Genomic DNA, 57,671 nt, shown 5'->3' with positions numbered 1-57,671 from the left:
AAAGTCTGACGACAATTTAGGTATTGCCATCGACGCTTATGGTGCAGGTAGTTTTATAGTTGCTACAAAAATTAAAGGGATGATTGCAGCTGAAGTTTCAGATGAACGTTCAGCATATATGACTAGAGGTCATAATAATTCAAAAATGATTACTCTAGGTTCAGAAATTGTTGGGGACACATTAGCTAAGAATGTAGTTAAAGGTTTCGTTAATGGACACTACGATGGTGGGCGTCACCAAATTCGCGTAGATATGCTCAATAAAATGTGCTAATAGGAGGAGAATAAATGAAAATTGCTTTAGGTTGTGACCATATTGTCACTGATACAAAAATGGAAGTATCTCAGTTTTTAAAGTCAAAAGGACACGAAGTTATTGATGTTGGAACATATGACTTCACACGTACGCATTATCCTATTTTCGGTAAAAAAGTAGGAGAAGAAGTTGTAAACGGTAATGCTGACTTAGGTGTATGTATTTGCGGTACTGGTGTTGGTATTAATAATGCGGTTAACAAAGTTGCTGGCGTTCGTTCTGCACTTGTACGTGATATGACTTCAGCTTTATATGCGAAAGAGGAATTAAATGCAAATGTTATTGGTTTTGGTGGTAAAATCATCGGCGAACTTTTAATGTGCGACATTATTGAAGCATTTATCAATGCTGAGTATAAACCAACAGAAGAAAATAAAAAATTAATTGCAAAAATTAATCATCTTGAAAGTCATAATGCTAAACAAGAAGATCCACATTTCTTTGATGAATTTTTAGAAAAGTGGGATAAAGGCGAATATCACGATTAAGGAAGTACAACATGATTTTAACTTTAACATTAAATCCTTCGGTAGATATCTCTTATCCATTGGATGAATTACATATTGATACAGTTAATAGAGTTCAAAACGTTAGTAAGACAGCTGGTGGAAAGGGACTCAATGTAACTAGGGTGTTATCACAACTCAATGAACAAGTTTTTGCCACTGGCTTTTTGGGTGGTAAAATAGGCGATTTTATAGCAGAAAAGTTGAATCACAATCAAGTGAAACATTCATTTTTCAAAATTAAAGGTGAAACTAGGAATTGTATTGCTATACTGCATAATGGCAACCAAACAGAGATTTTGGAGCAAGGACCAACAATAACTGTGGATGAATCAACTGGTTTTTTGAAGCATTTAAAAGATTTAATACCAAAAGCTAAATCGGTTGTTATTTCTGGGAGCTTACCAAAAGGTGTAGATTCAAATTATTATTCAAAAATAATTGATATATGTAATGAAAATGATAAACCAGTCGTGCTGGATTGTGCTGGAGAAACATTAAAGGAAGCGTTACAAAATAATCACAAACCGACAGTGATAAAGCCAAATATTGAAGAATTATCACAATTGATTTCTACGGAACTTAATGAATCAACTGAAGAGCTGAAAAAAGCTTTAAATCATCAATTATTTAAAGGTATTGAGTGGATTATTGTTTCTTTAGGTGCGAATGGTGCGTTTGCTAAACATAGTAATCAATTTTATAAAGTAAACATTCCTTCGATTAAAGTACTTAATCCAGTGGGTTCTGGAGATTCAACAGTTGCAGGTATAGCTTCAGCAATTGTTCATCATGAAAGTGATGAGAATCTACTTAAGAAGGCGAACACTTTAGGAATGTTAAATGCTCAAGAGGCACAAACAGGTTATGTAAATATGTCTAATTATTCTCAGCTCTTTGACCAAATTGAAATTATAGAGGTGTAAAACATGGTAAAAACAACTCAAAAAACGGCATCAATTGAACATCTAAGTAATGATAAAGGTGTCATCTCAGCTTTAGCTTTTGACCAACGTGGTGCGTTAAAACGTATGATGGCAAAACATCAAACAGATGAACCTACAATTGAGCAAATTGAACAATTAAAAGTTTTAGTATCAGAAGAGTTAACGCAATACGCGTCATCTATTCTTTTAGACCCTGAATATGGTTTACCTGCATCAGAAGCTCGTAATAAAGAGTGTGGTTTATTATTTGCCTATGAAAAAACAGGATATGACGTTAACGCAAAAGGTCGATTACCTGACTGTTTAGTAGAATGGTCAGCTAAACGACTTAAAGAGCAAGGTGCAAATGCCGTTAAATTCTTGCTTTATTATGACGTCGACGATGCAGAAGAAATTAATATTCAGAAGAAAGCTTACATTGAACGAATTGGATCTGAATGTGTAGCTGAAGATATTCCATTTTTCTTAGAAGTTCTCACTTATGACGATAATATTCCAGATAATAGTAGTCTAGAATTTGCGAAAGTGAAACCAAGAAAAGTAAATGAAGCGATGAAACTATTCTCAGAAGATCGCTTTAATGTTGATGTCTTAAAAGTAGAAGTACCAGTAAATATGAAATATGTTGAAGGATTCACTGATGGAGAAGTAGCTTATTCTAAAGAAGAAGCAGCACAACATTTTAAAGACCAAGACGCTTCAACAAAATTACCATATATTTACTTAAGTGCAGGCGTTTCTGCTGAACTTTTCCAAGAGACTTTAAAATTTGCACATGACGCAGGAGCTCAATTCAATGGAGTACTTTGTGGTCGAGCTACTTGGGCAGGCGCAGTTCAAGTATATATCGAAAAAGGTGAAGAAGCGGCTAGACAATGGCTTCGTACTACAGGATTCAAAAACATTGACGAGTTGAATAAAGTTTTAGAAACGACTGCAACATCATGGAAAGAGAGAGTTTAATTCTCGAAAGGGGACAGACACATCATGAATAGAGAAGAAGTACAATTATTAGGTTTTGAAATTGTTGCTTACGCTGGAGATGCACGGTCTAAGTTTTTAGAGGCATTAACAGCCGCACAAGAGGGAGAGTATGATAAAGCCGAATCTTTAATAGAAGAGGGTAATCAGTGCATTGCTGATGCACATCGTGCTCAAACTAGTTTATTACAAAAAGAAGCTTAAGGAGACGACATTGCTTATAGTGTAACGATGATGCATGGTCAAGATCATTTAATGACTACTATTTTATTAAAAGATCTAATGAAGCATTTAATCGAATTATATAAAAGAAAGAGTTGACCTTTATGAATAAGTTAATAGCATGGATAGAAAAAGGAAAGCCGTTCTTTGAAAAAATATCTCGTAATATTTATTTAAGAGCGATTCGTGATGGATTTATTGCAGCAATTCCTATTATCTTGTTCTCAAGTATATTTATTTTAGTCACTTATGTACCGAATGTATTTGGATTTACTTGGAGTAAAACAATGGAAGGTATATTAATGAAACCCTATAACTTTACGATGGGAATTGTTGGTTTCATTGTAGCAGGGACAACAGCCAAATCATTGACTGATTCATTTAATCGACGATTGGAAAGCACGAATCAAATTAACTTTATTTCAACAATGATGGCTGCAATGTGTGGTTTCTTGTTCTTAGCAGCCGATCCTGTAAAAGATGGAGGATTTTTAAGTGCTTTCATGGGAACAAAAGGCTTATTAACAGCCTTCTTATCAGCGTTTATAACTGTTAATGTTTATAGTTTCTTTATCAAACATAATATTACAATAAAAATGCCTAAAGAAGTGCCACCTAATATATCACAAGTTTTCAAAGATATATTCCCATTATCAGCAGTAATCATTATTCTTTATGCGTTAGATTTAATTGCTAGAGCCTTTATTCATACCAATGTAGCTAACGCAGTATTAAAAGTCTTTGAACCTTTATTTACAGCAGCTGATGGTTGGGTCGGAGTGACAATTATCTTTGGTGCATTCGCTTTCTTCTGGTTTGTAGGTATTCATGGACCATCAATCGTTGAACCAGCCATTGCAGCAATTACTTACGCTAACCTTGAAGCGAACTTACATTTAATTCAAGCAGGCGAACATGCTGATAAAGTCATTACACCTGGTACTCAAATGTTTGTAGTAACTATGGGAGGTACTGGTGCAACATTAGTCGTACCTTTCATGTTTATGTGGCTAACTAAGTCTAAACGTAATAAAGCAATTGGACGTGCCTCAGTAGTTCCTACTTTCTTTGGTGTAAATGAACCTATCTTGTTTGGTGCGCCTTTAGTATTAAACCCAGTGTTCTTTATTCCATTTATTTTAGCGCCAATTGTCAATGTATGGATATTTAAATTTTTTGTTGATGTTCTGAATATGAATAGTTTTAGTATCTTCTTACCTTGGACTACTCCAGGTCCTCTAGGTATCGTGATGGGTACTGGTTTTGCGTTTTGGTCATTTGTATTAGCCATTGTCTTAATCGTAGTAGATGTCATTATTTATTATCCATTAGTTAAGGTTTATGATGAGCAGATTTTGGAAGAAGAGTTAGGTAATAAAGAAGTTAATAATGAATTAAAAGAAAAAGTTTCAGCTAACTTTGATACTAAAAAAGCTGATGCTATTTTAGCAACTGCCGGAGCGAATGAAGCTTCGCAAAGTCATGATTCACAACCAGAAGTGAATCAAGATCATTCTGACAGCAATATTACTGAACAAACAAATGTCTTGGTATTATGCGCAGGAGGAGGTACAAGTGGTTTATTAGCTAATGCTTTGAATAAAGCAGCAGATGAATACGGTGTACCTGTTACAGCAGCGGCTGGTGGTTATGGTGCACATATGGATATTATGAAAGAATATCAATTAATTATATTAGCACCACAAGTAGCCTCAAATTATGAAGATATTAAACAAGACACTGACAAATTAGGTATAAAATTAGCTAAAACACAAGGCGCTGAATACATTAAGTTAACTAGAGATGGTCAAGCAGCACTCGAATTTGTAAAACAACAATTTAAAAATTAGATAGGAGTTTTATTCATGACTAAGAAATTACCTAAAGATTTTATTTTTGGTGGAGCAACAGCAGCTTATCAAGCAGAAGGAGCAACTCAAACTGATGGTAAGGGGCGTGTCGCTTGGGATACATATCTTGAGGAAAATTATTGGTATACAGCAGAACCAGCAAGTGATTTCTATAATAAATATCCAATCGATTTAGAATTAAGTGAGAAATTCGGAGTTAACGGTATAAGAATTTCAATTGCATGGTCAAGAATTTTTCCTAAAGGCTATGGAGAAGTAAATCCTAAAGGGGTAGAGTACTATCATAAGCTATTTAAAGAATGTCATAAACGTCATGTTGAACCATTCGTTACTTTACACCATTTTGATACACCAGAAGTACTTCATAAAGATGGAGATTTCTTAAATCGTAAAACCATTGATTATTTCGTAGATTATGCAGAATTTTGCTTTAAAGAATTCCCAGAAGTTAATTTCTGGACTACTTTCAATGAAATAGGGCCAATCGGTGATGGTCAATATTTAGTAGGTAAATTCCCTCCAGGTATTAAATATGACTTTGAAAAGGTTTTTCAATCTCATCACAATATGATGGTTGCGCATGCTCGCGCTGTTAAATTATTTAAAGATGGGCAATATTCAGGTGAAATAGGGGTAGTTCATGCCTTACCTACAAAATATCCATATGACTCTTCTAACCCGGAAGATGTTAAAGCAGCAGAACTTGAGGATATTATTCATAATAAATTTATTTTAGATGCCACATACTTAGGTAAGTATTCTCGTGAAACAATGGAAGGCGTTCAACACATCTTATCTGTTAATGGTGGTAAGCTAAATATCCCTGACGAAGATTACCAAATTTTAGATGCTGCTAAAGATTTAAATGACTTCTTAGGTATCAATTATTACATGAGTGATTGGATGAGAGGTTATGAAGGTGAATCTGAGATTACGCACAATGCGACTGGAGATAAAGGCGGTTCTAAATACCAACTTAAAGGTGTCGGTCAAAGAGAATTTGATGTAGATGTACCTAGAACAGATTGGGATTGGATGATTTATCCTCAAGGATTATACGATCAAATTATGAGGGTTGTGAAAGATTATCCAAATTATCATAAAATCTATGTTACTGAAAATGGTTTAGGATACAAAGATGAATTTGATGAAAAAGAGAAAACTGTACATGACGATGCTCGTATTGATTATGTTAAGAAACATTTAAACGTGATTGCTGATGCAATTGCAGACGGTGCTAATGTAAAAGGATATTTCTTATGGTCATTGATGGACGTATTCTCATGGTCAAATGGTTATGAAAAACGTTACGGTCTTTTCTACGTCGATTTTGATACACAAGAAAGATATCCTAAGAAAAGTGCTTATTGGTACAAAGAATTAGCTAAAACAAAAGAAATCAAATAATTTCCTTTTAAAAATTTATCATTTAAATACAGCTTGTATGTTCCAAAGACTCATTACATTTGATGTAGTGAGTCTTTAAATATGAGCAAATACCTCTCTAATCGTTTATAATATATAAAATAAATAAAATGAGGTAAGATGATGAAATCAAAATCTTCTGCGATGGTCTTTATACTTATTATTATTGTTACTTTGATATTATTTGCTGTACTTTGTAGCCGTCAATCGGGCAAACATATTCCGTCTTCAGTTACTCAACATCAACATAAACTTGTGGCCACTCTATTTATGCATGGATATGGAGGAAGCGAAAAATCAGAAAGATTCATGGTTAATCAAGCAGTTAAAAAGGGCGTTACAAAGGATGTGATGATAGCAAAAGTATCTCGCAATGGTAATGTGACTTTTATTGGTTCTATAGATAAAAATGTAAAAAATCCAATTATAAAAATCGAATTTGAAAATAATCGCAATGGTGATTTTAATGAAAATGCACGATGGATTAAAAATGTCTTGTCTCAATTGAAATCCCAATATAATATCAATAAATTTAATTTTGTAGCACACTCAATGGGGAATATGTCATTTGCTTATTATATGAATAACTATGGAAATGATAAATATTTGCCACACCTTCAAAAAGAAGTAAATATTGCAGGTACTTATAATGGCGTACTAAATCTTAATGAAAAGATAAATGAAATAAACTTAGATCGAAATGGTAAGCCAAATAAAATGAACGATGATTTCAAAAAGTTATTATCTTTAAAAGAAGTTTATAAAGATAAAAACATTGATGTACTCAATATTTATGGAGATATTCAAGATGGCACACATTCTGATGGTCGTGTATCAAATAGTTCATCAAAATCTTTGAAATATTTACTAGGAAATAGTCCAAAATCTTACACGGAAAATAAATTTACCGGTAAAACAGCTCAACATAGTCAATTACACGAAAATAAAAATATCGCAAACGACATCATTCAATTTCTGTGGAACAAATAATTCATATAGTTGAAGCGCACTCATGCATTTGGCTCATCACAATTTTAATGCATCAGTGCGCCTCTCTATTAAAACCATATCATCTAAAACACCATCATGGTGAACCAACAGCCCACACACTCCATACAGTTATCTAGTCCCACTCTATTCAACAAATAAAATGATTCAATATCGTGCCTAATCATGCAAACACACTAAATATCTAATTCTCGTGCCAATAATTCAATTAACTCAAAACGCGCATCTTCTCCATAAACATTTGGCAATATCATTAACTCATTTACTCCAAACAAGGTTTTAATATCCTTTAACTGACGTGATACCTCGCGAGGCGAGCCATAAATAATTCTACGCTTATTCTGTTTAAGTTTCTCTTTCTCGCGCTCGCTGTAAACTCGATTCTTAGCGGTTTCAATAGATGGGTAAAACTGAGGTTGATCTAAATAATTAATACGTAACAACCAAAGTTGTAATGCGCTTAAAAGCTCTTCAACTTCAACCTCATTATCACCCGTTACTACAAATGTAGCTAATATCACATACGGTTTAACACCACCAGAAAGTTCTTTAAAAGCTTCATGCACATGACCTCTAGAATCTTCCTCAAAAGCTTCATGCACATGGTCGTCAGAATAATCCTTAACACCTCTATGTAAATCCCTAGCAAAATCTTCCTCTGAACATCCATGAGAAGTCCTACCAAAAGCATCATTAACGTCATCATCAGACGATTTCCAATATCTTCCATGCCAACGTGCAAACTCATTTTTGTAGACATTTATAACTTCTTCAATAGCACTTGACGATTGTCCCATTTTAGCAATAACAAATGGCAAACCGCGTCTGCCAGCTAACTTTGCACTTCGTTCACTCATACCTAAAATATACATTTCAGGCTTGGTCGGGATTAACGGGGTAGCTAATAACGTCTTGAAGCGGTGCGCTTTATCAATGTCATCATTAAAGTATTTATTCAAATCATCTAACTGTGTATCAAAATCTAGTTTTCTTTCTTTATTCTCATTTAATGCAGCGTTCACGTTGTTGAAACTTGGAGAGCGTCCTATGGCCATATCTACACGATGAGGATGGCGTGCTTCCATCATCTTAAATTGTTCAGCTACTTTATACGGGCTGTAGTGTGGCAACATGACACCACCACTTCCAATCTTGATATTACTCGTCTGTTCCAATAATGTCATCATGACCATTTCAGGGGCGCTTGATGCCACAGAACGAACTTGATGATGCTCAGCCACCCAATATCTCACATAACCTAATTGTTCAGCTCGTTGTGCTAACTCTACACTGTGCTGAAACGCTTCGTGTGCACTTCTACCTTCAAATATCGGTACATAATCTAATATGCTTAATTTCATTTTAGGAAAATTAAACCTCCCATACGTCACGATTCAACCAATTTCTCATTGCTTGCTCTTATTATACAAGTGATTTTCTATGATTGCGATGACCTTGTTCGAGGTATGATATTTACAGAATTAATATTCAAAAAAGGGTGATATCATATGAAAAATGAACAAATCGTATTTAACAAAGTTCCAGATGGAATTCCACAAGATGATACATTCAAATATGAAGAAACTGATGTACAAGAACCTAAAAATAATGAAGTTCAATTAGAAACATTATATATTTCAGTGGATCCATATATGAGAGGACGTATGACGAATGCAGATTCTTATGTTCAACCTTTTAAAAAAGGAGAGCCATTTAATGGACATATCGTAGCTAAAGTTATTCAATCAAATGCTAAAGATTATAATGAAGGTAACATTGTCGTGGGCATGCTTCCGTGGAAGAAAATAAACACTGTATCAACAGAGCATATCGATAAAGTACCTTCAACAGATGTGCCACTTGACTTATATTTAAGCGTACTAGGAATGCCAGGGCAAACTGCTTATCATGGCCTTTTAGACATTGGACAGCCTAAAGAAGGTGAAACCGTAGTTGTTTCAGCAGCTTCAGGTGCAGTAGGATCAGTTGTAGGCCAAATTGCTAAAATTAAAGGATGTAGAGTTGTAGGTATCGCAGGAGGAGATAAGAAAGTAAATTATCTTACTAAAGAATTAAATTTTGATGCAGGTGTAGATTATAAGAAAGATGATTTCGCCCAAGCATTAGCAGATGCTGTTCCAGATGGCATCGATGTCTATTATGAAAATGTAGGCGGCGAAATAGGTGATGAAGTATTTAAACACCTAAACACACATGCTCGTATTCCTGTTTGCGGTGCTATTTCTTCATATAACCATCCTGAAGAAGATATTGGTCCACGTATTCAAGGGACACTCATTAAGAAACAAGCGATGATGAGAGGTTTCTTAGTTGCCGAATTCGCTGATGACTTTAAAAATGCAAGCGAACAACTCGCTAGATGGGTACAAGAGGGTAAGATTAAGACTCAAGTGTCTGTAGAAGAAGGTTTCGATAAAGTACCTCAAGCATTTAGAAATTTACTCACTGGTGATAATTTTGGTAAACAAGTAATTAAAGTCTCTGACGTTTAGTATCTTCATTTTCAAAAAAAACTGTTCAAATGAGTGAATTAAATTAAATGCTATAATTAATTTAATAAAATCAACATAGAGGTGGAATCATGAAAGCAATAGGATTTAATGCACCGTTCAATCTAAAAGATGGTAATCAATTTCAAGAAATTGAATTTAATATTCCAAATCCAACTAGGAATCAGTTATTAATAAAGGTTCAAAGTATAAGTGTCAATCCGGTTGATACGAAACAACGCATCTTACCAGTTAACCATGCACCACGTATATTAGGATTTGATGCGGCAGGTATTGTCGAACAAGTTGGAGAAGATGTCACAATGTTTGAGCCAGGAGACTATGTGTTTTATTCAGGTTCTCCAAATCAGCATGGCTCTAATGAAGAATATCAGTTAATTGAGGAAGAATTAGTAGCGAAAGCACCATCTAATCTTAAGCCTGAACAAGCGGCAAGTTTACCTCTTACAGGTCTCACAGCATCTGAAACATTATTTGATGTGTTTCAAATATCTCATGACCCTGAAAAGAACAAAGGGAAATCTCTTCTAATCATTAACGGGGGCGGTGGCGTAGGTAGTATTGCTACACAAATTGCTAAAGCACATGGCTTAAAGGTTATTACCACTGCATCACGTGAGGAAACGATTGAATGGACGAAGTCTATGGGTGCTGATATTGTAATCAATCATAAAGAAGATTTAAAGACACAACTTGAGCATCACGATATTAATGAAGTAGATTACATTTTCTGCACATTTGATACAGATTTATATTATGAGAAAATGATTGAACTTATTAAACCATTAGGTCATATCGCAACGATTGTTGCATTTAAAGAAAAGCAAGACTTAAATCTACTAAAACCAAAAAGTGTTAACTTTACTCATGAATTTATGTTCGCCAGACCAGTCAATCGCACGAATGACATGATTAAACATCATGAGTATTTGAAAGATATTTCTGAAAGGGTTGAACAAGGGCAATATCACCATACAACTACGAAGGTGATTAATGGTTTAACCACCGAGACACTTTACCAAGCTCATCAAATTTTAGAATCAAATACGATGATAGGCAAATTAGTTATTAATGTGGAAAAATAATTATCGACATATTTCCTAGAAAGAATAGCAGTAAGATGATTTCAATTATGAATCATCTTACTGCTAATTTTATATTCAATTTTGCCGCCATCATCACTATACAATTAAAAAGTTATATATTTTAAAAATACAAAGTATAAATGATTGATATTACTTGGGATGGGTAATAAACATAGGAAAGAGGTGATTGTTTTATTTATGAAATCAACAAATACAAGTAAAATCAGCATTGTATTTTGGGTAGCATTAGCAATTTGTACAGCATTTGTTATTTATGGTGCGATTCTACCTAAACAACTTGAACAAGTTACGCAAACTGTAACTTCATTTATAGCAGTTCATTTTTCATGGTATTATCTTCTACTTGTCCTACTCATACTTATAGTAAGTGTTTATTTATTATTCTCAAGATATGCATCAATTACATTAGGTAAAGAAGGAGAAGATCCTGAATTCTCACTTCCTTCATGGTTCGCTATGTTATTTAGTGCAGGTATGGGTATCGGATTAGTATTCTGGACCACTGCGGAGCCTATAAGTCACGCCTTTACTTTAACTCCAATACATAAAGCTGGATCGCAGTCAGCCATTAATGACGCCATGCAATTTTCTTTCTTCCATTGGGGTATACATGCCTGGGCAGTTTACGGCATTGTAGCGCTCGTCTTTGCGTATTTTAGTTTCCATAAGGGATATCCCGGTCTTGTAAGTGCCACATTAACGCCCATTTTTGGTGAAAAAGCTATGCGAGGTCCGATAGGTGGTGCGATAGATGTATTAGCAGTCATAGCGACTGTAACAGGTGTCGCAGCAACATTAGGATTTGGAGCATTACAAATTAATGAAGGCCTTAACTTCTTGTTTAAAGTGCCAAATAACTTTGGAACACAAGTTATCCTTATTATCGTTGCTACTATATTATTTACTTGGTCAGCATGGTCAGGTATTGATAAAGGTATTAAAACTTTAAGTAACATCAATATGGGATTAGCATTTCTAGTGCTAGTCGGATTATTCATTGTTGGGCCGACACTTTATATTTTGAACACATTTACGAATGGTTTAGGTAATTACATAGCCAATTTCTTTAAAATGAGTTTGAGAATTCCATCAGGTGGAGAGAAATTTAAATGGTTACAACAATGGACAATTTTCTATTGGGCATGGTGGATTTCATGGGCGCCATTTGTTGGAATCTTTATCGCACGTGTCTCAAGAGGTAGAACAATCAAAGAATTTATTTTAGGCGTACTATTTGTTCCAGCACTAGTATGTTTCTTATTCTTTGCAGTCTTCGGTGCTTCAGCAATTTATTTACAAGATCATCATATAGCTAATATTGCTAAAGCAGCTACAGAGACAGCTACATTTGCAACGTTAGAACAATATCCGCTTGGATTTATATTAAGTATTATTACTCTAGTAGTGATTATGATTTTCTTTGTGACTTCAGCCGACTCCGCTACCTATGTACTGGGCATGTTAAGTGCTCGTGGAGATATAAATCCTGCTTCATTTGTAAAGGTATGCTGGGGTATTATCATGGCACTATTTGCAATAATTATGATTTACACTGGTGGCACACAAGCAATACAAAACTTACTTATCATAGCTGCATTACCATTTTCACTCGTAATCATAGTTATGATATGGTCGCTCTTTAAGTCGCTTAGTGATGAAAAGCCACGTCCTAGCAATAAGGTATTAGTTAAGGATAAGAATTCTGATATTCTAGAATACCGTAGTTCTAAAAACGAAAAAAATTTAACATAATAATAAAAATATACGTTTTTCATCTAATTAGAATGGGAATAATGTATTATAAGTAGTGCTTCTTTAAATATTTTTAAAAATAGAATAAAAAATTGTTTTATTTATGTTTCAAAAAAATATTTATAGGGTACTCATTTAAAATGTAAACAAATTCAACAATGACATAAGGAGGTGCCGTACGAGGTGAAAAGACTAAAAAATTTCATCCTCGGCCTTTTAATAGTCGCAATTGTTGGGTTCCTATTGTTTATGTACATAAAGGATAGTCGTATTAAAAGCTATCAAGACTACTTCCTTCATTTCAATTGGTTCCAACCACTATTAATTGGACTTGCGGGATTACTAATATTGATTGGACTCATATTAGTATTAAGCATATTCAAACCTACGTATCGTAAACCTGGACTTTATAAAACTTTTGATGATGGTCATATTTATGTATCAAGAAAAGCAGTTGAAAAATCTGCGTACGATACATTAACTAAATATGATCAAGTAAGACAACCTAATGTAGTAAGTAAGCTTTATAGTAAGAAAAAGAAATCATTTATCGACATTAAAGCAGATTTCTTCGTACCAAATGATGTTCAAGTGAAATCATTAACTGAAAGTATTCGCTCTGACATTAAGAAAAATGTTGAACATTTCACAGAAATTCCAGTACGAAAATTAGAAGTTAATGTTCGTGACCAGAAAACGTCTGGTCCACGTGTGTTGTAAGGGAGGGATATCATGGCTGAAAATAATAATCAAAACGGACAAGACTCTACACAACAATTAATCAATATATTTAAAGCATTTAAGTGGCGTATTATTGGATTTTTAGCATTTTTACTTATAGCTATATTATTCCTAACTCTTGGATTTTGGAAAACAATTTTAATCATTGTCTTGTGTTTAATTGGAATTGGTATCGGGTATATTAAAGACCGTACGCAAGACTTTATGAATTTCCTCAATAGATGGAGCTAGTCCAGTTCTAAAGGAATTAATTAAATCTAATTATTAATAATAACTAAATTTTGAAAGTAAAGGAGAATTTACTATGGCAGTAGATAATAACAAAGCAAAACAAGCATATGATAACCAAACTGGTGTAAATGAAAAAGAAAGACAAGAACAACAAAAAGAAGTTCAAGAAAATCAACAACCACAATTCGAAAACAAATTAACTTTCTCTGATGAAGTAGTTGAAAAAATTGCTGGTATTGCTGCTCGTGAAGTTAAAGGTATCTTAGATATGAAAGGCGGATTCACTGACAACTTCACTAATGCATTCTCAAGTGGTAATAACGTGACTACTGGCGTGTCAGTTGAAGTTGGCGAAAAACAAGCTGCTATCGACTTAAAAGTTATTTTAGAATATGGTGAATCAGCACCAAAAATCTTCCGTAAAGTAACTGACTTAGTTAAAGAACAAGTGAAATACATCACTGGCTTAGAAGTTGTTGAAGTGAACATGCAAGTTGATGATGTAATGACTAAAAAAGAATGGCAACAAAAAAATGAAAAAGACAACAAAGACAACAACCACAGTGATAGACAAGGTTTACAATAATTCATAATTGCAATTTGATAAATCATTTAAGTTGAACCTTATATGATATTAGCCTATAAATGGAAAGTGTTCTCACACCATTTATAGGCTTTTTGTTTATTAATAATTAATTTTCCTCAAAAAATAAGCAGTCTGTGTAAAAGATGACTTTCTTAAACATAGACTGCTTATTATAAACTACAATTACATTATTATTTTAATTAGTGAAGCGGATTGTTTACTTTAATATACGTATATTCATGTGCTTGATCTTCTAATCGCATAGTCGTCACGCATTTATAATCAATTGTTGGGGCAAAGATAACTTCTTCGATTTCACTACGACGACCTTCAGATAATTCTGTGATATTACTTAAAATATCCTTTAATATGAGTGCCATATCCTTCCAGATTTCATTTTCAAGTGAAGAAGAATGAGATGACTTAGCTATTGTAAGCACAAGCTCTCCTAAGTGATTCTGAACTGTAGAATAAAATGCTTTATTAAAAACGGAAGTCTTAGAATTTGTTAAAATTCTAGATTTCTCATGAAAATGGTTCGTCTCATAACCCGATTGATTTAAGCGCTCAGTATCAATACGTAAGCCTTCGAAATCTCTAATATATAGTTTATTAAGTGAACCGTCTTCGTTAAAGGTTGCAACAGAATTCTGTAGGTGTGCCTCTAAAGCAATACCATATTTAGAATATAAAGGAATGACTAAACCTAGTAACGCTTTACTATATTCATTCATCCAAGTTTTAGCTGCTTCTTCAAATGATTGAAATCCCTTAGAAATTTGATATGTTTGAATTAATGTTTGAATAGGCGTTTCAGAGTTGTAAGGATACGTTGCAACTAAACTTGATGGAATGACAGGTACCACATCATTCGTTATAGAATGATAGAAATTATTTCTAAATAACGTACCTAGTTGTTCACTACGATCCGTTTGTATCTCATCACTATCATTAGAATTATAAAAATGAATTCCTGCCACTTCATCAATTACAGTAGAAGCATACTGTTTAAATGTTGAATCTTTAGTCAAGATATCGTTTAAGATGTGTGTAACTAAAGGTCCATTATGAGTTGTTTGTTCTGAAAGTGTACGAATTTCGCCAGTAATATGTACATTCGTTGATAATTTAATATGTGGCGCTTTATTAGGTAATTCAGGAACCAACGTTCTAAATGATAAACCAGCATAATATGGGATAGAATATTCACTTACAATCATAAGTCGTTGATCAAGTTCTTCCATGTAATCTTGATGTAGGACATGGTCGTATTGCCATGGATGCATAATCATCAATTGATAGTCGTCTAAATTTACTTGTCCGCTAAATTCTTTTTCTAAGTGTGAGTATATATCAGGAAACATATGTTTCATCGTATCATTGTAATTTGCATCTAAAGCTTGAACACGAGCCACTGAATGATGCAATAATACAATTTTTAATTCGATGGGCTGAGTAAATTCAGAAGAGTATCTAAATGTTTCAAACGCATCCATACCTTTACGCAGTTTTGCTCCCGGATGAAGAGGATGGCCTTCTACTACGGCTTGCTCAGATCTTAGATAACTATCTTGATGATTTTTAATAATATCGTATAGAGGTGCTCGATCATCCTTCATTTTAAAATATTGATAGCTTAGCGCAAATGTCATATTGGCTGCACTGTTCGTTTGGTCATCTCTGAATTGTTGGCTCGCTTCATTATCCAACTCAGGTGATTCAGTAAGAATCCAGTCTAAAATGTCATTAGGATGTAAAATACGCTTAAATTCATCTTGATATTGTTCACGTTTATAATAAAAGGGGCCTTCAACATCTATACGATTAAATGCATGTTGACCAGTTACTGGTGCGTATAAGTATAGCTTTGATTTAGGAAAATGAATTTCTAAAATGTCAGTTACATGAGTGTCATAGCCAGCAAATTTACGTCTATTAAGTAACTGACTATGATCATTACCATGAACTAAATTCTCTCTATGTATAGAAGTAACTAAACGCTTTGTTACTTTATCTCGACCAGTTAATAATTTATCTTGGAAAATAGATGCCCATTGTTCATCATATTGTTGTAAAAACTGAAAGACATTTTGCTCATCTTGGGTCATCTCAATGTCTTGTTTGTTAATAAATTGATTGAAATTCATAATTCACCTCTAAAAAAATATTTTACAAAAATAAATAAGATTTGTATAATCCATATTAATGATAATGATAATTATTATCAATAAAAAAGACAGGTGGAAATTAAATGGCAAAATTTTTCTTTTCCAGTTCTTTTCTTCTGTTTTTGGGGAATTGGATTGGGCAAATAGGATTAAACTGGTTTGTACTTACTACATATCATAACGCAGTTTATCTGGGATTAGTTAATTTTTGCCGACTCGTACCAATTTTATTGCTAAGTGTATGGGCAGGCTCAATTGCTGATAAATATGATAAAGGAAATTTACTTAGAATAACGATTTCCTCTTCATTTATAGTCACTGCGGTATTATGTGTTTTGACATTTACTATTGATTCTATCCCAATCGCTGTAATACTTATTTATGCATCGTTAAGAGGTATTCTAAGTGCAGTAGAAACACCAGTAAGACAAGCGGTTTTACCTGATTTATCAGATAAAATTTCTACAACACAGGCAGTATCGTTTCATTCGTTTATCATTAACATCTGTCGTTCGATAGGTCCCGCAATCGCTGGAGTCATTCTAGCAGCTTATCATGCGCCTTCAACTTTCTTAGCACAAGCGATATGTTATTTAGTTGCTGTACTTTTTAGTCTGCCTCTTCACTTTGAAGTTGTTTCAAATCAACTCGAAAATAAAGAATTCTCATTAAAGATAGTTATGAATTATTTCAAACGTAATCTAGAGGGGAGTAAGATATTTATTACTTCTCTATTAATCATGGCTACAGGATTCTCTTATACAACAGTATTACCCGTACTTACGAATCATATTTTTCCAGGAAAATCAGAAGTATTTGGTATAGCGATGACCTTCTGTGCTATTGGTGGTATCGTAGCAACAATTATTTTACCTACCATTTTAAATCATCTAAGCGCAGTTAAAATGTATTATTTAAGTTCTTTGCTATTTGGGTTAGCTTTACTAGGCGTCGTTATACATAATTTGGTTATTATGTTCATTTGTATCACTTTAATTGGACTATTTAGCCAATGGGCAAGAACAACGAATAGAGTTTATTTTCAACATAGTGTTAAAGACTATGAGAGAGGGAAGGTATTAAGTATTATTATGATGGACCGTGGTATGATACCTCTCGGTAGTTTAGTTATGAGTTTCTTTGCAGATGTATTCGGAATACTGACGACATTCATGATCATGGGTATAACTACCGTAGCCATTTCAGTAATATTTTACCTAATACAGCGTATGACGAAGTTGGAGGAAAGTAATAATGGAGCGTAATGAATGGCTGTTAGCAGATAAAAATATACAATACCGTATCATGAACGCAATAATTAAAGAACGTATTTCACCAGAAGGCATGAAAATAACGAAAGATGATAATGTGGTGGAAATTCAGTACCAAGGCAAAAGATTAACTGTTCAAGTAAAACGTAAAAGTGCTATGGAAAGATATGTGTTTAAAGGCGATATTATATATGGTCGTGGTCAGAAGTCACAACCTATTGAAAACTTAGAAGATCTGCTCGAAACATTAACACAGAGTTTTAATATTGAAATTTCAGAACGTTTGAATGAAGAATTGATTCATAGTAGAGACAGTTTTATTGAAACATATAAACATTTTAACAACAGACAATCACTCATACATCAAAGTATGAAATTTTCAAGATTGCCTGAATCATTAAACTTTATATCCTGGCTTCAACATTTACAAGATAGTGGCATTATAGATGATTTAAGTTATACGGAGAGTTTGATTGTTGAAGGACATCCTACCCATCCTTTAACTAAGACAAAACTTCCGTTAAATAAAAGCGAGTTGAAAGCATATGCTCCAGAGTTTGAAAAGGTTATTCCTCTAAAAATTATGCTTATTGAAAAGACTCACATTGTCACTACTTCAATGGAAGACGATGACCAATATATTTTAAATCGTGTCATTCCGGAATATCGTCATCAACTCAATTCATTTTTGGAGCCTTTAAATTTAAATTTAGAGGATTATAGAGTCATGATTGTTCATCCTTGGCAATACGATCACACTATAGGCGGAAAATTTAGTCAGTGGATTGCTAGTAAAATACTAATACCAACACCATTTACAGTAGAATCTAAAGCAACGTTATCATTTAGAACGATGGATTTAATTCATAAACCTTATCACGTTAAACTTCCTGTGAATGTTCAAGCGACTAGTGCAGTAAGAACTGTTTCTACGGTTACTACGGTAGATGGACCTAAATTAAGTTATGCATTACAAGGACTACTTGATCAATATCCAGGACTCCAAGTGGCGATGGAACCCTTTGGTGCATATGCCGACGTGGATTCTGATTTGGCAAGACAACTTGCATGCATTATTCGTCAGAAACCCGTTATCTTTGAAAATGGCTCAACAGTGGTCACAGCAAGTTTAGTTAATCCTAATCCAATTGATCGTAAAGCGATTGTAGATAGCTATTTAGAATGGCTTGAAACTGAAATAACAATTGACCACATTAAACATTTTATTGCAACTTACACACAAACATTAGTCCAACCACTCATTGCATACATTCAAGATTATGGAATTGCATTAGAAGCACATATGCAAAATACGATTGTCAATCTAGGTCCTAACTATCAAATGAAATTCTTAGTACGTGATTTAGGTGGTTCACGTATAGATTTAGATACTTTACAACAGAAGGTAACAAATATTGAAGTAACGAATGAAAGTTTATTAGCTCAATCCATTGAGGAAGTTATTGCGAAGTTTCAACATGCTGTTGTACAAAATCAATTAGCAGAGTTGATTCATCACTTTAATCAATATGAAGATGTTAAAGAAGAAGAGTTATTTGATATCGTTCGTGAAGAGATTGATCTAGCGATTGATGATGATAAATCCCATGCCGACATTTTGAGGAAAGTATTATTTGGTCCGACAATAACAGTTAAAGCGTTATTAAGTATGAGGATGGAAAATAAAGTTAAAAAATATTTAAACACTGAATTAGAAAATCCTATTAAAAAAGAGGTGTAGTACATGGCTAGAATCAAAGTTAACTTATCAAAAATACAATACAATGCCAAAGTACTTCAGACATTACTTGAACGTAGACAGATTCACTTTACCCCTGTAGTAAAATGTGTTGCCGGAGATGAACGCATCGTTTCTACAATAAAATCTCTTGGAATTACACACTTTGCTGAATCAAGAATTGATAATATTGAAAGACTAAGAGATTTAAATATCACATTTACACTATTACGCCCCACGACAGAATTTGAAACTATGGTTTCTACTGTAAAACTGAGTATTCAAACAGAACTTGATACGATTAAACAATTGAATGTAATTGCAAAAAGAATGAATGTAAAGCATCAAATCATGTTAATGGTAGATTGGAAAGACGGCCGTGAAGGTGTCTTAACTTATGATGTATTAGATTATATTAAAGAAATTATGAGTATGAGTCATATACAACTAGTAGGATTAGCATTTAATTTTATGTGCTTTAAATCCAAAGCTCCAGAAGAAAATGATGTCTTTATGATTAATAAGTTCATTAGTGCCGTTGAAAAGGAAATAGGTTACAAGTTTAAAATTATTTCAGGAGGGAACTCAAGCATGTTACCTCAAACAATGTACAATGATCTTGGCAAGATTAATGAATTAAGGATAGGAGAAGCACTCTTTAGGGGAATAGATACTACCACGAATGAACCTATTGCAAGTCTCTATCAAGATGCGATTGTACTTGAAGCGGAAATTATTGAAATTAAACCACGTATTAATCAAGTGACACACCAATCCTATTTACAAGCAATAGTGGATATAGGTTATTTAGATACATTTACAGATGGTATCAAGCCTATCGCCAATGATCTGAAAATGGTTGGCGCCTCAAGCGATCATTTAATGATTGATTTGAATAATCAAGATCACTATCAAATTGGGGATAGAATTCAATTTAGTTTAAATTATGAAGCTTTGTCACAGAGTATGTATATGAAAAATTTAACTAAATCATATTACGACGATTCAAAGATTCAAACTTTGATTGAAAATTTTAACACAACCATATTTGCCAATACGTAATGAAGACTCAATTTTATTCATTAAATTATATTTCACTTTAAACTGCTCTTTAATTTTCTATTTAAAAGAGCAGTTTTATTTATTTTAGTTAGTTATTGTTCTCTAAATTGTATATAAGGCAAATATAAAGTGATATTCAGATTTATCTTTCATAGTAGTTAGTCTGACTTATGAATTAAATTATATTTGAGTAAAATATATTCATAAAACAATACAAAATAATATTGACAATGAGAATCGTTATCAATAAACTATATATGTAAGCATATACATATTAAGGAGTGGAACAATGAGAGGTCTAAAATTTTTTAGTGCTGTTGGCTTAATGCTAGTATTAGTTCTTGTTGCGGCCTGTGGTAGTAATGGTTCTAATAATTCAAGTAATAAATCTGCATCTAAAGATGGTGTAGAAATTAAACACGAAGAGGGAAAAACTAAAGTACCTAAGCACCCTAAACGTGTCGTTGTACTAGAATATTCATTCGTAGATGCATTAGCTTCACTTGATGTAAAACCTGTAGGTGTAGCAGATGATAAGAAAAAGGAACGTATCATCAAACCATTAAGAGATAAAATTGGTAACTATACGTCTGTAGGTGCACGTAAACAACCTAACTTAGAGGAAATTAGTAAACTAAAACCAGACTTAATTATTGCAGATAGTAATAGACATAAAGGAATTTATAAAGATTTAAGTAAAATTGCTCCAACAATTGAACTTAAGAGTTTTGATGGAAACTATAATCAAAACATTGATGCCTTCAAAACAATTTCTAAAGCATTAGGTAAAGAAGATGAAGGTAAAAAACGTCTAAAAGAACATGATGAAAAGATTGAAAAATATAAAAAAGAAATTACAATGAATAAAGATGAGAAAGTGTTACCTGCAGTTGCATCTAAATCAGGTTTATTAGCACACCCTAGTTATTCATATGTAGGACAATTCTTAAATCAACTTGGATTCAAAGAAGCATTAACTGATGATGTGACAAAAGGTTTAAGTAAGTATCTTAAAGGACCTTACTTACAAATGAACACTGAAACATTATCTAAAGTAAATCCAGGCCGTATGTTCATCATGACTGATAAAGCAAGTCCTAACGAGCCTTCTCTTAAAGAATTAGAAAAAGATGCTGTATGGAAAAAATTAGACGCTGTTAAACATAATCGTGTAGATGTGTTAGATCGTGACCTATGGGCTAGATCACGTGGTTTAATTTCTTCTGAAGAGATGGCAAAAGAACTTGTAGAACTTTCAAAGAAAGATAGTAATAAAGATAATAAGTAAGGTGGAAAATAATGACTATGGGTATTAAAAATAGTCAATCCGCTATTGAACAAAAAAAGAGAAAGCGCACTACACTCACTTATATAGTGGGTGTGTGCTTTCTTTTTATTTCAATCTATTTGAATTTAGCGATTGGTTCTTCAAAAATACAATTTCATGATATTTTAAGTTACTTCACTGGACATATTGAATCAGAACAAACATTTTTAATTCATAACGTACGCATGCCTCGAATGCTTGCAGGGTTAGTGATAGGTGGTGCATTGGGGATAGCCGGTCTACTTATGCAAGCAATAACTAGAAATCCACTTGCTTCACCTCAAATATTTGGTGTAAATGCTGGAGCGTCCTTCGTCATTGTTTTAATTACAGTTTTAATTCCATCCCTAGGTTCTTATTCAACTATCCTAGCAATTATTGGAGCCTTTTTTGGTGGATTTACTGTTTATACGTTGTCAGGATCTACAAAATCAATTACGCCAGTGAAACTTGCTTTGGCAGGTATGGCGATACATCTATTCTTTAGTAGCATGACCCAAGGAATCATTCTTTTAAATGAGGATTCTAATGATACTGTCATGTTTTGGTTAGTAGGATCATTAGCTGGGATAAAATGGAATCAAATTATGATGATTTTACCTTGTATAGTCATTGCTGTAATTGTAACTATTTTTATGGGGAGACAGCTTACAATTATGGAACTCGGAGACGACATTGCAAGAAGCCTTGGTCAACGTACTGAAATTGTAAGAATGATTATTGGATTGCTAGTGATAGTATTAGCAGGGATGTCTGTTTCAATTGCAGGCCCCATCGGTTTTGTGGGCCTCATTGTTCCTCATATAGTTAAACGTTATGTAAGTAAAAATTATCTAGTTATGCTACCTCTCACGTTTATTTTTGGTGCAGATTTATTGCTAATATCTGACGTTTTATGTCGTTTAATCACTTATCCATTTGAATCTCCAGTTGGTATAGTGACTTCATTTGTCGGCGCCTTTTACTTCTTATTCATTACTGTAAGAGGGGTGAATCGCGTATGATTAAGAGTAGCAATAGTATACGTTATGGAATCGTGATTATTTTATTAGTCGTCAGTACAATATTTAGTTTATGTATAGGTTCAGTTATGATAGACCCTATACACGCTATTGTTGGTTTTTTCACACAAGATGACTTTATTTTAAATGAATATCGTATACCTCGAACATTATTGGGATTAGTAATAGGTAGCAGTTTAGCTATATCTGGTGCTGTCATTCAAGGTGTAATTAGAAACCCGCTTGCATCTCCGGATGTTATTGGAATTACTAAAGGAGCAAGTCTAGCAGCGGTGATTATTATTATGATATTTCCGTCGGCACCTTTATTTGTATTACCTTTAGGATCGTTTGTTGGAGCATTGGTGATTAGTTTAATATTGTCCTTCCTTATTTCCAAATTTGATGTGAAAGGATCGAAACTTGCTCTTATAGGTTTAGCCATAGGCGCAATTTGTACGGCTATCGTACAGTTCTTACTTATTCGTAATCCTATGGATGCAAATAATGCATTAGTTTGGTTAACTGGTAGTTTATATGGACATAATATTTCTAACTTCTATAGTGTCTTACCTTGGTTTATTATCACTGTACCGGTAGTATTATTACTCGGTTACCAGCTAGATATCTTAAACTTGGGAGATAATGTCGCTACAGCTCTTGGTGCACGTGTCCGATTTTTAAAAATGATATTACTCATCTTGGCTGTAATGTTAGCTGGAGCTTCTATTGCAGTTGTCGGTGGTATTAGTTTCTTAGGACTTATAGCACCTCATATAGCAAGACAACTCGTCGGACACAAAAATATACATGTCATTATCATGTCAGGTTTAATAGGCGCTATACTATTAACGCTTGGTGATGGGTTAGCTAGGGGAATTCAACCGCCACTTGATATTCCAGTAGGTGTAGTTATTGCAGTTATTGGAGCACCATATTTCTTATTCTTACTACGTAGAATGAAATGATTTATTCATTAAATATGAATTTGAGCGCTCTTAGGTATGCTATGGCCGATTTCAATTTATAGTTTATTGAAATCGGCCTTTTTTAAATTTTTAATTGCGAAAAGTGATAGATTAGCGTATAGTATTTATACGTAATTATTCATATTTTTGTATATATAAACATTTGTGTAGATGAATCTTGATTACTTCAAGTTGATATAAATAGATAGAAACGGATTGAAAAGTAATGAACGGATATACTAAAAGCGAAATTATAAAAGGTAGAATTAAATTTATAACAATGTCCATTCTAGGTATCATATTATTTTTAATTCCTATACCAGTTGTTCAAGATGGACAAAAACAAACAACATTACCTGTGGCATTTCTTGCAAATTGTTTAAAAGATCTGTTAGGGAATATTATGCCTATATTAATTGTATTAATTATTACAATTTCAGGTGTATTAACTCTTTTGTGCTCAACAATTTATAAACACAAGTTAAATCCACAAGGCCTAATGTATAATGCATTTAATGTCAAACTAGGTTGGCTAGTATTAAGAGTATTATCAGTTGTATTTGTATGGCTTACTTATTTGAAGGTAGGGCCTAAAATGATTTATTCAGAAGATACGGGGGGGCTAGTCTTTTATAGTCTATTACCAACTCTTGTGGCCGTATTTTTATTTGCGGCACTATTTTTACCGTTATTGATGGAATACGGACTATTAGAATTATTAGGACCTGTGTTTAGACCAGTAATGAGACCGCTATTTACTCTACCTGGTCGATCAACTGTAGATAATCTAGCATCATTTATTGGTGATGGAACGGTAGGCGTCTTAATTACAAGTAGACAGTATGAGGAAGGCTATTATTCTAGAAGAGAAGCAACAGTCATTTCTACTACGTTTAGTGTAGTATCTATTACTTTCGCTATAGTTATTGCTTCAACTATTAAAATGCAAGATCAATTCTTTTATTTTTATATCACTGTAATTGTTTCTTGTTTAATTGCAGCAATGATAATGCCAAGAATTTGGCCTTTAAAAAATATTCCAGATGAATATGCTAAAGATGTTTCAGAGGATGCAAGAACGGAGCAATTACCAGAAGGAAAAACGGCATTAAGACATGGATATGACATGGCGACAGAGGTTGGTATAAAAGCTCCAGGATTCAAAAAGTTCTTTATTTCTGGATTTAAAACCGTTGTAGATATGTGGTTTGTCATTTTACCAGTAGTAATGAGTATAGGAACAATCGCAACAATTATCGCGAATTATACACCTATTTTTGAAGTTATTGGAAAACCATTCGTTCCACTACTAGAATTATTGCAAATTCCAGAAGCTTCACACGCTTCTCAAACTATTCTCATAGGTTTTGCCGATATGTTTTTACCATCTATATTAATTGAAGGGGTCAAAAGTGACATAACACGTTTTGTTATTGGAGCATTAAGTATATCCCAATTAATATACTTGTCAGAAGTAGGTGGTGTTATTTTAGGTTCAAAAATTCCTGTTAGCATAGGTAAACTATTTATGATTTTCTTAATACGTACTTTAATCACGCTTCCTATTATTGCATTACTTGCGCATTTTTTTATCCATTAAAAAGATTGCTTATTAATATACTTTATTATAATAAGCAATCCTCTATTAAAAAATTATTTATCTAATTTCGACAATACATTTGCTTTAACAATTTCACTTTTAATTACTGGAGAGTCTTCGGATTTTCCAGTATTTTTATGAGCTTCTTTAAAAGCATCACTATTTACCCAATTTTTAAAATCTTTTTCAGTATTCCACCATGTATTTACATACATATCTTCACTATAATCATCTCTATCAATTTGCCAAACTTCAATACCATTAAAACCTTGTAAGGATTGGATTTGACCACCTTTTGTAAATCTAGGTGCCATTTTTTCTGCAAAACCTTTTTTCACGGTTATTCTATTTGTTACGACGAACAATAACTTCACCTCCATAATCATTATTGATTCCAATATAATAGGATTGTTTATACTTATCAATTTTCATATATCGAAAATGAGAGCCACCAACCGTAATAGATACATGGTTGGTGGCTTTTGTATGGATTATTAATTATATATATTTTAATTACTTAGTCAGTTCATTGTAAACTTTTTGATCATTTTGAGTATAAATAATGTATTCATGGTCATCAGTATCGATAATTACGCGGTTTGTTTTTCCAAATGTAGAACCAATACGAGAGATTTCTTTTCCATTTTTTTTAGGTACTGCATGGATATCTTGGTCTTGTGAGATATTTTTAATTTCATTATTAGGTATTTTAATATCTGCTACTCTCCATTGAATACGTACTTCATTATCGTTTTTCTTTACTGTCATTGCCATTCAAAACACATCCTTTAAATAATTTGTATATTCATCATAAATGATTTTGAAATCGTTTTCAAGGATTTATGTGATACTTTTGAATATAATATGTCATACTAATAAAATACTAATACGAAAGTATGTTCGCTTTATATGTAATTGTGTGTTAAAATGTTTTGAAAAGGAGAACTAGAAATGACAGGTAAAACACATGCCTCCTGTGGTGCTTTAACAGGAGCTTTGACAACTCAATATTTTCATACTGATTTATTTACTTCAGTCACTATATTGGTATTATCAACTCTAGCAAGCCTATTGCCAGACATATGTCATACCCAAAGTAAAATTGGAAGACGTTTCAGAGTTTTAAGTTTTGTTATTAGGCTTCTATTTGGCCATAGGACATTTACTCACTCTCTTGCTTTCATCATTATCATTGGTTTTTTACTGTACTTAATTCAAACACCCATGTATTATATGGTTGCAATTGTTATTGGAATAGCTTCACATGTTATACTAGATATATTAACACCTAAAGGGGTTAAATTATTCTATCCCTTACCATTGAATGTTGTATCGCCGCTTCATTTTAAAACAGGCGGATTAGTTGATTTATCTTTAGCTACAGCTTTTAGCTTTGGAACAGTATACACGTTGTTTCAACCCTTTTTTAATGAATTTATGTTACAGTGGCTAAATTAATTCTTTGAATCATTTATACATAAGGAGAGTAATCATGTTAGATAAAAACCAATTGGAGAAATATAACCAAGAGCATTTGTATGAATATGAAAAATTAATGAGTAATAATGAAAAAGATGCACTTGAAAATAAAGTTGATGAGCTTGATTTAGAAGGAATTCAAAAACTATATCATGATTTATATGTTAATAGAAAATCAATAGATGATGTATCATCGGTATCAGAAGTTAAGTATGAAGTGAAATCTCAACTTTCTGATGAAGATAAGCATACATATGAACAAAAGGGTTATGAAGCGATTAGAAATGGTGAATTCGCGGTACTTCTTATGGCTGGCGGTCAAGGAACGCGATTAGGTTATAAAGGGCCTAAAGGTTCTTTTGAAATTGAGGGTGTAAGTTTATTTGAGTTACAGGCTCGCCAACTCATTAATTTAAAGAATCAAACGGGTCATACAATTAATTGGTATATAATGACTAGTGATATAAATCATGATGAAACAATAGAGTATTTTAAGAAACATCAATATTTTGATTATGATCCAGAACATGTACATTTCTTTAAACAAGCAAATATTGTAGCCTTAGGTGAAGATGGCAAACTTGTACTTGACAGAGATGGTCATATTATGGAAACACCAAATGGTAATGGTGGAGTATTTAAATCTCTTAAAGAGGCTGGATACTTAGATAAAATGGAAAAGGATCATGTAAAATATATCTTCTTAAATAATATTGACAATGTCCTTGTGAAAGTCTTAGATCCATTATTTGCTGGTTACACAGTAAGTAATAATAAAGATGTTACATCTAAAACAATTCAACCTAAACATGGAGAGAGTGTTGGACGTTTAGTCAACATTGATAGTAAAGATACAGTTCTTGAGTATTCAGAATTGGATCCCGAAGTAGCCAATGATTTTGATAATGCTAATATTGGTATCCATGCATTTAAACTGGCCTATATTAAAAGTGCAGTAGATAGGGAACTACCATATCATTTAGCTATTAAAAAATTAAAACAACTAGATGAAGACTTTGGCGTTGTAGAGTTACCAACATTAAAATTTGAATTGTTTTATTTCGATATTTTCAAATATGGAACAAGTTTTGTTACATTACAAGTTCCTAGAGAAGAAGAGTTTTCACCACTGAAAAATAAAGTAGGTAAAGATAGTGTGGAAACGGCTACAGAAGATTTAAAACGTATGAGTTTGATTTAAATAAAAGGTGGTGGAATAGATGTCTCATACATCTAAGCATAAAAAAGCATCGGTAGTTGAATCATTTAAGGACATCATTCCCTTATCTTTTGGCGAGGAAATAGGTAATGCAGCCTCACATGGTGCGGCTGCATTATTAACATTGTTTGTATTACCTTATGCAGCTGTTCATAGCTACAATCATGGTGGCACATTGGAATCGGTAAGTGTGTCTATTTATATTATTAGTATTTTTATGATGTTTATTTCTTCAACTATTTATCATTCTATGCAGAATTATACAGCTCATAAGTATATTTTACGTATTATCGATCATAGCATGATTTACGTGGCCATTTCAGGTACTTATACGCCAGTATTACTTACCATAGTAGGTGGATGGATAGGATGGGTAGTGACCCTATTTTTATGGGGGACTACATTATGGGGAATATTATATAAATCCATTGCTACGAAAGTTAATCATAAGCTCAGTCTTATTGTTTACCTAGTGATGGGATGGGTTGGTGTGATATTTATACCAGTGATTATCATGCGCACCTCTTGGTTATTTATTTTATTTATATTCCTGGGTGGCCTTTCTTATACAATAGGAGCCTGGTTTTACGCGCAAAAGAATAGACCTTATTTTCATATGATATGGCATATTTTTATTGTGATTGCATCGGTTTTACACATGATAGGGATATTATATTTTATGTAAAGTAAGTTTACGGTAGAGTTTAAATGGCTCTGCCGTTTTATTTTAACCTAGAAAATTAATACTATTGCATGATTGCGAACTAAACATAATCGTATTAATATTTTAAGGGTTCGAAATAGATAGAACAAAAGGAGTAAATATAAATGAAGTTTAGGTCGATATTAACAGTAACCGCATTGATACTAATCATGTTTATGGCTGCAATTGAGACATCTATTATATCTCTAGCCTTACCAACGATTAAGATAAATTTACATGCAGGTAATTTAGTATCTTTAGTTTTTACTGTTTATTTTATTGCTTTGGTCATAGCTAACCCTATTGTAGGTGAGCTGTTATCTCGTTTTAAGATATTATATATTGCCGTTGCAGGTGTTTCTTTATTTGCAATTGGTAGTTTGATGTCAGGTTTAAGTGAAACATTTACTTTTTTAATTATATCAAGAATGATTCAAGGTTTTGGGGCAGGGGTCATGATGTCTTTATCTCAGATAGTCCCTAAACTAGCGTTTGAAATTCCTTTAAGATATAAAATTATGGGAATTGTAGGTAGTGTTTGGGGAATTTCCAGTATCATTGGACCCATACTCGGTGGCGCGATTTTAGAATTTGCGACATGGCACTGGCTGTTCTTTATTAATATACCTATAGCAATTCTTGCTATTGTATTAGTACTAATGACATTTCATTTTCAAGAGGAAGAACATGTTAATCAAACACACTTTGATGTGAAAGGATTATCAATCTTTTATATATTTATAGCGTTGCTTATGTTTGGATTATTAAATCAACAACATTTATATCTCAATATTATTGCAATCATCTTGGCTTTATTTGTATTCATTGGCTTGTTTAAAATAGAACAAAAACAAAATACTCCATTTCTTCCGACTAATGAGTTTAATAGATCAATAATGCTTGCTTTCATTACTGATTTATTTATAGCTATGTCATTAATAGGATATAACCTGTATATACCAGTGTATTTACAAGAACAATTAGGTTTATCACCTCTTCAAAGTGGGTTTGTTATTTTACCACTATCAGTTGCATGGATTATATTAAACTTTAATTTAGCGAAGATTGAAGCAAACTTTACTAGAAAAGCATTATATATTAGTGCGTTTACAGTTCTCTTAATTTGCAGTGTTATTATTTTATTTGGCATGAAAGTGCCATTATTGATAGCATTTTCAGTTATCTTTGCTGGACTTAGTTTTGGATATGTATACACTAAAGATAGCGTGATTGTACAAGAGGAAAGCTCTCCTAGAAATATGAAGAAGATGATGTCATTTTATGCATTAACTAAAAACTTAGGTTCATCTGTAGGTTCTACAATTATGGGGTATATGTATGCTTTAAAATCAGGTTTATTCGGCACTCATCTACACAATGTGTTAGGTTTGATTGCCGTCATTTCAATTTGCTTGTCAATGATGTGGATTTTATTTTATAAATCTAATAAAACTTCAAATTTTAATAATTAAAAAGGTTTTCAAATACAAAAAACGTCTACTATAAGAGTAGGCGTTTTTAAATTTTATAAGGTGATGAATACGTGATACTATAAATATGTATTAAAAAAGAGGGGAGGACAATGAGTGATGAAATTCTTTAAAAATAAATTTTATAATTTAGCTGTAACACTTATTGTTCTCGCTATCTTTGTATTATCCGGGGCGATATTCTTAACATTTCTTAGTTTTGGATTATATGGGTTAAGTAGGATTTTAATATTTTTTCATTTAGGTTATTTTGGCTACAATAAAGGATTTTATGACAATTTGTTTTACTATGGTAGTTATATAGTATTGGGATATTTTACTCTTTTTGCTGTTGAGCATTTAATGGACTACTTTAAGAAGAAATTGCCTAACAATCCTTATTTTCAGGGTATTACATTTCATCTTATTTCTTATATAGTAACGACAGTGATGTTTTATTTTATAGTACATATTCACTATGTATATATTAATATTCAATTTTGGGTAATTATGTTAATCATAGGATTTCTATTTATTTGTAAGGAGATATTTTATCCTGAAAGTGAAAACTTGAATAACAAGAAATAGTAATTAAGCATTTATTTTGCTTTGCTAATTATAATTTGATTGAATATAACATTGTTATAAAAATAATAAAGGAGTAAACGTTCATGTCTAGTATCGATTTACCCAAAACGAAGCGAAATTTAATTGTAGCAGTGATGTTAGTGAGTGCGTTTGTAGCAATTTTAAATCAAACTTTACTCAACACTGCTTTACCTCACATTATGCGAGAATTAAAAATTGATGAAAGCACTTCTCAATGGCTTATTACTGGATTTATGCTTGTAAATGGTGTCATGATACCACTTACAGCTTTCCTAATGGATAGAGTTAAAACTAGACCTTTATATTTAGGAGCCATGGGTACATTTTTATTAGGGTCAATTGTAGCTGCGGTTGCGCCTAATTTTGGTGTGTTGATGACAGCAAGAGTTATTCAAGCAATAGGCGCCGGTGTGTTGATGCCTTTAATGCAATTTACACTTTTCACTTTATTCTCCAAAGAACATCGTGGCTTTGCTATGGGACTAGCTGGTTTAGTCATACAGTTCGCTCCAGCTATTGGACCTACATTCACAGGCTTAATCATTGATAATGCAAGTTGGAGAGTGCCATTTATTATTATAGTCGGTATCGCCTTAATTGCTTTTATCTTTGGTTTAATTTCAATTTCTAGTTATAACGAAACGAAGGATTCAAAATTAGATAAACGCTCTGTTGTATACTCGACTATAGGTTTTGGTATTATGCTGTATGCATTTAGTAGTGCTGGAAATTTAGGTTTTTCTAATCCAATAGTTATAGGATCGTTAATCATAAGTATTATTATTATCTCAATATTTGTTAGAAGACAACTAACGATTTCCAACCCATTACTTAACCTCAATGTATTTAAAGGTAGAATCTTTTGTTTCAGTACAATTACATCAATGATTATTATGTTATCTATGGTTGGACCTGCACTACTTATTCCTCTATATGTACAAAACGCTTTAGGTTTATCTGCGTTGTTATCAGGTTTAGTGATTATGCCTGGTGCGATTATAAATGGAATAATGTCAGTATTTACTGGACGTTTCTATGATAAATATGGTCCGAGACCATTAATATATGCTGGTTTTAGCTTATTAACGATTTGCACATTATTGCTTTGTTTCTTAAAAGCAGACACATCTTATATTTATCTTATTGTCATTTATGCGATTAGAATGTTTGCTGTTTCTCTACTTATGATGCCTATTAATACAACTGGTATTAATGCATTAGACAATAAAGATATTTCACACGGTACTGCTATTATGAACTTTGGTCGTGTGATGGCTGGTTCATTAGGAACTGCATTAATGGTAACGTTTATGAGTATTGGTTCGAAATGGATTGGGCCATCCTCGTCTGCAAATGCTAGTAAAGAATTATTACAAAGACAAAGTGTTGCTGCCGGAGTTGATGTTTCATTCGCTCTAGTTACAGGTTTTGTTGTTGTTGCATTCTTATTTGCGTTATTTATTAAAGAACCTAATAGAAAATCTCAAAATATGAGAGAAGTCTAAATTATATATGAAGTTAGCCTATTATTATGGGCTAACTTCTTTTTTTATAATAAAAAAAGACTTATAATAAAAAAGATAAACTACGTAATCGAATAACTTTTGTTATTATGTAGATAAATTATTATGTTTAAGGGGGATTTACTTTGTTAACGGTAAATCAAGTTGAAGAAATAGTAGGTGCATTAAAAGACCCAATTATTGATGTACCTTTGAAAGAAACTGATGGTATAGTTAACGTTACCATCAAAGAAGATATTGAGCACGTTAGTGTTAAAGTTGCAATGGCTCAATTAGGGGGACAACCACAATTAGATTTACAAATGGCAATTGTAAAAGCTCTAAAAGAAAACGGTGCTAATACAGTAGGTATTCGTTTTGAAGAATTACCACCGGAGACAGTGGAAAAGTATCGTGGTAAAGGAACAGAAAAGCCTAAAACAATTGAAGGTTTACTTTCTCAAAATAATCCAGTTGAATTTATTGCAATTGCTTCCGGTAAAGGTGGCGTAGGTAAATCAACTGTAGCTGTTAATCTAGCTGTAGCTTTGGCAAGAGAAGGTAAAAAAGTTGGACTCGTAGATGCTGATATTTATGGTTTCAGCGTTCCAGATATGATGGGGATTGATGAAAGACCGGGAGTAGACGGCAAAGAAATTATTCCGGTTGAACGTCATGGCGTTAAAGTTATTTCAATGGCTTTCTTTGTAGAGGAAAACGCACCTGTTATTTGGAGAGGTCCAATGTTAGGAAAAATGCTTACTAATTTCTTTACAGAGGTTCAATGGGGAGATTTAGATTATCTTTTACTTGATTTACCACCTGGCACTGGAGATGTAGCCTTAGATGTACATTCAATGCTACCTTCTAGTAAAGAGATCATAGTTACTACTCCGCACCCTACAGCAGCGTTTGTAGCAGCTAGAGCTGGAGCTATGGCTAAGCATACAGAACACTCTATTTTAGGTGTAATCGAAAATATGAGTTATTTCGAAAGTAAAGAAACTGGTAATAAGGAATATGTATTTGGTAAAGGTGGAGGTACTAAACTTGCTGATGAATTAGAAACACAGCTATTTGGAGAGTTGCCTCTTGAACAACCTACGTGGAACCCTAAAGATTTTTCACCATCTATTTATCAGCCTGAAGATCGTTTAGGAGAAATTTATACATCAATCGCCAGAAAAGTTATAGCCAGTACTCAAAAATAGTATCTTAATGTAATTTAACCAAAGGTATACTGATCACACAGAAACAAATTTTGTTTTTGTGTGATTTTTCTATTGCAAAATTTAGAAATCATGCTAGAATATTTCTTTGTGAGCTACGAATTAGCTGTTCACAAAATTAAAAAATAATTCAATTTAAATGTTGACTTAAAAACGTGAAATTGATATTATATAAAAGTCGCTGAAAAGCGATTGTAAAGTATTTAATTTAATTGTTAAGCAAGTGTAAAAATTACCCTTGCAAACATTATAAAAACACTTTAAAATAAATAAAGTAATCTTAAGAAATCATTGACATTTCTTCTTAGAAAAGATATGATTAAAAAGATTGATTTTATTGAGATGAACATTGAAAACTGAATGACGATATGTCAACGTTAATTCCAATAAACGTAACGAAACGTTACAAACTATTTAGTATTTATGAGCTAATCAAACATCATAATTTTTTATGGAGAGTTTGATCCTGGCTCAGGATGAACGCTGGCGGCGTGCCTAATACATGCAAGTCGAGCGAACAGACGAGGAGCTTGCTCCTCTGACGTTAGCGGCGGACGGGTGAGTAACACGTGGATAACCTACCTATAAGACTGGGATAACTTCGGGAAACCGGAGCTAATACCGGATAACATGTTGAACCGCATGGTTCAACAGTGAAAGACGGTCTTGCTGTCACTTATAGATGGATCCGCGCCGCATTAGCTAGTTGGTAAGGTAACGGCTTACCAAGGCAACGATGCGTAGCCGACCTGAGAGGGTGATCGGCCACACTGGAACTGAGACACGGTCCAGACTCCTACGGGAGGCAGCAGTAGGGAATCTTCCGCAATGGGCGAAAGCCTGACGGAGCAACGCCGCGTGAGTGATGAAGGTCTTCGGATCGTAAAACTCTGTTATTAGGGAAGAACAAACGTGTAAGTAACTGTGCACGTCTTGACGGTACCTAATCAGAAAGCCACGGCTAACTACGTGCCAGCAGCCGCGGTAATACGTAGGTGGCAAGCGTTATCCGGAATTATTGGGCGTAAAGCGCGCGTAGGCGGTTTTTTAAGTCTGATGTGAAAGCCCACGGCTCAACCGTGGAGGGTCATTGGAAACTGGAAAACTTGAGTGCAGAAGAGGAAAGTGGAATTCCATGTGTAGCGGTGAAATGCGCAGAGATATGGAGGAACACCAGTGGCGAAGGCGACTTTCTGGTCTGTAACTGACGCTGATGTGCGAAAGCGTGGGGATCAAACAGGATTAGATACCCTGGTAGTCCACGCCGTAAACGATGAGTGCTAAGTGTTAGGGGGTTTCCGCCCCTTAGTGCTGCAGCTAACGCATTAAGCACTCCGCCTGGGGAGTACGACCGCAAGGTTGAAACTCAAAGGAATTGACGGGGACCCGCACAAGCGGTGGAGCATGTGGTTTAATTCGAAGCAACGCGAAGAACCTTACCAAATCTTGACATCCTTTGACCCTTCTAGAGATAGAAGTTTCCCCTTCGGGGGACAAAGTGACAGGTGGTGCATGGTTGTCGTCAGCTCGTGTCGTGAGATGTTGGGTTAAGTCCCGCAACGAGCGCAACCCTTAAGCTTAGTTGCCATCATTAAGTTGGGCACTCTAAGTTGACTGCCGGTGACAAACCGGAGGAAGGTGGGGATGACGTCAAATCATCATGCCCCTTATGATTTGGGCTACACACGTGCTACAATGGACAATACAAAGGGCAGCGAAACCGCGAGGTCAAGCAAATCCCATAAAGTTGTTCTCAGTTCGGATTGTAGTCTGCAACTCGACTACATGAAGCTGGAATCGCTAGTAATCGTAGATCAGCATGCTACGGTGAATACGTTCCCGGGTCTTGTACACACCGCCCGTCACACCACGAGAGTTTGTAACACCCGAAGCCGGTGGAGTAACCATTTGGAGCTAGCCGTCGAAGGTGGGACAAATGATTGGGGTGAAGTCGTAACAAGGTAGCCGTATCGGAAGGTGCGGCTGGATCACCTCCTTTCTAAGGATATATTCGGAACATCTTCTTCGAAGATGAAAGGGATAACGTGACATATTGTATTCAGTTTTGAATGTTTATTAACATTCAAATTTGTACATTGAAAACTAGATAAGTAAGTAAATAGATTTTACCAAGCAAAACCGAGTGAATAGAGTTTTAAATAAGCTTGAATTCATAAAAATAATCGCTAGTGTTCGAAAGAACACTCACAAGATTAATAACAGGTTTTCGACTTTGACTTTTAAAGAAATCGTTTTTCAGATAATGAGTTGATTTAATTTTAAGCGCAGTTTACTTATGTAAATGAGCATTTAAATTAATGAAACGAAGCGATATGAAAGCGATTGACTAAAAGTATGGTGGAAACACAGATTAAGTTATTAAGGGCGCACGGTGGATGCCTTGGCACTAGAAGCCGAAGAAGGACGTTACTAACGACGATATGCTTTGGGTAGCTGTAAGTAAGCGTTGATCCAGAGATTTCCGAATGGGGGAACCCAACATGAGTTATGTCATGTTATCGACATGTGAATTCATAGCATGTCAGAAGGCAGACCCGGAGAACTGAAACATCTTAGTACCCGGAGGAAGAGAAAGAAAAATCGATTCCCTGAGTAGCGGCGAGCGAAACGGGAAGAGCCCAAACCAACAAGCTTGCTTGTTGGGGTTGTAGGACACTCTATACGGAGTTACAAAAGAACATGTTAGACGAATCATCTGGAAAGATGAATCAAAGAAGGTAATAATCCTGTAGTCGAAAACATATTCTCTCTTGAGTGGATCCTGAGTACGACGGAGCACGTGAAATTCCGTCGGAATCTAGGAGGACCATCTCCTAAGGCTAAATACTCTCTAGTGACCGATAGTGAACCAGTACCGTGAGGGAAAGGTGAAAAGTACCCCGGAAGGGGAGTGAAAGAGAACTTGAAACCGTGTGCTTACAAGTAGTCAGAGCCCGTTTATGGGTGATGGCGTGCCTTTTGTAGAATGAACCGGCGAGTTACGATCTGATGCAAGGTTAAGCAGCGAATGTGGAGCCGTAGCGAAAGCGAGTCTGAATAGGGCGTTGAGTATTTGGTCGTAGACCCGAAACCAGGTGATCTACCCTTGGTCAGGTTGAAGTTCAGGTAACACTGAATGGAGGACCGAACCGACTTACGTTGAAAAGTGAGCGGATGAACTGAGGGTAGCGGAGAAATTCCAATCGAACTTGGAGATAGCTGGTTCTCTCCGAAATAGCTTTAGGGCTAGCCTCAAGTGATGATTATTGGAGGTAGAGCACTGTTTGGACGAGGGGCCCCTCTCGGGTTACCGAATTCAGACAAACTCCGAATGCCAATTAATTTAACTTGGGAGTCAGAACATGGGTGATAAGGTCCGTGTTCGAAAGGGAAACAGCCCAGACCACCAGCTAAGGTCCCAAAATATATGTTAAGTGGAAAAGGATGTGGCGTTGCCCAGACAACTAGGATGTTGGCTTAGAAGCAGCCATCATTTAAAGAGTGCGTAATAGCTCACTAGTCGAGTGACACTGCGCCGAAAATGTACCGGGGCTAAACATATTACCGAAGCTGTGGATTGTCCTTTGGACAATGGTAGGAGAGCGTTCTAAGGGCGTTGAAGCATGATCGCAAGGACATGTGGAGCGCTTAGAAGTGAGAATGCCGGTGTGAGTAGCGAAAGACGGGTGAGAATCCCGTCCACCGATTGACTAAGGTTTCCAGAGGAAGGCTCGTCCGCTCTGGGTTAGTCGGGTCCTAAGCTGAGGCCGACAGGCGTAGGCGATGGATAACAGGTTGATATTCCTGTACCACCTAATATCGTTTTAATCGATGGGGGGACGCAGTAGGATAGGCGAAGCGTGCTGTTGGAGTGCACGTCCAAGCAGTAAGGCTGAGTGTTAGGCAAATCCGGCACTCGTTAGGCTGAGCTGTGATGGGGAGAGGAAATTGTTTCCTCGAGTCGTTGATTTCACACTGCCGAGAAAAGCCTCTAGATAGATAACAGGTGCCCGTACCGCAAACCGACACAGGTAGTCAAGATGAGAATTCTAAGGTGAGCGAGCGAACTCTCGTTAAGGAACTCGGCAAAATGACCCCGTAACTTCGGGAGAAGGGGTGCTCTTTAGGGTGCAAGCCCAGAAGAGCCGCAGTGAATAGGCCCAAGCGACTGTTTATCAAAAACACAGGTCTCTGCTAAACCGTAAGGTGATGTATAGGGGCTGACGCCTGCCCGGTGCTGGAAGGTTAAGAGGAGTGGTTAGCTTCTGCGAAGCTACGAATCGAAGCCCCAGTAAACGGCGGCCGTAACTATAACGGTCCTAAGGTAGCGAAATTCCTTGTCGGGTAAGTTCCGACCCGCACGAAAGGCGTAACGATTTGGGCACTGTCTCAACGAGAGACTCGGTGAAATCATAGTACCTGTGAAGATGCAGGTTACCCGCGACAGGACGGAAAGACCCCGTGGAGCTTTACTGTAGCCTGATATTGAAATTCGGCACAGCTTGTACAGGATAGGTAGGAGCCTTTGAAACGTGAGCGCTAGCTTACGTGGAGGCGTTGGTGGGATACTACCCTAGCTGTGTTGGCTTTCTAACCCGCACCACTTATCGTGGTGGGAGACAGTGTCAGGCGGGCAGTTTGACTGGGGCGGTCGCCTCCTAAAAGGTAACGGAGGCGCTCAAAGGTTCCCTCAGAATGGTTGGAAATCATTCATAGAGTGTAAAGGCATAAGGGAGCTTGACTGCGAGACCTACAAGTCGAGCAGGGTCGAAAGACGGACTTAGTGATCCGGTGGTTCCGCATGGAAGGGCCATCGCTCAACGGATAAAAGCTACCCCGGGGATAACAGGCTTATCTCCCCCAAGAGTTCACATCGACGGGGAGGTTTGGCACCTCGATGTCGGCTCATCGCATCCTGGGGCTGTAGTCGGTCCCAAGGGTTGGGCTGTTCGCCCATTAAAGCGGTACGCGAGCTGGGTTCAGAACGTCGTGAGACAGTTCGGTCCCTATCCGTCGTGGGCGTAGGAAATTTGAGAGGAGCTGTCCTTAGTACGAGAGGACCGGGATGGACATACCTCTGGTGTACCAGTTGTCGTGCCAACGGCATAGCTGGGTAGCTATGTATGGACGGGATAAGTGCTGAAAGCATCTAAGCATGAAGCCCCCCTCAAGATGAGATTTCCCAACTTCGGTTATAAGATCCCTCGAAGATGACGAGGTTAATAGGTTCGAGGTGGAAGCGTGGCGACACGTGGAGCTGACGAATACTAATCGATCGAAGACTTAATCAATATTAAAATGTTTTGCGACGCAAAATCATTACTTACTATCTAGTTTTGAATGTATAACACATTCATTTGTCTGGTGACAATGGCAAGGAGGTCACACCTGTTCCCATGCCGAACACAGAAGTTAAGCTCCTTAGCGCCGATGGTAGTCGGGCTTACGTCCCGCTAGAGTAGGACGTTGCCAGGCAATATCATTAATCCGCAGTAGCTCAGTGGTAGAGCTATCGGCTGTTAACCGATCGGTCGTAGGTTCGAATCCTACCTGCGGAGCCAGGGCTCCTTGGTCAAGCGGTTAAGACACCGCCCTTTCACGGCGGTAACACGGGTTCGAGTCCCGTAGGAGTCACCATTTTGGAGAATTAGCTCAGTTGGGAGAGCATCTGCCTTACAAGCAGAGGGTCGGCGGTTCGAACCCGTCATTCTCCACCATTCTTAAGTGAATATTCCGGAGGGGTAGCGAAGTGGCTAAACGCGGCGGACTGTAAATCCGCTCCTTCGGGTTCGGCAGTTCGAATCTGCCCCCCTCCACCATCTCATTGGGCTATAGCCAAGCGGTAAGGCAACGGACTTTGACTCCGTCACGCGCTGGTTCGAATCCAGCTAGCCCAGCCATTAGAGCCATTAGCTCAGTTGGTAGAGCATCTGACTTTTAATCAGAGGGTCAGAGGTTCGAATCCTCTATGGCTCACTTTTAAACACCTTCATTATTGAAGGTGTTTTTTATTTGATTTAAATAAATTTAATTACAATACTTCTTGAAAAATGCAAGCGTATACATTATTCTGAATCTATGTAAATGAAAGGGGTATTGTCATGAATCAACGTATTGAAATTATTGGTGCACCTTCCACATTCGGTCAAAAGAAACTTGGTGTAAACTTAGGACCAGATGCAATTCGTTATGCAGGATTATTGTCACGTCTTAAAAAAATGGGACTTGATGTTATAGATAAAGGTAATATAGAAGTACCAACATTAGATGTAGAGAAACTTAACTCTGATCAAGAAGGGTTAAGGAACTATGATGAAATAGTAACTGTTTCTGAAAATCTTAGCAAAGCTACATCAGAAATAGTAGAGAAAGGAAACTTTCCACTTACACTTGGTGGTGATCATTCAATAGCTGTTGGTTCGATTTCAGGTATTAGTCAACATTACGAAAATCTAGGTGTCATTTGGTACGATGCTCATGGTGACTTAAATGTACCTGAAGAATCTCCTTCTGGTAATATTCACGGTATGCCTTTAAGAATATTAGCAGGTGATGGACCAGATGAACTTGTCAATATAAATGATTTTACGCCTAAAGTTAAACCTGAAAATATCGTATTAATTGGTATGAGGGATTTAGATGAAGGTGAAAGAAAATACATAAAGGATAAGAATATTAAAACTTTTACTATGGCGGATATCGACCGGTTCGGAATACAAGAGGTGATTGAAAGATCTCTTGAGTATCTAAAATCTAGAAATATTGATGGCCTTCATTTCTCACTAGACGTTGATGCTTTAGATCCCGCTGAAACTCCTGGAACGGGTACAAGAGTAATGGGTGGTTTGAGCTATAGGGAAAGTCACTTTGCCCTCGAATTGTTAAATGAATCAAAATTAGTTACTTCAATGGATCTAGTTGAGGTTAATCCTCTTATTGACAATTCGAATCATACTGCTGAACAAGCTGTTGCGCTATTAGGTACTTTCTTTGGTGAAACACTTCTATAAATAAAATTGTGAAAGCACGACTTACATGGTATATACTGTGTAAGTTTTTTTTATTTTTTAGTCTTTGTTCATATGACACTATTAACAATGATTGGTATAATAATTAATATGGAAAAATATTACCCGGAGGAGATGTTATGGATTTTTCCAACTTTTTTCAAAATCTTAGTACATTAAAAATTATTACTAGTGTACTTGATTTACTGATTGTTTGGTATGTACTTTATCTTCTCATAACAGTTTTTAAAGGCACTAAAGCGATTCAATTACTAAAAGGGATTGTCGTAATTGTTATCGGCCAACAAGTCAGTAAGATGCTTAATTTAACAGCAACCTCTAAATTATTTGATATCGTTATTCAGTGGGGAGTACTTGCACTAATTGTTATTTTCCAACCTGAAATACGACGAGCATTAGAACAATTAGGTAGAGGTAGCTTTTTAAAACGTTATACCAACACTTATAGTCGTGATGAAGAGAAATTAATACAATCTGTTTCTAAAGCTGTTCAGTATATGGCTAAAAGACGAATAGGTGCACTTATTGTTTTTGAAAAAGAAACAGGATTACAAGACTACATAGAAACTGGTATTCCAATGAACTCAGATATTTCTCAAGAGTTATTGACAAACGTCTTTATTCCAAACACGCCATTACATGATGGTGCGATGATTATTCAAGGTAGTAAAATAGCTGTAGCAGCGAGTTATTTACCTTTATCAGACAGTGTTAAAATATCTAAAAGTTTAGGAACAAGACATAGAGCAGCAGTTGGGATTTCAGAGGTATCTGATGCTTTTACAGTTGTAGTTTCAGAAGAAACTGGAGATATATCTGTAACTTTTGATGGTAAACTTAGAAGAGATATATCTAATGAAGTTTTCGAAGAATTACTTGCTGAACATTGGTTTGGCGCACACTTTCAAAAGAAAGGTGTGAATTAAAATGTTAGAAAGTAAGTGGGGATTAAGATTTGTAGCATTAATCCTAGCTATATTTTTCTTTTTATCAGTTAATAATGTATTTGGAAATGTGTTTAATACAGACGATATATCACAGAAATCCACTAAAACAATTCAGGATGTACCTGTAGATGTAATTTACAATAATAAAGATTTACATGTTACGAAAGCGCCTGATAATGTCGATGTTAATTTATCAGGCCCCCAATCAAAGTTAATTAAAATTGAAAATCCAGAAGACCTTAAAGTAACAATTGATTTATCCGATAAAAAAGCTGGAGAATATCACAAGAAATTTCAGGTTAAAGGTATAGATGACGATGTAAGCTACAGTGTAAAACCTAAAAGCGCAGATGTTCATCTAGAGAAAAAGATTACTAAAAAAATGCATGTTCAACCTGATGTAAGTCAAAGTGATATTGATGCAAAGTATAAAGTTAGTAAACAAAGCATTTCTCCTGAAACTGTTAAAGTGACAGGTGGGGAGCAACAGCTTAAAAAAATTGCTTATTTAAAAGCTACATTTAAAAAGGCTAGTAAAATTTCTAAAGATACAAATGATGTAGCTGAAGTCAATGCATTTGATAAAGAATTAAATAAATTAAATGTCTCAATTAATCCTAGTGAAGTAGATTTAAAAGTTGCAGTTGAACCTTATAGTAAAAAAGTAAAGGTTCGTACTAAATCAACGGGTAAACTAGATAATGATAGAGAATTAGATAATATCAAATTAAACGATAAAGAAGTTGAGATTTACGGTAGTAGAGACGATTTACAGAGCATCAATGAAGTAACAGCTGAAGTTGATTTAGATGGCGTATCAGAATCAACTGAGAAAACAGTAAAATTTGACTTGCCAGACAATGTTGCAAAAGTAAATCCTAAGGAAACGAAAGCATATATAAACGTTAAATAATTGTTAGATATAAAGGAGAGTTTAAAAATGGGAAAATATTTTGGTACTGATGGTGTTCGAGGCATTGCCAACCAAGAGCTTACACCTGAATTAGCTTTTAAATTGGGTAGATATGGTGGATATGTTTTAGCACATAATAAAGGGGAGAAGCACCCAAAAGTACTAGTGGGTAGAGATACGCGTGTTTCAGGTGAAATGCTTGAATCAGCCTTAATCGCAGGTCTTATCTCTATTGGCGCTGAAGTCATGCGTTTAGGTATTATTTCAACACCAGGTGTAGCTTATTTAACTAAAGAAATGGAAGCTGCTTTAGGTGTTATGATTTCAGCTTCTCACAACCCAGTTGCAGATAACGGCATAAAATTCTTTGGTTCAGATGGTTTTAAATTATCTGATGATCAAGAAAATGAAATCGAAGAATTGTTAGATCAAGATAATCCTGAATTACCACGTCCTATCGGTGAAGACATTGTACATTATTCAGATTATTTTGAAGGTGCTCAAAAATATCTAAGCTATTTAAAATCAACTGTAGATGTTAATTTTGAAGGACTTAAAATTGCTTTAGATGGTGCTAATGGTTCTACATCATCACTAGCACCGTTCTTATTTGGTGATTTAGAAGCTGATACTGAAACAATTGGATGTAATCCGGATGGATATAACATTAATGAACAATGTGGTTCTACACATCCTGAGAAATTAGCGGAAACTGTCTTAGAGACTGAAAGTGATTTTGGTTTAGCCTTTGATGGCGATGGAGATAGAATTATTGCTGTAGATGAAAATGGTCAAATTGTTGATGGAGACCAAATCATGTTTATAATTGGTCAAGAAATGCATAAAAACCATGAATTAAACAATGATATGATTGTCTCAACAGTCATGAGTAATCTCGGTTTTTATAAAGCATTAGAAAATGAAGGTATTCAATCTAACAAAACAAAAGTAGGAGATCGTTACGTTGTCGAAGAAATGAGAAGAGGTAACTATAATCTTGGTGGCGAGCAATCTGGTCATATTGTGATGATGGATTATAATACAACGGGTGATGGATTACTTACAGGTGTTCAACTTGCTTCTGTAATTAAAATGAGTGGTAAATCACTAAGTGAATTAGCATCACAAATGAAAAAATATCCTCAATCTCTTATCAATGTTAAAGTAACTGATAAATATCGAGTAGAAGAGAATATTCATGTACAAGAAGTGATGACTAAAGTTGAAACTGAAATGAATGGGGAAGGTAGAATTTTAGTTCGCCCTTCAGGTACAGAACCTTTAGTAAGAGTTATGGTGGAAGCAGCCACTAATGAAGACGCTCAACGTTTTGCTCAAGAGATTGCAGATGTTGTTCAAGATAAAATGGGATTAGATAATGCGTAACGAATAAGTTATTCTCATATTCCTTATTAATAAATTAAAACACCTTCGAAAGAATCTTTCTTCTTTCGAAGGTGTTTTTTATATCATTTACTTTTTCTGTAATAATTCTAATTCTTTAACAATTTCATCAGCTAATTGATCGTCAACTTTGGCATATGTTTTTAAGAAGGCCTTAGCACCATGTTCTTTAATATAATTATTTTTTTCTACTGTTTCTTGATCAGCATTGTCATCGTATGCAAGAAGAAGAGCAGCTGCTTTAACTAAACCTTCACGTTCTAAACCTTTATTATATAAATAAGTTAATGGTTTAATAATACGATCTTTAGGACCTATTTTACGTATTGTTCCTCGACCAACCCGTGTAACTTCATCAGATAGGTTAGGATTATTGAGACGATTAATAATTTTCTCAACGTATTGCTTTTGTTCATTTTTAGAGAAATCAAATTGATCTGTGATATATTGACTCGTTTCACTAAGAGCTTGGCGAAGGCCTGCTTCTATTTGTTTATCTTCGATAGAATCTAAAATAGTAGCTTTATTTTCAAAATGACCAGCGTAAGCTAGAAATGCATGTCCTGTATTAACTGTTAGCAATTTTCTTTCTATATATGGTGTTAAGTCATCTACATATTTAATATGTTCTAATTCTTCACCGTACCAAGCATCTTTTTCGATAACCCATTCAAAGAAAGGTTCTACCATGACGTCTAATATATTTTCATTTTTTTGTAATGGCACAATTCTATCCACTGCTGAATTTGCAAAATGGATATTGTCAGCTAATGGTCCAGTAATATCCAGAATGGCTTTTTTCAAAGTATCTGTGGCCATAATAGCATTTTCACAAGCAACAATATTTACATGATTTTTCTTTTCTTTTAAATATGGAGCAAATGATTTAGCAATAATTGGTAAAATATTTACTCCAACAGCCGTTGTGATTAAATCTGCTTCAAGTATTGCTTCTTTAAGTTGATCTGAGGGTTTAGCTGAATTAATAGCATCTACATTATTCACTCGAGTAGTTGTTTTAGCTTCATCAGCTAAAATAACATCGTATTGATGTTCACTATCCAGTGCATTAATTATATCTTCATTTACATCTGCAAAGGTAACTTTAATGTTATTGTCAGCTAATATATATCCGATAAAACCTCTGCCGATATTGCCGGCACCAAAATGAACTGCTTTCATTATGCGTCAGCCTCCTCGAATACTTGTTTAATTTCATCTGCAGATGTAGCATTTACGATGCGATCAACATTTTCTTCTTCACTAAAAGTAATTGCAATTTTAGAGAGTAAATCTAAATGATCGCCATCTTTACCTGCAATGCCAACGACGACCTTTACTTCTTCGCCATTCCAGTCAACACCTTCAGGAATTTGTAATAAGCTTAAACCTGAACGAATCACATTACCTTTAGCTTCTTCAGTGCCGTGAGGAATTGCTAATGCATTACCCATGAAAGTTGATACTACGTTTTCACGGTCTTTCATAGCTTCGATATAGTTTGGTGTTACAGCACCACTATCAACTAAAACTTGTCCTGCTTTTTCGATTGCATCATTTTGATCAGATGCTGATACATTTAAAAAGATATTGTCATTACTAAATAATTCACTCATTTAAAACACTCCTATTGTAATTGATTTTTTATTTGATTTAATAATTTGTTTCTTAAAATAGTTTTAAATTCATATGGATTTTGCATAAATTCTTCGATGTCATTCAAATGCTCGCTTAATGCCTCTGAGAGGGCACTTACGAATTGAGCCATTTTTTGATTATCTGGGATAAACATACTTATCAAATAATGAACTGAATTTAAATCATTTTGATTACGTTGCAATTGTATCGGTTCTTCCAAAATAGTAATAAGTATGGAAGGTTTTTTGAACATGTTATCTTTTAAATGTGGGATTGCTACCGGATAAGGATGTAACACCCAATTAGGATTTTGTTCAAACTTTGATTGCAGTAAATCAGCGAATGATTGCCTGTCCTCAATTATATCTTCATTTAATAAGTAAGTTTCTAAATATTGCTTCCAATTATCTACTAATTTATATTCTATTTTCACTGAATCTAATACCTCTAAACCTACGCGCATATCTTGAATTGTTTCTTCAGGATTTGTAAAGGTATTTGAGTTATCATTTTCAGCTAGAAGAGTTTGATTTGAATTCGTACTTAGAAAAGAAGCTACATAAGACACTTCATGTTCTGGTAATAATGGATTAACAATTAGAAATGGGGCTTCGATATCTAAATTTACAGTCGAAATAATTCCGTCGTAGTTATTTAAATCTAATACATTCAAGTCGCTTACAGAAGCTTGAGTAATTCTTTCAATTTCACTAAAGACTTGCTCAAGACGATTGGCTAATAAACGACTTGTTCCAATGCCACTACTACATACGACTAGGATATTTAAAAAGCGATTTCCCTGATTTTTAATGGATCCACCAAAGTGAAGCACTATAAAAGCAATCTCACTTTCAGGAAAAATTAAATCAGACCACACCATATGCAATGCTTTATGAATCGTTTCAAAAAGACGTGGATATTTAAATTTAATCATTTCAGTTAAAGGATTGTAGGTTTCAATGTTAGATTTCAAACGATTAATTGCAGGATTGATATGCAATGTTAACCCCTCGATTAAGTTTTCCTTATCTTTAAAATGTTGTCCTGATATTCGTGTAACTGTATTAACAAATTGACGAATCTTTTTACTACTATTATCTTCCTCAGAATTAGAATCCTTTGTACCTTTACGTTTAGCACCACGCAAATGAATTGTTATAAAAGTGATTTCAGCTTGGTTAAACTCAACGTTATATATTTCTTCAAGACGTTTAGCAATTTCTGTTGCAACTTCATGCTCGAAGGTATCTTTAACTGTTTCATATATATCTTTATTTAGTGAGACGTATTCACCATTTTGCATACGTGTAATACTTAACACAATGTGAATCGTCAAAGTTAAATAACTAGATTCTGTTAGGGTATAGGGCAGTTGACCTAAATAGTCCATCAATATACGTTCAATTTTAAATATTCTATCTAAATCTACGAGAGATTGTTGAGAATGATTCAAAGATTGGTAAACAAAGTGATTTTCAATTACAGAATAAACGCTTGTACTATTTAAGTTATTTACCATAAGTTGACTAAGAAATTCTCTTTTTTTAGACTCAGGGCCCTTTAAGTAGACGCCTTCGCCACGTTTTCTTGAAAGTGACAGTTGATAAGATAATAATTCTTCTTCTAAATCATCTAAAAGTTTAGCTAGAGCTTGAATTGAAACACCAATTTCGTGTGCTAAACTAAATTGTTTTATTGCGTGTTTAGTTTGTATAAGAGCATAAAGAATGATTACTTTTTGTTCTTCAATTGATAAATCTAATGTTTGTTGAGTTGTAACTGCTTCCTTCAATCGTCTAATATTGTTAGATTCTCCAGACAATCGTATATCCTTTTTATTGGCTCGCTCTAATTGTATTGAAAATGTACTTAAGTACGATTCAATTTGTTTTAACTCTCTATGAATAGTACGAGAGGACACCGCTAGTTGTTGAGCGATGTCGTATATAGTGACATATTGACCGTGATACTTGATTAATATTTCAATAATCTCTTTTTCACGTGTACTCAGTAACATGGCGGTATCCTCCATTTTTGAAAATAATTAAGTTAATCTTCGTGCTTTAAATTATTTAATAACTCTTCATATCTTGGTGAATTTAAGAAGTTATCCACTGAAATATGAATAGCATTTGGAACTTGTTTAATGGCACGATCTGTTAGTGTTTTTTGCGTGATTACAAGTTGTGCATCATGAGGTAATTGATTAATAGCTGTATTAGTCACATTGACGTCAGTAATACCAGCTTTCTTAAATTTATTACGTAGCATACTTGCACCCATAGCACTTGAACCCATACCCGCATCACATGCGAATATAACATGATTTACACCGCTATAATCGTGTGCATCAACATTCTCAGTATTGTAATTATCTAAAAGTTGTTCAGTATTATCTTCATCATTTTCTTTCTCATTTTCTGTAGAAGACGTAGTAACACCTGTTGTTCCAGCTGCGCTCGCATTCTGTGCATTTGAACGAGTTGCTTCTTTATCAGAATGCGTTAGTTTAGATGAAACTTTAGATTTTTTACCTTTCGTCGCTTCCATTTGAGCTGTAGCAGATTCTAAATCTTGTTTAGGTTCTTTAGTGAATTTCATAATAAGTGCTGCGATGACAAATGATACTAATGTAGCAAGTACTACACCAAGTAACATGTGTAAGAATTCGCCTCTAGGTGCGTTTAAGCAGTAAACGATAAATGAACCTGGGGACGCTGGACTTTTGAAACCGAAGCCAGTAGCTTGATAAGTTGCAACGCCCGTCATACCACCTAAAATAACTGCAATAAATAGTAATGGACGCATCAAAACATATGGGAAGTAAATTTCATGAATACCACCTAGGAAGTGGATAATACCTGCACCATATGAAGTTGCTTTAGCAGTTCCTTTTCCGAAAATCATATAGGCCAATAAAATACCTAGACCAGGTCCAGGGTTAGATTCAATAGTAAATAAGATAGATTGACCAGCATGAGCGGCTTGGTCGGTACCAAGTGGTGTAAATACACCATGGTTAATCGCGTTATTTAAGAATAAAATTTTAGCTGGTTCAACAATAATACTTACTATAGGTAGTAAATGAAGGTGAACTAAGAATTCAACAGCAACAGACAAGATATGCATGATGAATTTCATGATTGGAGCTAAAATTTCAAAACCAATAATTGTCATAATAAAACCTAAGATACCTGCAGAAAAGTTATTGAATAACATTTCAAAACCTTGTGGTGTTCTAGGTTGCACGAATTGGTCTACTTTTTTCATTAACCAACCAACAAGTGGCCCCATAATCATGGCACCAAGTAACATTGGTGTTTCAGGTAAAGCTACAATAACCCCCATAGTTGCTGTAGCTGCAATAATTCCACCACGTAAGCCATGAATTAAACGCCCACCGCTAAATGCGATGAGTAATGGAATTAAGTACGTAATCATCGGTCCAGCTAATTGAGATAAATCTTTGTTAGGGAACCAACCATTATCAATGAAGATTGCGGCAATAAAACCCCATGCGATAAATGCACCAATGTTAGGCATAATCATACTGCTTAAGAATGATCCAAACGCTTGGACTTTACGACCGACTCCTTTTTTCTCTTGAGTTTGTGACATCTCTACACCTCTTTTTTAATTAGTATGTGACTATATTTAGTTTAAATCTTGTAGTTAGTTTCTCTCAATATAAACAAAAATTGAGTTTGTCATGATAGTTGTGACAAGATTAAGTCTAACTATTATATATAGTAGAACTTTGAATTAGTTTATATTAATAAGTTTTTTCAAAGGTTAAAAAAATAAGTTTTTTAACTTATTTTAGGAAGTATTGTTAAATCATTTGCAAAATAAATCATCGTCAGTGTACAATAATGATTAATGGAAAGGAGGAAAGAAAGTAAATAAATAGTTATAGCGCCTGTGCAAATGACTATATTATTGTTGAAAATTAAAAGTTAATTATGAGAACTTTTATAGAGAATAATGTAGCTTTTGTAGACGAGGAGGATAGTGATCGAATAGATCGGCGGATGCTATCCCGGATGTGGCTCATTCGTTAGCTTATTAAGTAAAACACTAGGGCAACTTAGTGGACAAAGTTAATAAGATCGCCGAAATAAAATACTACTAAGGGAAGCGTAGAGTAGCGTGTTAAAATGATCAATTACACACGCTTATTTCTTGATGTCCTCGTATGACATCATTGATATGGTAGAAGGTTATTAATATAAATTAAAATGACAAATCATATTGCTCTTGCTATCCCTCATTTTGGAGGAAATAGATTATGTGTGGAATTGTTGGTTATATTGGATACGACAATGCTAAGGAATTACTTTTAAAAGGTTTAGAAAAATTAGAATATCGTGGTTATGATTCAGCAGGTGTTGCTGTAGTTAATGATCAAGGGACTAAAGTATTTAAAGAAAAAGGTAGAATTGCTGAACTACGTAAAGTCGCAGATAACAGTGATCAAGATGGAACAGTAGGTATTGGTCATACACGTTGGGCAACTCATGGTGTACCAAACTATGAAAACTCTCATCCTCATCAATCAGCAACAGGTCGTTTCACATTAGTACATAATGGTGTGATTGAAAACTATGAGGAGTTGAAAGCTGAGTACCTATCAGATATTAAATTCCTTTCTGAAACTGATACAGAAGTGATTGTTCAGTTAATCGAACATTTTTCAAATGAAGGACTTTCAACAGAAGAGGCCTTTACTAAAGTTGTGACTTTATTACATGGTTCATATGCTTTAGGTTTATTGGATGAGCAAGATAAAGATACGATTTATGTAGCTAAAAACAAATCTCCATTGCTTGTTGGCGTGGGTGAAGGTTTCAATGTTATCGCTTCAGATGCATTAGCAATGTTACAAGCTACTAACCAATATAAGGAGATTCATGACCATGAAATCGTAATTGTTAAACGCGATGATGTGGTAATCAAAGACACTGAAGGTAATGTTCAAGAGCGTGAATCTTATACTGCTGAAATCGATGCTTCAGATGCTGAAAAAGGTGTTTATGATCATTATATGTTGAAAGAAATTCATGAACAACCAGCAGTTATGCGTCGCATTATCCAAGAATATCAAGATGAAGAAGGTAACTTGAAAATTGATCAAGACATTATCAAAGATGTCGCAGATGCAGATCGTATTTACATCATTGCAGCAGGTACAAGTTATCATGCCGGTTTAGTAGGGAAAGAGTTCATCGAAAAATGGGCAGGAGTACCAACAGAAGTACATGTTGCTTCAGAATTTGTTTACAATATGCCTTTATTATCTGAAAAACCATTATTCATCTATATTTCACAATCAGGTGAAACAGCAGACAGTCGTGCCGTACTAGTTGAAACGAAAAAATTAGGTCATAAATCATTAACTATTACTAATGTTGCTGGTTCAACGTTATCTCGTGAAGCGGATCATACATTACTCTTACATGCAGGTCCTGAGATTGCTGTAGCATCTACAAAAGCATATACAGCTCAAATTGCAGTATTATCAATACTTTCACAAATCGTAGCTAAAAATCACGGTCGTGAAGCTGATATCGACTTATTAAGAGAATTAGCTAAAGTAACAACTGCTATTGAAACTATCGTTGATGATGCACCAGTAATGGAAGAAATTGCTACTAATTTCTTAGAAACAACTCGTAATGCATTCTTTATAGGACGTACAATTGATTATAATGTAAGTTTAGAAGGTGCATTAAAACTTAAAGAAATCTCTTATATTCAGGCTGAAGGATTTGCTGGTGGTGAATTGAAGCACGGTACAATTGCACTTATCGAAGAGGGTACGCCAGTTATCGGTTTAGCAACTCAAGAGAATGTTAACTTATCTATCCGTGGTAATATTAAAGAAGTTGTAGCTCGTGGTGCTAATCCTTGTATCATTTCAATGGAAGGCTTAGACAAAGATGGTGATACGTATGTTATCCCTCATGTACATGAGTTATTAACACCATTAGTTTCTGTTGTTACTATGCAATTAATTTCTTATTATGCTGCATTGCACAGAGACTTAGACGTTGATAAACCACGTAACTTAGCTAAATCAGTTACAGTTGAATAATTGAACTAGTTTTTAAAACCAGTTAAGGGAAACCTTGCTGGTTTTTTAAAAACATTTTTAACAGAATATTCCGAAAAATATCGTCGCGGTAGCTCACAATATCAATGATGTATTTTAAATTGAAATGCATCTTCGTTAATTCTACAAAAGGTAAAGTTTTCTAAGCTATATATGATATCAACGCTTTATTAAAGTTAAAGTCGTTGCACTTTATATCAAACAGTGACACAATTTATTTAAGTAATTAAAGTAACGAGTGGAGGATAATATGAATAACGTTAAAGCAATATTCCTAGATATGGATGGAACAATTTTACATGAAAATAATAAAGCATCTAACTATACCAAGGATGTGGTAGATGAATTACGTGAAAAGGGTTTTAAGGTATTTCTAGCCACAGGTCGTTCATATTCTGAGATACATAAACTCGTACCTGAAGGTTTTAAAGTTGATGGAATTATTAGTTCTAATGGTACTACTGGTGAAATCGAGGATCAAAATTTGTTTAAACACAGTTTATCTTTAGAACAAGTTAAAAAAATTGTTAAATTAGCTCAACAACAACATATCTACTATGAAGTATTTCCTTTTGGAGCACAACGTATCGTTTTAAAAGAAGATTATCAATGGATGCGTGACATGATTACTGGTGAAACGCCACCCAATAATGTAAGTCATAGTGAATGGACTTCAAGACTAGACGCTATGAAAGATAAAATTGATTGGCGTGACGAGTTGCCGGACTTAGATTATTCTAAAATCTATTTGTTTAATCCAAATCTTGATAAAATTACCACATTCAGAGATGAACTTATTCAGAATAAAGTTTTGCTAAGTATAAGTGTTTCTAACTCGTCTCGTTATAATGCAGAAACAATGGCGTATAATACCGATAAAGGTACGGGGATTAAAGAAATGATTGAACACTTTGGTATTCAGCAAGAGGAAACATTAGTCATTGGAGATAGTGATAATGATCGTGCGATGTTCGACTTTGGGCATTATACAGTTGCAATGAAAAATGCACGACAAGAAATTAAAGATATCACAGATGAAGTGACTGAGGAAACAAATGAAGAAGATGGGGCAGCTAAATACTTAAAATCACGATTATTAGACAAATAAATATATAAGCATTAAAAACTCGCAAGTAACGATAATAGGTTACTTGCGAGTTTATTTAATAACTATTATTTCTTGTCAAAAGTGTCTTTAGCTCTATCTGTAATGTCGTCTTTATTGTCAGACACCTTTTCAGAAGCTTTGTCTTTTAAATCTTGACCCTTACTAGAAGCGTTATCTTTTTGATTGTTAAATTGATTTTCAGCTTTATCTTTAAGATTATCACCTTTAGAGTCATTGTCGTTCACTTTATCTTGAACTTTTTCTTTTACGTTAGATGTTTTACCTTTGTTATCGTCTTTAGATGTAGCTAATGAATCTTTGTCATTCTTCTTACCTTTGCGAGCTTTCTTACCAGGTTTATCAATTTTATCACCACGTGTGATGAAGTAATAAATGATACCCATAAGAATGATAAAGTAAATAACAATTCTAATTAGAATGATTAAAATAAGCACAACGTATGCAAGAATTTGAGCAACTGATTGTGACATATGACTAGTTAAATAACTAAATAGGGTAATTAATGGTTGACCTGTAATAAGAACAACTAGGTTAAGTAATAAAATACCAATAAAGAATTTTAACCAAGTTTTCTTACCATTCTTAATTCCATTAAATCCTTCTTTAACATTACTCATTGCTTTTCGATGTGGATCTTCTGCAAATGCAACTGTGTAATTAATCATGAAGATTAAGAAGAACCAATAAACGATTGAAGTAATGAATCCCATTAGTAAAATAATTACAATTTGAGAAATAATTAAAATAGCAATTGAATTATCCACATTACTTACTGATTGTTGTATCCACGCGTACAATTGAATAAAAGTGACGTTGTACAATAATTTTAGTAAGTATGCAATGATAAACATAATCATAATAGCAACAACTGAGATTAATGCTAATAATAAAGATGTTGCATAACGGCCTTTTTTAAAGGCAAAGAATAAATCACTAAATTTAATTTTTTCGTGCTTCATAGCCTTTTGGATAACATTAATAGCACCTGCTAATAGTTGGTATCCAAGGAAAATAAATAGTAAAGCTAAAATAAGATAAATAATAATAATAGGGATGTACATTGTTAATGAAACGGATTGTCCGAATTGTTGTAACATTTGCATCTGAGTAGAAAATTGAGCTATAAATGCTGATGCAAATCGATAAACAATAAAACAAACTGCAAAACTAATTAAAGCGAATAATAAAGCTTTGAGTAGTTGCGGTTTAGCATTTTTAAATGCCGATTTATAATATCTAAACAAATTTTAAGCACTCCTTTAACGTAATATAAATACAATATCAAAAATCTTATTTTTTTTAAATTAATATCTAACATAAAAGGGTATTGAAGTGTTAAAATATGCTAGTAAATTCACATTGAAAGGAGATATCATCATGAAATTTGCAGTTATTACTGATATCCATGGTAATTATGATGCATTAGAAAAGGTGTTAGATGATATTGATAGTAGAGAAGATATCGATAAAATTTATAATCTTGGCGACAATATAGGTATTGGACACGAGACAAACAAAGTTTTAGATACTGTATTTGATCGTGATGATATGGAAATGATTGCCGGTAACCATGATGAAGCAATCATGACACTAGTTAATAACACACAATATCCTGAAGATCTTAAAGGCAAATTTTATGAGCATCATCAATGGATAGAAAGCCACCTCGATGAATCATATTATGATGAATTAAATCAATTACCACGATATATTGAGAAAACTATCAAAGGAAAAAAGGTTTTATTTATTCATTATGAAATTCCTAATGAAAAATTAGAAGTAGGAATTGAAGGGCAACCTTTTGCACCGATGGCTAGTGATGATGAGCAAGAGATTTCTAAGCTTTTTGAAGATAAAGACGCGGATTTAATATTATTTGGCCACAATCATCGTTTACATTTATTTGATGATAAATCTACAATTTACTTTAATCCAGGTGCAGTGGGATTAAATAACGGAGCTCATACTGTATATGGTATTGTTACAATTAATGAACAAGGCATTTCTGTTGAACGTGTAAAACTAGACTATGATGAAGAAGAATTTATAGAAGGTTTTGCTGAAAAACAAGTACCAGCAAGAGACTTTATTTTTAAAAACTTTATGTAAATAATTGAATATCCTCAAGGATGAGACATTGGAAGTGTCTTGCCCTTGAGGATATTTTTAATGACTATTGGCATGTGTATGAGTGTGTATGTGTTCATGAATACCTGAACATATTGTTGAATCATCATGTTTATGTTTAGGTGTTTCAAGTTGTATTGTCATGTGTTGAACATTTTGATGCAATAAATCATGTTCAATGGTTTCTAAAAGATTTTCACATTCTTTAACTGTTAATTGCTCTGAAACAACTGCGTGACAACTGAGTGCATTCATATCATTTGATATAGTCCAAACATGATAATCATGTACATTTTGAATGCGTTCGTCTTTAGTGATTGTAGATATCACTGCTTCTAGGTCTACATCACTAGGTGTACCTTCCATTAAAATATTTAGTGAAGATTTTGCTATACCGTAAGCACTTTTTAAAATAATTAGTGACACCAGAATACTAGCGATAGGGTCAGCAAGAGTAAAGTTAAACGCCCAAATTAATAATGCTGCTACGATTGCACCAATTGAACCAAAGAGATCACCTAATACATGGAGAAAGGCGCCACGCATATTTAAATTATGAGATGTATCACCGCCTCTAAACATTAACGCTGCAACTACAATATTAACGATTAAGCCAATTAAGCTTATAATAAACATCTCTTGAGATTGCACTTCTGGAGGGGCGAAAAATCTACGAATAGCTTCGATAATAATCATAAGACTGATAATAAATAAAGTTACGCCATTGAATAAAGCAGCGAGCACTTCAAAGCGTTTATAGCCATAGGTTTTAGTTTGTGTAGCATTCTTTTCCGCATATATAAATGCGATAAGTGCTACGCCAAGTGAGATGGTGTCACTTAACATGTGAAATCCATCAGAGAGTAAGGCCAAGCTATTGGCAATAAATCCACCGATGATTTCTACTAACATAAATAATCCTATAATAAAGAAAGAGATTAAAAGTACTTTCTTATTATTTGTATGGACATGACCATGTGCATGATTGTGACTGTGATGTTGATGATTGTGATTTGTCATATTAACTTCCACCTTCATTTGGATGACTAGCATGATGAATGGCTTGTTTGAGCAATGTAGATACGTGCTTGTCGTCTAAAGAATATATCATAGATTGACCTTGTCGTTTTGATTTAACCAAGTGTGTACTTTTCAATAACTTTAGTTGATGTGACACATTTGATTGAGACATATTCAATGTATGTGAAATGTGTCCTACACTTGCTTCTCCAAATTCTAATAATTCCATAATACGTAAACGGTTGAGATCGCTTAAAGCTTTGAATATCTCAGTGACTTTGCTTAAAGTATCTACATCGGTATGTTTATTTTGTTCAATGTCATTCACCTTGAAGCACCTCTTTATATGAATATTTTTTCATATATTAATATAATTTATTGTGGTAGTGATGTCAATCGTATTTTTATTGGGTTTACTTTTTGAAAATGAGTGGTAAACATCAATTACGATTTTAAAAAGGGAGGACGTTAAGAATGAGTATTTTATTAATCGGTGCTAATGGTGGCGTAGGTTCAAGATTAGTACAACAATTAAAATCAGATAATATTGATTTTACTGCAGGTGTTCGTAAAGAGGAACAAGTGAAAGAATTAAAGGACCAAGATGTCGATGCAACATTAGTAGATGTTGAAAAAGCCACTGTTAAAGATTTAACTCAACTCTTCAACAATTACGATAAAGTTATTTTCTCAGTAGGTTCAGGTGGCAGTACAGGCGATGATAAGACAATTATAGTTGATTTAGACGGTGCTGTTAAAACTATTGAAGCAAGTAAAGAGGCGGACATTAAGCACTATGTAATGGTTTCAACTTATGATTCAAGAAGAGAAGCTTTCGATTCTGCTGGCGATTTAAAACCGTATACAATTGCTAAACACTACTCAGATGATTATTTAAGAAATTCTGGTCTTAATTATACAATTGTGCATCCAGGAAGACTTACTGATGATGAAGGTACTGGTAAAATTGAAGCAGATTTATACTTTGATAAACGTGCGTCTATTCCTCGAGACGATGTAGCAACAGTGCTTAAAGAAGTAGTTACATCTGATAAATTTGCTAATCAAGAATTTCAAATTCTTAGTGGTAATAAAGAAATTAAAGATGCGTTACAAAAATATGAATAATCGTTATAAAAATGATATTAGCAAAAGCAGTCGAGTTACCTTTTAGGTGATTCGGCTGTTATTTGTTTTAAACTATAGAGTGAAAAATGGTTTATTTAACTTCAAATTGATATTGTTAATAATAATGCAAAATTTTAATTATTTAGTGAAGCGTTTGATAAACTAAAATTGAATTAAAGATGATTTGTTCTATTTGTTTTTAAATAATAATTTTTATTCAAAAAATTCGGTACTTCTTTAGATTTTGAAATGTGGTACAATCATAAATAGTGATAATGAAAAATAATGGATATAACTTAAAATTAGGGAACTCAATACATAATTATTAAATTGACTGTTGTCTCTTTAGAAATATAGAAACTACTTATAACAAAGTGAAAAAATGTCTTTAAGGAGATAAGTATACTTAAGTTAACTTTAGAATGATAGATTAAGTTGACGTTTAAGATAATGGAGGTGTAATGATGCCGTTATTTTTAAAGCCTATTTTTCATGAAAAGGTTTGGGGTGGAAGTAAACTCCAACAATTTGGATATCATCTTCCAAATGAGCATATAGGTGAGTGTTGGGGAGTATCCGCACATCCGAATGGTAAGAGTGAAATTCTCAATGGACCTTATGCGGGGCAGACACTAGATCAAGTTTGGAACGACCATA

At 34.3% G+C, this 57,671-nt stretch carries 46 protein-coding genes, 6 tRNA genes, 3 rRNA genes and 2 pseudogenes (2 of these 57 only partly in view); 46 read left to right on the top strand and 11 right to left on the bottom strand.

Annotated features, from left to right (window positions below; all coding sequences use genetic code 11):
• The 8 genes and pseudogenes from lacA to MHI13_RS18600 form a co-directional block, all read left to right on the top strand.
• Positions 1-274, top strand: the 3' portion of a protein-coding gene (gene lacA, locus MHI13_RS18635; RefSeq protein WP_002432864.1) for a galactose-6-phosphate isomerase subunit LacA. It extends 155 nt beyond the left edge of the window; 274 of the gene's 429 nt are visible here — the last part of the coding sequence; its start codon lies off the left edge, out of view; the stop codon is at positions 272-274.
• Between the two features lie 14 nt (positions 275-288).
• On the top strand, positions 289-804 hold the full coding sequence (lacB, locus tag MHI13_RS18630; RefSeq protein ID WP_002432294.1) for a galactose-6-phosphate isomerase subunit LacB: 516 nt from the start codon (positions 289-291) through the stop codon (positions 802-804).
• A gap of 11 nt (positions 805-815) precedes the next feature.
• Positions 816-1,748, top strand: coding sequence for a tagatose-6-phosphate kinase (locus MHI13_RS18625; RefSeq protein WP_064210216.1), 933 nt, complete (start codon positions 816-818; stop codon positions 1,746-1,748).
• 3 nt (positions 1,749-1,751) lie between these two features.
• The gene (gene lacD / locus MHI13_RS18620) at positions 1,752-2,732 is read left to right on the top strand and encodes a tagatose-bisphosphate aldolase (RefSeq protein ID WP_064210217.1); all 981 of its coding nucleotides are present in this window, start codon (positions 1,752-1,754) and stop codon (positions 2,730-2,732) included.
• Between the two features lie 24 nt (positions 2,733-2,756).
• Positions 2,757-3,071: pseudogene (locus tag MHI13_RS18615) on the top strand (PTS lactose/cellobiose transporter subunit IIA).
• Between the two features lie 5 nt (positions 3,072-3,076).
• A complete protein-coding gene (locus tag MHI13_RS18610) occupies positions 3,077-4,822 on the top strand; it encodes a lactose-specific PTS transporter subunit EIIC (RefSeq protein WP_340761783.1) in 1,746 nt (581 codons plus the stop codon).
• A gap of 15 nt (positions 4,823-4,837) precedes the next feature.
• Positions 4,838-6,250 carry a 6-phospho-beta-galactosidase gene (gene lacG / locus MHI13_RS18605; RefSeq protein ID WP_064210218.1) on the top strand — a complete coding sequence of 471 codons (1,413 nt, stop codon included), beginning with the start codon at positions 4,838-4,840 and terminating at the stop codon, positions 6,248-6,250.
• Between the two features lie 141 nt (positions 6,251-6,391).
• Entirely contained in the window at positions 6,392-7,258 is an 867-nt protein-coding gene (locus MHI13_RS18600) for an alpha/beta hydrolase (protein ID WP_047796558.1), read from the top strand.
• 320 nt (positions 7,259-7,578) lie between these two features.
• Here MHI13_RS18600 and MHI13_RS18595 read toward each other — a convergent pair.
• Positions 7,579-8,637, bottom strand: a pseudogene (locus tag MHI13_RS18595) (MsnO8 family LLM class oxidoreductase); the annotation flags it as partial.
• A gap of 147 nt (positions 8,638-8,784) precedes the next feature.
• Between MHI13_RS18595 and MHI13_RS18590 the strand changes: the two are divergent.
• From MHI13_RS18590 to MHI13_RS18565, 6 genes are all read left to right on the top strand, one after another.
• Positions 8,785-9,789 (top strand): NADP-dependent oxidoreductase, encoded by a 1,005-nt coding sequence (locus tag MHI13_RS18590; protein ID WP_064210220.1) that lies wholly within the window; start codon positions 8,785-8,787, stop codon positions 9,787-9,789.
• A gap of 89 nt (positions 9,790-9,878) precedes the next feature.
• Complete coding sequence (locus tag MHI13_RS18585; RefSeq protein ID WP_064210221.1) at positions 9,879-10,892, top strand: zinc-binding alcohol dehydrogenase family protein; 1,014 nt, start codon at positions 9,879-9,881, stop codon at positions 10,890-10,892.
• Positions 10,893-11,090: 198 nt separating this feature from the next.
• The gene (locus tag MHI13_RS18580; protein WP_064210222.1) at positions 11,091-12,665 is read left to right on the top strand and encodes a BCCT family transporter; all 1,575 of its coding nucleotides are present in this window, start codon (positions 11,091-11,093) and stop codon (positions 12,663-12,665) included.
• A gap of 183 nt (positions 12,666-12,848) precedes the next feature.
• Entirely contained in the window at positions 12,849-13,385 is a 537-nt protein-coding gene (amaP, locus tag MHI13_RS18575; protein ID WP_002432799.1) for an alkaline shock response membrane anchor protein AmaP, read from the top strand.
• A 12-nt stretch (positions 13,386-13,397) separates the two neighbouring features.
• The gene (locus tag MHI13_RS18570; RefSeq protein ID WP_002432747.1) at positions 13,398-13,637 is read left to right on the top strand and encodes a DUF2273 domain-containing protein; all 240 of its coding nucleotides are present in this window, start codon (positions 13,398-13,400) and stop codon (positions 13,635-13,637) included.
• A 73-nt stretch (positions 13,638-13,710) separates the two neighbouring features.
• A complete protein-coding gene (locus tag MHI13_RS18565; protein ID WP_002432778.1) occupies positions 13,711-14,223 on the top strand; it encodes an Asp23/Gls24 family envelope stress response protein in 513 nt (170 codons plus the stop codon).
• 200 nt (positions 14,224-14,423) lie between these two features.
• On the opposite strand, the gene MHI13_RS18560 is transcribed toward MHI13_RS18565, so the two are convergent.
• Positions 14,424-16,370, bottom strand: coding sequence for an IucA/IucC family protein (locus tag MHI13_RS18560; protein WP_002453764.1), 1,947 nt, complete (start codon positions 16,368-16,370; stop codon positions 14,424-14,426).
• Between the two features lie 104 nt (positions 16,371-16,474).
• On the opposite strand from MHI13_RS18560, the gene MHI13_RS18555 reads away from it, so the two are divergent.
• The 7 genes from MHI13_RS18555 (at position 16,475) to MHI13_RS18525 (ending at position 25,358) form a co-directional block, all read left to right on the top strand.
• Positions 16,475-17,656, top strand: a complete 1,182-nt coding sequence (locus tag MHI13_RS18555; protein WP_002432777.1) for an MFS transporter — start codon at positions 16,475-16,477, stop codon at positions 17,654-17,656.
• Complete coding sequence (locus MHI13_RS18550; protein ID WP_064210223.1) at positions 17,646-19,403, top strand: IucA/IucC family protein; 1,758 nt, start codon at positions 17,646-17,648, stop codon at positions 19,401-19,403. Before MHI13_RS18555 ends, MHI13_RS18550 begins: the two co-directional genes overlap by 11 nt.
• A gap of 3 nt (positions 19,404-19,406) precedes the next feature.
• Positions 19,407-20,462 carry an alanine/ornithine racemase family PLP-dependent enzyme gene (locus MHI13_RS18545; protein WP_049428199.1) on the top strand — a complete coding sequence of 352 codons (1,056 nt, stop codon included), beginning with the start codon at positions 19,407-19,409 and terminating at the stop codon, positions 20,460-20,462.
• 289 nt (positions 20,463-20,751) lie between these two features.
• On the top strand, positions 20,752-21,750 hold the full coding sequence (locus MHI13_RS18540; RefSeq protein ID WP_064210224.1) for an ABC transporter substrate-binding protein: 999 nt from the start codon (positions 20,752-20,754) through the stop codon (positions 21,748-21,750).
• Between the two features lie 11 nt (positions 21,751-21,761).
• Complete coding sequence (locus MHI13_RS18535) at positions 21,762-22,793, top strand: FecCD family ABC transporter permease (protein WP_002432915.1); 1,032 nt, start codon at positions 21,762-21,764, stop codon at positions 22,791-22,793.
• On the top strand, positions 22,790-23,758 hold the full coding sequence (locus tag MHI13_RS18530) for a FecCD family ABC transporter permease (RefSeq protein ID WP_023351324.1): 969 nt from the start codon (positions 22,790-22,792) through the stop codon (positions 23,756-23,758). The genes MHI13_RS18535 and MHI13_RS18530 overlap by 4 nt, the downstream gene beginning before the upstream one ends.
• 226 nt (positions 23,759-23,984) lie before the next feature.
• Entirely contained in the window at positions 23,985-25,358 is a 1,374-nt protein-coding gene (locus tag MHI13_RS18525) for a YjiH family protein (RefSeq protein ID WP_064210225.1), read from the top strand.
• Between the two features lie 53 nt (positions 25,359-25,411).
• Here MHI13_RS18525 and MHI13_RS18520 read toward each other — a convergent pair whose 3' ends face one another.
• Positions 25,412-25,723 (bottom strand): heme oxygenase, encoded by a 312-nt coding sequence (locus tag MHI13_RS18520; protein ID WP_002453758.1) that lies wholly within the window; start codon positions 25,721-25,723, stop codon positions 25,412-25,414.
• Positions 25,724-25,871: 148 nt separating this feature from the next.
• Positions 25,872-26,132, bottom strand: coding sequence for a SunI/YnzG family protein (locus MHI13_RS18515; RefSeq protein ID WP_064210226.1), 261 nt, complete (start codon positions 26,130-26,132; stop codon positions 25,872-25,874).
• Positions 26,133-26,309: 177 nt separating this feature from the next.
• On the opposite strand from MHI13_RS18515, the gene MHI13_RS18510 reads away from it, so the two are divergent.
• The 20 genes from MHI13_RS18510 (at position 26,310) to glmM (ending at position 43,842) form a co-directional block, all read left to right on the top strand.
• The gene (locus tag MHI13_RS18510) at positions 26,310-26,816 is read left to right on the top strand and encodes a metal-dependent hydrolase (RefSeq protein WP_002432512.1); all 507 of its coding nucleotides are present in this window, start codon (positions 26,310-26,312) and stop codon (positions 26,814-26,816) included.
• Between the two features lie 34 nt (positions 26,817-26,850).
• Complete coding sequence (locus MHI13_RS18505) at positions 26,851-28,038, top strand: UTP--glucose-1-phosphate uridylyltransferase (RefSeq protein WP_047796544.1); 1,188 nt, start codon at positions 26,851-26,853, stop codon at positions 28,036-28,038.
• Between the two features lie 19 nt (positions 28,039-28,057).
• On the top strand, positions 28,058-28,741 hold the full coding sequence (trhA, locus tag MHI13_RS18500; protein ID WP_002432569.1) for a PAQR family membrane homeostasis protein TrhA: 684 nt from the start codon (positions 28,058-28,060) through the stop codon (positions 28,739-28,741).
• Between the two features lie 143 nt (positions 28,742-28,884).
• Positions 28,885-30,231 (top strand): multidrug efflux MFS transporter SdrM, encoded by a 1,347-nt coding sequence (gene sdrM / locus MHI13_RS18495; RefSeq protein WP_064210227.1) that lies wholly within the window; start codon positions 28,885-28,887, stop codon positions 30,229-30,231.
• Positions 30,232-30,348: 117 nt separating this feature from the next.
• The gene (locus MHI13_RS18490; protein WP_064210233.1) at positions 30,349-30,816 is read left to right on the top strand and encodes a SepA family multidrug efflux transporter; all 468 of its coding nucleotides are present in this window, start codon (positions 30,349-30,351) and stop codon (positions 30,814-30,816) included.
• 83 nt (positions 30,817-30,899) lie between these two features.
• Positions 30,900-32,342, top strand: a complete 1,443-nt coding sequence (locus tag MHI13_RS18485) for an MDR family MFS transporter (RefSeq protein WP_064210228.1) — start codon at positions 30,900-30,902, stop codon at positions 32,340-32,342.
• A gap of 143 nt (positions 32,343-32,485) precedes the next feature.
• The gene (locus MHI13_RS18480; RefSeq protein WP_002432308.1) at positions 32,486-33,550 is read left to right on the top strand and encodes an Mrp/NBP35 family ATP-binding protein; all 1,065 of its coding nucleotides are present in this window, start codon (positions 32,486-32,488) and stop codon (positions 33,548-33,550) included.
• 466 nt (positions 33,551-34,016) lie between these two features.
• Positions 34,017-35,567 (top strand): 16S ribosomal RNA (locus MHI13_RS18475).
• Positions 35,568-35,937: 370 nt separating this feature from the next.
• A 23S ribosomal RNA gene (locus MHI13_RS18470) occupies positions 35,938-38,859 on the top strand.
• A gap of 69 nt (positions 38,860-38,928) precedes the next feature.
• Positions 38,929-39,043: ribosomal RNA gene (rrf, locus tag MHI13_RS18465) — 5S ribosomal RNA — on the top strand.
• The 16S, 23S and 5S rRNA genes sit together here with 6 tRNA genes alongside, the layout of an rRNA operon.
• 11 nt (positions 39,044-39,054) lie before the next feature.
• Positions 39,055-39,129: transfer RNA gene (locus MHI13_RS18460), tRNA-Asn, on the top strand.
• A 1-nt stretch (position 39,130) separates the two neighbouring features.
• Positions 39,131-39,205: transfer RNA gene (locus MHI13_RS18455), tRNA-Glu, on the top strand.
• Positions 39,206-39,209: 4 nt separating this feature from the next.
• A tRNA-Val gene (locus MHI13_RS18450) sits at positions 39,210-39,285 on the top strand.
• Between the two features lie 18 nt (positions 39,286-39,303).
• Positions 39,304-39,387, top strand: a tRNA-Tyr gene (locus MHI13_RS18445).
• Between the two features lie 6 nt (positions 39,388-39,393).
• Positions 39,394-39,468 (top strand) — tRNA-Gln (locus MHI13_RS18440).
• A gap of 3 nt (positions 39,469-39,471) precedes the next feature.
• A tRNA-Lys gene (locus MHI13_RS18435) sits at positions 39,472-39,544 on the top strand.
• Positions 39,545-39,669: 125 nt separating this feature from the next.
• On the top strand, positions 39,670-40,578 hold the full coding sequence (gene rocF / locus MHI13_RS18430; protein ID WP_064210674.1) for an arginase: 909 nt from the start codon (positions 39,670-39,672) through the stop codon (positions 40,576-40,578).
• Positions 40,579-40,715: 137 nt separating this feature from the next.
• Positions 40,716-41,522 (top strand): diadenylate cyclase CdaA, encoded by an 807-nt coding sequence (cdaA, locus tag MHI13_RS18425; protein WP_002435856.1) that lies wholly within the window; start codon positions 40,716-40,718, stop codon positions 41,520-41,522.
• Position 41,523: 1 nt separating this feature from the next.
• Positions 41,524-42,456 (top strand): CdaR family protein, encoded by a 933-nt coding sequence (locus tag MHI13_RS18420; RefSeq protein ID WP_002453751.1) that lies wholly within the window; start codon positions 41,524-41,526, stop codon positions 42,454-42,456.
• 27 nt (positions 42,457-42,483) lie between these two features.
• Positions 42,484-43,842: a phosphoglucosamine mutase gene (glmM, locus tag MHI13_RS18415; RefSeq protein WP_002435830.1), complete on the top strand. Its 1,359-nt coding sequence runs from the start codon at positions 42,484-42,486 to the stop codon at positions 43,840-43,842.
• A gap of 87 nt (positions 43,843-43,929) precedes the next feature.
• On the opposite strand, the gene MHI13_RS18410 is transcribed toward glmM, so the two are convergent.
• The 4 genes from MHI13_RS18410 to MHI13_RS18395 are packed head-to-tail and all read right to left on the bottom strand — an operon-like array spanning position 43,930 to position 49,116.
• On the bottom strand, positions 43,930-45,042 hold the full coding sequence (locus MHI13_RS18410; protein ID WP_064210673.1) for a mannitol-1-phosphate 5-dehydrogenase: 1,113 nt from the start codon (positions 45,040-45,042) through the stop codon (positions 43,930-43,932).
• Positions 45,042-45,476 carry a PTS sugar transporter subunit IIA gene (locus MHI13_RS18405; protein WP_002435784.1) on the bottom strand — a complete coding sequence of 145 codons (435 nt, stop codon included), beginning with the start codon at positions 45,474-45,476 and terminating at the stop codon, positions 45,042-45,044. Before MHI13_RS18405 ends, MHI13_RS18410 begins: the two co-directional genes overlap by 1 nt.
• An 11-nt stretch (positions 45,477-45,487) precedes the next feature.
• Complete coding sequence (locus tag MHI13_RS18400; protein ID WP_064210672.1) at positions 45,488-47,515, bottom strand: BglG family transcription antiterminator; 2,028 nt, start codon at positions 47,513-47,515, stop codon at positions 45,488-45,490.
• A 32-nt stretch (positions 47,516-47,547) separates the two neighbouring features.
• Positions 47,548-49,116, bottom strand: a complete 1,569-nt coding sequence (locus MHI13_RS18395) for a PTS mannitol transporter subunit IICB (RefSeq protein WP_064210671.1) — start codon at positions 49,114-49,116, stop codon at positions 47,548-47,550.
• Between the two features lie 670 nt (positions 49,117-49,786).
• Here MHI13_RS18395 and glmS point away from each other — a divergent pair.
• Positions 49,787-51,592, top strand: coding sequence for a glutamine--fructose-6-phosphate transaminase (isomerizing) (gene glmS / locus MHI13_RS18390; protein ID WP_049390627.1), 1,806 nt, complete (start codon positions 49,787-49,789; stop codon positions 51,590-51,592).
• Positions 51,593-51,860: 268 nt separating this feature from the next.
• Positions 51,861-52,718 carry a Cof-type HAD-IIB family hydrolase gene (locus MHI13_RS18385; protein ID WP_064210670.1) on the top strand — a complete coding sequence of 286 codons (858 nt, stop codon included), beginning with the start codon at positions 51,861-51,863 and terminating at the stop codon, positions 52,716-52,718.
• Between the two features lie 65 nt (positions 52,719-52,783).
• Here MHI13_RS18385 and MHI13_RS18380 read toward each other — a convergent pair whose 3' ends face one another.
• Positions 52,784-53,983, bottom strand: a complete 1,200-nt coding sequence (locus tag MHI13_RS18380) for a hypothetical protein (protein WP_064210669.1) — start codon at positions 53,981-53,983, stop codon at positions 52,784-52,786.
• Positions 53,984-54,116: 133 nt separating this feature from the next.
• Between MHI13_RS18380 and MHI13_RS18375 the strand changes: the two genes are divergently transcribed.
• Positions 54,117-54,848: a metallophosphoesterase family protein gene (locus MHI13_RS18375; protein WP_002453743.1), complete on the top strand. Its 732-nt coding sequence runs from the start codon at positions 54,117-54,119 to the stop codon at positions 54,846-54,848.
• Between the two features lie 57 nt (positions 54,849-54,905).
• On the opposite strand, the gene czrB is transcribed toward MHI13_RS18375, so the two are convergent.
• Both czrB and MHI13_RS18365 read right to left on the bottom strand, forming a co-directional pair.
• Positions 54,906-55,886: a CDF family zinc efflux transporter CzrB gene (gene czrB / locus MHI13_RS18370; RefSeq protein WP_064210668.1), complete on the bottom strand. Its 981-nt coding sequence runs from the start codon at positions 55,884-55,886 to the stop codon at positions 54,906-54,908.
• 1 nt (position 55,887) lies between these two features.
• Positions 55,888-56,205: an ArsR/SmtB family transcription factor gene (locus MHI13_RS18365; RefSeq protein ID WP_186306242.1), complete on the bottom strand. Its 318-nt coding sequence runs from the start codon at positions 56,203-56,205 to the stop codon at positions 55,888-55,890.
• A gap of 155 nt (positions 56,206-56,360) precedes the next feature.
• On the opposite strand from MHI13_RS18365, the gene MHI13_RS18360 reads away from it, so the two are divergent.
• Positions 56,361-57,014 carry an NAD(P)-binding oxidoreductase gene (locus MHI13_RS18360; protein WP_064210667.1) on the top strand — a complete coding sequence of 218 codons (654 nt, stop codon included), beginning with the start codon at positions 56,361-56,363 and terminating at the stop codon, positions 57,012-57,014.
• A 464-nt stretch (positions 57,015-57,478) separates the two neighbouring features.
• Positions 57,479-57,671, top strand: partial view of a type I phosphomannose isomerase catalytic subunit gene (locus MHI13_RS18355; protein ID WP_064210666.1) — the 5' end (the start) only. It continues 746 nt past the right edge of the window; the window shows 193 of its 939 coding nt (coding positions 1-193); it begins with the start codon at positions 57,479-57,481; the stop codon falls past the right edge of the window.

The organism is Staphylococcus sp. FSL K6-0223 (assembly GCF_038008285.1).
Note: the sequence above shows the minus strand (reverse complement) of the source record. Positions and strands in the feature narration are given on the sequence as shown.

Coding starts and splice junctions, on each gene's coding strand:
- MHI13_RS18385 (WP_064210670.1), top strand. CDS start 51,861: ATGAATAACGTTAAAGCAATATTCCTAGATATGGATGGAACAATTTTA.
- glmM (WP_002435830.1), top strand. CDS start 42,484: ATGGGAAAATATTTTGGTACTGATGGTGTTCGAGGCATTGCCAACCAA.
- MHI13_RS18360 (WP_064210667.1), top strand. CDS start 56,361: ATGAGTATTTTATTAATCGGTGCTAATGGTGGCGTAGGTTCAAGATTA.
- lacG (WP_064210218.1), top strand. CDS start 4,838: ATGACTAAGAAATTACCTAAAGATTTTATTTTTGGTGGAGCAACAGCA.
- glmS (WP_049390627.1), top strand. CDS start 49,787: ATGTGTGGAATTGTTGGTTATATTGGATACGACAATGCTAAGGAATTA.
- MHI13_RS18625 (WP_064210216.1), top strand. CDS start 816: ATGATTTTAACTTTAACATTAAATCCTTCGGTAGATATCTCTTATCCA.
- MHI13_RS18490 (WP_064210233.1), top strand. CDS start 30,349: ATGAAATTCTTTAAAAATAAATTTTATAATTTAGCTGTAACACTTATT.
- MHI13_RS18560 (WP_002453764.1), bottom strand. CDS start 16,370: ATGAATTTCAATCAATTTATTAACAAACAAGACATTGAGATGACCCAA.
- MHI13_RS18405 (WP_002435784.1), bottom strand. CDS start 45,476: ATGAGTGAATTATTTAGTAATGACAATATCTTTTTAAATGTATCAGCA.
- MHI13_RS18600 (WP_047796558.1), top strand. CDS start 6,392: ATGAAATCAAAATCTTCTGCGATGGTCTTTATACTTATTATTATTGTT.
- MHI13_RS18485 (WP_064210228.1), top strand. CDS start 30,900: ATGTCTAGTATCGATTTACCCAAAACGAAGCGAAATTTAATTGTAGCA.
- MHI13_RS18395 (WP_064210671.1), bottom strand. CDS start 49,116: ATGTCACAAACTCAAGAGAAAAAAGGAGTCGGTCGTAAAGTCCAAGCG.
- MHI13_RS18410 (WP_064210673.1), bottom strand. CDS start 45,042: ATGAAAGCAGTTCATTTTGGTGCCGGCAATATCGGCAGAGGTTTTATC.
- lacB (WP_002432294.1), top strand. CDS start 289: ATGAAAATTGCTTTAGGTTGTGACCATATTGTCACTGATACAAAAATG.
- sdrM (WP_064210227.1), top strand. CDS start 28,885: ATGAAGTTTAGGTCGATATTAACAGTAACCGCATTGATACTAATCATG.
- MHI13_RS18590 (WP_064210220.1), top strand. CDS start 8,785: ATGAAAAATGAACAAATCGTATTTAACAAAGTTCCAGATGGAATTCCA.
- MHI13_RS18610 (WP_340761783.1), top strand. CDS start 3,077: ATGAATAAGTTAATAGCATGGATAGAAAAAGGAAAGCCGTTCTTTGAA.
- MHI13_RS18550 (WP_064210223.1), top strand. CDS start 17,646: ATGGAGCGTAATGAATGGCTGTTAGCAGATAAAAATATACAATACCGT.
- czrB (WP_064210668.1), bottom strand. CDS start 55,886: ATGACAAATCACAATCATCAACATCACAGTCACAATCATGCACATGGT.
- MHI13_RS18515 (WP_064210226.1), bottom strand. CDS start 26,132: ATGGCAATGACAGTAAAGAAAAACGATAATGAAGTACGTATTCAATGG.
- MHI13_RS18565 (WP_002432778.1), top strand. CDS start 13,711: ATGGCAGTAGATAATAACAAAGCAAAACAAGCATATGATAACCAAACT.
- trhA (WP_002432569.1), top strand. CDS start 28,058: ATGTCTCATACATCTAAGCATAAAAAAGCATCGGTAGTTGAATCATTT.
- MHI13_RS18580 (WP_064210222.1), top strand. CDS start 11,091: ATGAAATCAACAAATACAAGTAAAATCAGCATTGTATTTTGGGTAGCA.
- MHI13_RS18530 (WP_023351324.1), top strand. CDS start 22,790: ATGATTAAGAGTAGCAATAGTATACGTTATGGAATCGTGATTATTTTA.
- MHI13_RS18510 (WP_002432512.1), top strand. CDS start 26,310: ATGACAGGTAAAACACATGCCTCCTGTGGTGCTTTAACAGGAGCTTTG.
- MHI13_RS18585 (WP_064210221.1), top strand. CDS start 9,879: ATGAAAGCAATAGGATTTAATGCACCGTTCAATCTAAAAGATGGTAAT.
- MHI13_RS18545 (WP_049428199.1), top strand. CDS start 19,407: ATGGCTAGAATCAAAGTTAACTTATCAAAAATACAATACAATGCCAAA.
- lacD (WP_064210217.1), top strand. CDS start 1,752: ATGGTAAAAACAACTCAAAAAACGGCATCAATTGAACATCTAAGTAAT.
- MHI13_RS18400 (WP_064210672.1), bottom strand. CDS start 47,515: ATGTTACTGAGTACACGTGAAAAAGAGATTATTGAAATATTAATCAAG.
- rocF (WP_064210674.1), top strand. CDS start 39,670: ATGAATCAACGTATTGAAATTATTGGTGCACCTTCCACATTCGGTCAA.
- MHI13_RS18525 (WP_064210225.1), top strand. CDS start 23,985: ATGAACGGATATACTAAAAGCGAAATTATAAAAGGTAGAATTAAATTT.
- MHI13_RS18540 (WP_064210224.1), top strand. CDS start 20,752: ATGAGAGGTCTAAAATTTTTTAGTGCTGTTGGCTTAATGCTAGTATTA.
- MHI13_RS18420 (WP_002453751.1), top strand. CDS start 41,524: ATGTTAGAAAGTAAGTGGGGATTAAGATTTGTAGCATTAATCCTAGCT.
- MHI13_RS18570 (WP_002432747.1), top strand. CDS start 13,398: ATGGCTGAAAATAATAATCAAAACGGACAAGACTCTACACAACAATTA.
- MHI13_RS18375 (WP_002453743.1), top strand. CDS start 54,117: ATGAAATTTGCAGTTATTACTGATATCCATGGTAATTATGATGCATTA.
- cdaA (WP_002435856.1), top strand. CDS start 40,716: ATGGATTTTTCCAACTTTTTTCAAAATCTTAGTACATTAAAAATTATT.
- MHI13_RS18505 (WP_047796544.1), top strand. CDS start 26,851: ATGTTAGATAAAAACCAATTGGAGAAATATAACCAAGAGCATTTGTAT.
- MHI13_RS18535 (WP_002432915.1), top strand. CDS start 21,762: ATGACTATGGGTATTAAAAATAGTCAATCCGCTATTGAACAAAAAAAG.
- MHI13_RS18555 (WP_002432777.1), top strand. CDS start 16,475: ATGGCAAAATTTTTCTTTTCCAGTTCTTTTCTTCTGTTTTTGGGGAAT.